General features: G+C 69.2%; 61 protein-coding genes (2 of these 61 only partly in view). 33 read left to right on the forward strand and 28 right to left on the reverse strand.

Going from position 1 to position 54,418, the window contains the following annotated elements:
- The 3 genes in view from DMC61_RS07765 to DMC61_RS07775 are tightly spaced (at most 8 nt apart) and all read left to right on the forward strand, a layout consistent with a single transcriptional unit that may run on beyond the window.
- A protein-coding gene (locus DMC61_RS07765) for a Zn-ribbon domain-containing OB-fold protein (RefSeq protein ID WP_370456392.1) crosses the window boundary here: on the forward strand, positions 1-191 show its final stretch. It extends 838 nt beyond the left edge of the window; only the last 191 of its 1,029 coding nucleotides appear in the window; its start codon lies beyond the left edge, outside the window; the stop codon is at positions 189-191.
- A gap of 8 nt (positions 192-199) precedes the next feature.
- Entirely contained in the window at positions 200-1,255 is a 1,056-nt protein-coding gene (locus DMC61_RS07770; protein WP_125687927.1) for a thiolase domain-containing protein, read from the forward strand.
- A complete protein-coding gene (locus DMC61_RS07775) occupies positions 1,252-2,412 on the forward strand; it encodes a thiolase domain-containing protein (protein WP_125687929.1) in 1,161 nt (386 codons plus the stop codon). Before DMC61_RS07770 ends, DMC61_RS07775 begins: the two co-directional genes overlap by 4 nt.
- On the opposite strand, the gene DMC61_RS07780 is transcribed toward DMC61_RS07775, so the two are convergent.
- Genes DMC61_RS07780 through DMC61_RS07790 form a run of 3 tightly spaced genes read right to left on the reverse strand, consistent with a single transcriptional unit; the run spans position 2,409 to position 5,532 of the window.
- Positions 2,409-3,431 carry a YhjD/YihY/BrkB family envelope integrity protein gene (locus DMC61_RS07780; RefSeq protein ID WP_125687931.1) on the reverse strand — a complete coding sequence of 341 codons (1,023 nt, stop codon included), beginning with the start codon at positions 3,429-3,431 and terminating at the stop codon, positions 2,409-2,411. The genes DMC61_RS07775 and DMC61_RS07780 overlap by 4 nt on opposite strands.
- A 48-nt stretch (positions 3,432-3,479) precedes the next feature.
- Positions 3,480-4,268, reverse strand: coding sequence for a transglutaminase family protein (locus DMC61_RS07785; protein ID WP_125687933.1), 789 nt, complete (start codon positions 4,266-4,268; stop codon positions 3,480-3,482).
- A gap of 37 nt (positions 4,269-4,305) precedes the next feature.
- On the reverse strand, positions 4,306-5,532 hold the full coding sequence (locus DMC61_RS07790; protein WP_125687936.1) for a cytochrome P450: 1,227 nt from the start codon (positions 5,530-5,532) through the stop codon (positions 4,306-4,308).
- Between the two features lie 242 nt (positions 5,533-5,774).
- Here DMC61_RS07790 and DMC61_RS07795 point away from each other — a divergent pair, with 242 nt between their 5' ends.
- Positions 5,775-6,938: a steroid 3-ketoacyl-CoA thiolase gene (locus DMC61_RS07795; protein ID WP_125687938.1), complete on the forward strand. Its 1,164-nt coding sequence runs from the start codon at positions 5,775-5,777 to the stop codon at positions 6,936-6,938.
- A 6-nt stretch (positions 6,939-6,944) separates the two neighbouring features.
- Here DMC61_RS07795 and DMC61_RS07800 read toward each other — a convergent pair whose 3' ends face one another.
- Together DMC61_RS07800 and DMC61_RS07805 are read right to left on the reverse strand one after the other, a co-directional pair.
- Positions 6,945-7,430, reverse strand: coding sequence for a pyridoxamine 5'-phosphate oxidase family protein (locus DMC61_RS07800; RefSeq protein WP_125687940.1), 486 nt, complete (start codon positions 7,428-7,430; stop codon positions 6,945-6,947).
- Between the two features lie 40 nt (positions 7,431-7,470).
- Positions 7,471-8,316 carry a hypothetical protein gene (locus tag DMC61_RS07805; RefSeq protein ID WP_125687942.1) on the reverse strand — a complete coding sequence of 282 codons (846 nt, stop codon included), beginning with the start codon at positions 8,314-8,316 and terminating at the stop codon, positions 7,471-7,473.
- A gap of 64 nt (positions 8,317-8,380) precedes the next feature.
- Between DMC61_RS07805 and DMC61_RS07810 the strand changes: the two genes are divergently transcribed.
- Positions 8,381-9,256 carry an N-acetyltransferase gene (locus DMC61_RS07810; protein WP_125687944.1) on the forward strand — a complete coding sequence of 292 codons (876 nt, stop codon included), beginning with the start codon at positions 8,381-8,383 and terminating at the stop codon, positions 9,254-9,256.
- Between the two features lie 53 nt (positions 9,257-9,309).
- Here the strand turns inward: DMC61_RS07810 and DMC61_RS07815 are convergent, their stop codons facing one another.
- Positions 9,310-10,215, reverse strand: a complete 906-nt coding sequence (locus DMC61_RS07815; protein WP_125687946.1) for an SDR family oxidoreductase — start codon at positions 10,213-10,215, stop codon at positions 9,310-9,312.
- Positions 10,212-11,009: an SDR family oxidoreductase gene (locus tag DMC61_RS07820; RefSeq protein ID WP_063271366.1), complete on the reverse strand. Its 798-nt coding sequence runs from the start codon at positions 11,007-11,009 to the stop codon at positions 10,212-10,214. The genes DMC61_RS07815 and DMC61_RS07820 overlap by 4 nt, the downstream gene beginning before the upstream one ends.
- Before the next feature lie 91 nt (positions 11,010-11,100).
- Between DMC61_RS07820 and DMC61_RS07825 the strand changes: the two genes are divergently transcribed.
- From DMC61_RS07825 to DMC61_RS07845, 5 genes are read left to right on the forward strand one after another with little or no spacing between them, the layout of a single operon-like run.
- Positions 11,101-11,850: an enoyl-CoA hydratase family protein gene (locus DMC61_RS07825; RefSeq protein WP_125687948.1), complete on the forward strand. Its 750-nt coding sequence runs from the start codon at positions 11,101-11,103 to the stop codon at positions 11,848-11,850.
- Positions 11,850-12,710, forward strand: coding sequence for a CoA transferase subunit A (locus tag DMC61_RS07830; RefSeq protein ID WP_125687950.1), 861 nt, complete (start codon positions 11,850-11,852; stop codon positions 12,708-12,710). Before DMC61_RS07825 ends, DMC61_RS07830 begins: the two co-directional genes overlap by 1 nt.
- Complete coding sequence (locus DMC61_RS07835; protein ID WP_125687952.1) at positions 12,707-13,432, forward strand: CoA-transferase subunit beta; 726 nt, start codon at positions 12,707-12,709, stop codon at positions 13,430-13,432. The genes DMC61_RS07830 and DMC61_RS07835 overlap by 4 nt, the downstream gene beginning before the upstream one ends.
- Positions 13,429-14,475: a nitronate monooxygenase family protein gene (locus tag DMC61_RS07840; RefSeq protein WP_125687954.1), complete on the forward strand. Its 1,047-nt coding sequence runs from the start codon at positions 13,429-13,431 to the stop codon at positions 14,473-14,475. Before DMC61_RS07835 ends, DMC61_RS07840 begins: the two co-directional genes overlap by 4 nt.
- 31 nt (positions 14,476-14,506) lie before the next feature.
- The gene (locus DMC61_RS07845; RefSeq protein ID WP_125687956.1) at positions 14,507-15,298 is read left to right on the forward strand and encodes an alpha/beta fold hydrolase; all 792 of its coding nucleotides are present in this window, start codon (positions 14,507-14,509) and stop codon (positions 15,296-15,298) included.
- Position 15,299: 1 nt separating this feature from the next.
- Here the strand turns inward: DMC61_RS07845 and DMC61_RS07850 are convergent, their stop codons facing one another.
- On the reverse strand, positions 15,300-15,776 hold the full coding sequence (locus tag DMC61_RS07850; protein WP_125687958.1) for a DUF2000 domain-containing protein: 477 nt from the start codon (positions 15,774-15,776) through the stop codon (positions 15,300-15,302).
- Between the two features lie 103 nt (positions 15,777-15,879).
- On the opposite strand from DMC61_RS07850, the gene DMC61_RS07855 reads away from it, so the two are divergent.
- Positions 15,880-16,347: an Lrp/AsnC family transcriptional regulator gene (locus tag DMC61_RS07855; RefSeq protein ID WP_016332885.1), complete on the forward strand. Its 468-nt coding sequence runs from the start codon at positions 15,880-15,882 to the stop codon at positions 16,345-16,347.
- Here DMC61_RS07855 and DMC61_RS07860 read toward each other — a convergent pair.
- From DMC61_RS07860 to DMC61_RS07875, 4 genes are all read right to left on the reverse strand, one after another.
- Positions 16,344-16,901, reverse strand: coding sequence for a sugar O-acetyltransferase (locus DMC61_RS07860; RefSeq protein WP_016332884.1), 558 nt, complete (start codon positions 16,899-16,901; stop codon positions 16,344-16,346). The two genes, DMC61_RS07855 and DMC61_RS07860, sit on opposite strands and share 4 nt — an antisense overlap.
- A gap of 207 nt (positions 16,902-17,108) precedes the next feature.
- Positions 17,109-18,176, reverse strand: a complete 1,068-nt coding sequence (locus DMC61_RS07865; RefSeq protein WP_125687960.1) for a DUF1996 domain-containing protein — start codon at positions 18,174-18,176, stop codon at positions 17,109-17,111.
- Between the two features lie 204 nt (positions 18,177-18,380).
- Positions 18,381-19,136 (reverse strand): anti-sigma factor, encoded by a 756-nt coding sequence (locus tag DMC61_RS07870; RefSeq protein WP_125687962.1) that lies wholly within the window; start codon positions 19,134-19,136, stop codon positions 18,381-18,383.
- Positions 19,133-19,684, reverse strand: coding sequence for a sigma-70 family RNA polymerase sigma factor (locus DMC61_RS07875; RefSeq protein WP_034317190.1), 552 nt, complete (start codon positions 19,682-19,684; stop codon positions 19,133-19,135). Before DMC61_RS07875 ends, DMC61_RS07870 begins: the two co-directional genes overlap by 4 nt.
- A 224-nt stretch (positions 19,685-19,908) precedes the next feature.
- Between DMC61_RS07875 and DMC61_RS07880 the strand changes: the two genes are divergently transcribed.
- The 5 genes from DMC61_RS07880 to DMC61_RS07900 are packed head-to-tail and all read left to right on the forward strand — an operon-like array spanning position 19,909 to position 23,386.
- Positions 19,909-20,469, forward strand: coding sequence for a hypothetical protein (locus DMC61_RS07880; RefSeq protein WP_125687964.1), 561 nt, complete (start codon positions 19,909-19,911; stop codon positions 20,467-20,469).
- Positions 20,453-21,220: a DUF4142 domain-containing protein gene (locus tag DMC61_RS07885; RefSeq protein WP_125687966.1), complete on the forward strand. Its 768-nt coding sequence runs from the start codon at positions 20,453-20,455 to the stop codon at positions 21,218-21,220. The genes DMC61_RS07880 and DMC61_RS07885 overlap by 17 nt, the downstream gene beginning before the upstream one ends.
- Entirely contained in the window at positions 21,213-21,818 is a 606-nt protein-coding gene (locus DMC61_RS07890) for a ferric reductase-like transmembrane domain-containing protein (protein WP_125687967.1), read from the forward strand. The genes DMC61_RS07885 and DMC61_RS07890 overlap by 8 nt, the downstream gene beginning before the upstream one ends.
- A 19-nt stretch (positions 21,819-21,837) precedes the next feature.
- Complete coding sequence (locus DMC61_RS07895) at positions 21,838-22,074, forward strand: ferredoxin (protein ID WP_007033644.1); 237 nt, start codon at positions 21,838-21,840, stop codon at positions 22,072-22,074.
- The gene (locus DMC61_RS07900; RefSeq protein ID WP_125687969.1) at positions 22,067-23,386 is read left to right on the forward strand and encodes an NAD(P)/FAD-dependent oxidoreductase; all 1,320 of its coding nucleotides are present in this window, start codon (positions 22,067-22,069) and stop codon (positions 23,384-23,386) included. The genes DMC61_RS07895 and DMC61_RS07900 overlap by 8 nt, the downstream gene beginning before the upstream one ends.
- A gap of 476 nt (positions 23,387-23,862) precedes the next feature.
- On the opposite strand, the gene DMC61_RS07905 is transcribed toward DMC61_RS07900, so the two are convergent.
- Entirely contained in the window at positions 23,863-24,309 is a 447-nt protein-coding gene (locus DMC61_RS07905; protein ID WP_125687972.1) for a helix-turn-helix domain-containing protein, read from the reverse strand.
- Positions 24,310-24,376: 67 nt separating this feature from the next.
- On the opposite strand from DMC61_RS07905, the gene DMC61_RS07910 reads away from it, so the two are divergent.
- On the forward strand, positions 24,377-25,519 hold the full coding sequence (locus tag DMC61_RS07910) for an MFS transporter (protein ID WP_125687974.1): 1,143 nt from the start codon (positions 24,377-24,379) through the stop codon (positions 25,517-25,519).
- Here DMC61_RS07910 and DMC61_RS07915 read toward each other — a convergent pair.
- Genes DMC61_RS07915 through DMC61_RS07930 form a run of 4 tightly spaced genes read right to left on the reverse strand, consistent with a single transcriptional unit; the run spans position 25,503 to position 29,139 of the window.
- Positions 25,503-26,654 (reverse strand): acetyl-CoA C-acetyltransferase, encoded by a 1,152-nt coding sequence (locus DMC61_RS07915; RefSeq protein ID WP_125687976.1) that lies wholly within the window; start codon positions 26,652-26,654, stop codon positions 25,503-25,505. The two genes, DMC61_RS07910 and DMC61_RS07915, sit on opposite strands and share 17 nt — an antisense overlap.
- Entirely contained in the window at positions 26,647-27,249 is a 603-nt protein-coding gene (locus tag DMC61_RS07920) for a TetR/AcrR family transcriptional regulator (RefSeq protein WP_125687979.1), read from the reverse strand. Before DMC61_RS07920 ends, DMC61_RS07915 begins: the two co-directional genes overlap by 8 nt.
- 7 nt (positions 27,250-27,256) lie before the next feature.
- Complete coding sequence (locus DMC61_RS07925; RefSeq protein ID WP_125687980.1) at positions 27,257-28,024, reverse strand: SDR family oxidoreductase; 768 nt, start codon at positions 28,022-28,024, stop codon at positions 27,257-27,259.
- Positions 28,021-29,139, reverse strand: coding sequence for an acyl-CoA dehydrogenase family protein (locus tag DMC61_RS07930; protein WP_125687981.1), 1,119 nt, complete (start codon positions 29,137-29,139; stop codon positions 28,021-28,023). Before DMC61_RS07930 ends, DMC61_RS07925 begins: the two co-directional genes overlap by 4 nt.
- Positions 29,140-29,211: 72 nt before the next feature.
- On the opposite strand from DMC61_RS07930, the gene DMC61_RS07935 reads away from it, so the two are divergent.
- From DMC61_RS07935 to DMC61_RS07960, 6 genes are read left to right on the forward strand one after another with little or no spacing between them, the layout of a single operon-like run.
- A complete protein-coding gene (locus DMC61_RS07935) occupies positions 29,212-30,702 on the forward strand; it encodes a FadD3 family acyl-CoA ligase (protein ID WP_125687983.1) in 1,491 nt (496 codons plus the stop codon).
- Positions 30,699-31,532, forward strand: a complete 834-nt coding sequence (locus tag DMC61_RS07940; RefSeq protein WP_125687984.1) for an enoyl-CoA hydratase — start codon at positions 30,699-30,701, stop codon at positions 31,530-31,532. The genes DMC61_RS07935 and DMC61_RS07940 overlap by 4 nt, the downstream gene beginning before the upstream one ends.
- Positions 31,532-32,665, forward strand: a complete 1,134-nt coding sequence (locus tag DMC61_RS07945) for an acyl-CoA dehydrogenase family protein (protein WP_125687985.1) — start codon at positions 31,532-31,534, stop codon at positions 32,663-32,665. The genes DMC61_RS07940 and DMC61_RS07945 overlap by 1 nt, the downstream gene beginning before the upstream one ends.
- Positions 32,662-33,591: an acyl-CoA dehydrogenase family protein gene (locus DMC61_RS07950; protein ID WP_125687987.1), complete on the forward strand. Its 930-nt coding sequence runs from the start codon at positions 32,662-32,664 to the stop codon at positions 33,589-33,591. The genes DMC61_RS07945 and DMC61_RS07950 overlap by 4 nt, the downstream gene beginning before the upstream one ends.
- Positions 33,588-34,559 carry an acyl-CoA dehydrogenase family protein gene (locus tag DMC61_RS07955; protein ID WP_125687989.1) on the forward strand — a complete coding sequence of 324 codons (972 nt, stop codon included), beginning with the start codon at positions 33,588-33,590 and terminating at the stop codon, positions 34,557-34,559. Before DMC61_RS07950 ends, DMC61_RS07955 begins: the two co-directional genes overlap by 4 nt.
- A 4-nt stretch (positions 34,560-34,563) precedes the next feature.
- Positions 34,564-34,971, forward strand: a complete 408-nt coding sequence (locus DMC61_RS07960; protein WP_125687991.1) for an HIT family protein — start codon at positions 34,564-34,566, stop codon at positions 34,969-34,971.
- Here the strand turns inward: DMC61_RS07960 and DMC61_RS07965 are convergent.
- Positions 34,962-35,867, reverse strand: a complete 906-nt coding sequence (locus DMC61_RS07965) for an RNA polymerase subunit sigma-70 (RefSeq protein WP_125687993.1) — start codon at positions 35,865-35,867, stop codon at positions 34,962-34,964. The two genes, DMC61_RS07960 and DMC61_RS07965, sit on opposite strands and share 10 nt — an antisense overlap.
- Positions 35,868-35,930: 63 nt before the next feature.
- On the opposite strand from DMC61_RS07965, the gene DMC61_RS07970 reads away from it, so the two are divergent.
- On the forward strand, positions 35,931-36,299 hold the full coding sequence (locus DMC61_RS07970; protein WP_125687995.1) for a nuclear transport factor 2 family protein: 369 nt from the start codon (positions 35,931-35,933) through the stop codon (positions 36,297-36,299).
- Between the two features lie 229 nt (positions 36,300-36,528).
- Here DMC61_RS07970 and DMC61_RS07975 read toward each other — a convergent pair whose 3' ends face one another.
- Positions 36,529-37,710: an HNH endonuclease signature motif containing protein gene (locus DMC61_RS07975; protein ID WP_125687997.1), complete on the reverse strand. Its 1,182-nt coding sequence runs from the start codon at positions 37,708-37,710 to the stop codon at positions 36,529-36,531.
- Positions 37,711-37,891: 181 nt separating this feature from the next.
- Between DMC61_RS07975 and DMC61_RS07980 the strand changes: the two genes are divergently transcribed.
- Both DMC61_RS07980 and DMC61_RS07985 read left to right on the forward strand, forming a co-directional pair.
- Positions 37,892-38,938 carry an acyl-CoA desaturase gene (locus tag DMC61_RS07980; RefSeq protein ID WP_125687999.1) on the forward strand — a complete coding sequence of 349 codons (1,047 nt, stop codon included), beginning with the start codon at positions 37,892-37,894 and terminating at the stop codon, positions 38,936-38,938.
- A gap of 31 nt (positions 38,939-38,969) precedes the next feature.
- Positions 38,970-39,320, forward strand: coding sequence for a transcriptional regulator (locus DMC61_RS07985; RefSeq protein ID WP_125688001.1), 351 nt, complete (start codon positions 38,970-38,972; stop codon positions 39,318-39,320).
- On the opposite strand, the gene DMC61_RS07990 is transcribed toward DMC61_RS07985, so the two are convergent.
- The 6 genes from DMC61_RS07990 to DMC61_RS08015 form a co-directional block, all read right to left on the reverse strand.
- Positions 39,308-40,441, reverse strand: a complete 1,134-nt coding sequence (locus DMC61_RS07990; RefSeq protein ID WP_125688151.1) for a S8 family peptidase — start codon at positions 40,439-40,441, stop codon at positions 39,308-39,310. The genes DMC61_RS07985 and DMC61_RS07990 overlap by 13 nt on opposite strands.
- 122 nt (positions 40,442-40,563) lie before the next feature.
- Positions 40,564-41,118, reverse strand: a complete 555-nt coding sequence (hsaB, locus tag DMC61_RS07995) for a 3-hydroxy-9,10-secoandrosta-1,3,5(10)-triene-9,17-dione monooxygenase reductase subunit (protein WP_125688003.1) — start codon at positions 41,116-41,118, stop codon at positions 40,564-40,566.
- A complete protein-coding gene (gene hsaC, locus DMC61_RS08000) occupies positions 41,115-42,029 on the reverse strand; it encodes an iron-dependent extradiol dioxygenase HsaC (RefSeq protein WP_038516029.1) in 915 nt (304 codons plus the stop codon). Before hsaC ends, hsaB begins: the two co-directional genes overlap by 4 nt.
- Entirely contained in the window at positions 42,029-42,877 is an 849-nt protein-coding gene (gene hsaD / locus DMC61_RS08005) for a 4,5:9,10-diseco-3-hydroxy-5,9,17-trioxoandrosta-1(10),2-diene-4-oate hydrolase (protein ID WP_125688005.1), read from the reverse strand. The genes hsaC and hsaD overlap by 1 nt, the downstream gene beginning before the upstream one ends.
- Positions 42,877-44,052, reverse strand: a complete 1,176-nt coding sequence (hsaA, locus tag DMC61_RS08010; protein WP_016332855.1) for a 3-hydroxy-9,10-secoandrosta-1,3,5(10)-triene-9,17-dione monooxygenase oxygenase subunit — start codon at positions 44,050-44,052, stop codon at positions 42,877-42,879. Before hsaA ends, hsaD begins: the two co-directional genes overlap by 1 nt.
- A gap of 43 nt (positions 44,053-44,095) precedes the next feature.
- Positions 44,096-45,694 carry an FAD-binding protein gene (locus DMC61_RS08015; protein WP_125688007.1) on the reverse strand — a complete coding sequence of 533 codons (1,599 nt, stop codon included), beginning with the start codon at positions 45,692-45,694 and terminating at the stop codon, positions 44,096-44,098.
- Positions 45,695-45,793: 99 nt separating this feature from the next.
- On the opposite strand from DMC61_RS08015, the gene kstD reads away from it, so the two are divergent.
- The 7 genes from kstD (at position 45,794) to DMC61_RS08050 (ending at position 52,116) form a co-directional block, all read left to right on the forward strand.
- A complete protein-coding gene (kstD, locus tag DMC61_RS08020; RefSeq protein WP_125688009.1) occupies positions 45,794-47,464 on the forward strand; it encodes a 3-oxosteroid 1-dehydrogenase in 1,671 nt (556 codons plus the stop codon).
- Positions 47,461-48,600 (forward strand): Rieske 2Fe-2S domain-containing protein, encoded by a 1,140-nt coding sequence (locus DMC61_RS08025; protein ID WP_125688011.1) that lies wholly within the window; start codon positions 47,461-47,463, stop codon positions 48,598-48,600. Before kstD ends, DMC61_RS08025 begins: the two co-directional genes overlap by 4 nt.
- On the forward strand, positions 48,597-48,857 hold the full coding sequence (locus tag DMC61_RS08030; RefSeq protein ID WP_016332851.1) for a hypothetical protein: 261 nt from the start codon (positions 48,597-48,599) through the stop codon (positions 48,855-48,857). The genes DMC61_RS08025 and DMC61_RS08030 overlap by 4 nt, the downstream gene beginning before the upstream one ends.
- A complete protein-coding gene (locus tag DMC61_RS08035) occupies positions 48,854-49,879 on the forward strand; it encodes a ferredoxin--NADP reductase (RefSeq protein WP_125688013.1) in 1,026 nt (341 codons plus the stop codon). Before DMC61_RS08030 ends, DMC61_RS08035 begins: the two co-directional genes overlap by 4 nt.
- Positions 49,880-49,889: 10 nt before the next feature.
- A complete protein-coding gene (locus tag DMC61_RS08040; protein WP_125688015.1) occupies positions 49,890-50,753 on the forward strand; it encodes a MaoC/PaaZ C-terminal domain-containing protein in 864 nt (287 codons plus the stop codon).
- Between the two features lie 52 nt (positions 50,754-50,805).
- Complete coding sequence (locus DMC61_RS08045; protein ID WP_125688153.1) at positions 50,806-51,555, forward strand: class I SAM-dependent methyltransferase; 750 nt, start codon at positions 50,806-50,808, stop codon at positions 51,553-51,555.
- A gap of 99 nt (positions 51,556-51,654) precedes the next feature.
- The gene (locus DMC61_RS08050; protein ID WP_125688017.1) at positions 51,655-52,116 is read left to right on the forward strand and encodes a riboflavin kinase; all 462 of its coding nucleotides are present in this window, start codon (positions 51,655-51,657) and stop codon (positions 52,114-52,116) included.
- Positions 52,117-52,325: 209 nt separating this feature from the next.
- Here DMC61_RS08050 and DMC61_RS08055 read toward each other — a convergent pair whose 3' ends face one another.
- The 3 genes from DMC61_RS08055 to DMC61_RS08065 form a co-directional block, all read right to left on the reverse strand.
- Positions 52,326-52,895: a DUF5134 domain-containing protein gene (locus tag DMC61_RS08055; RefSeq protein WP_063271403.1), complete on the reverse strand. Its 570-nt coding sequence runs from the start codon at positions 52,893-52,895 to the stop codon at positions 52,326-52,328.
- Between the two features lie 73 nt (positions 52,896-52,968).
- Positions 52,969-54,138: a lipid-transfer protein gene (locus DMC61_RS08060; protein ID WP_125688019.1), complete on the reverse strand. Its 1,170-nt coding sequence runs from the start codon at positions 54,136-54,138 to the stop codon at positions 52,969-52,971.
- Positions 54,138-54,418, reverse strand: partial view of a MaoC family dehydratase gene (locus DMC61_RS08065; protein ID WP_037343547.1) — the 3' portion only. It continues 115 nt past the right edge of the window; the window shows 281 of its 396 coding nt (coding positions 116-396); the start codon falls outside the window, past its right edge; it ends in the stop codon at positions 54,138-54,140. The genes DMC61_RS08060 and DMC61_RS08065 overlap by 1 nt, the downstream gene beginning before the upstream one ends.

Below are 54,418 nucleotides of genomic sequence, written 5' to 3' on the forward strand. Positions count from 1 at the left end.
TCGACGGCGCGGACATCGCGTTCCTGCACCTGGTCCTCGGCTGCGACGCCGCCGACGTCCGGATGGGCATGCGGGTCCGGGCCGCGTGGAAACCGCGGGACGAATGGTGGACCTCGCTGGAGAACATCGGCCATTTCGAACCGACCGGCGAGCCTGACGCACCGTACGAATCCTTCGCCCACCATCTGTGAGGACCACCGTGCCAGATGTAGCAGTCGTGGGCTTCGCGCAGGCCCCCAACGTCCGCAGCACCCCGGGCACCACCAACGGCGTTGAGATGCTGGTGCCGATCTTCGCCGAGGTCTTCGAGCGCACCGGTCTGTCCAAAGAGGACATCGGATTCTGGTGCTCGGGTTCCTCGGACTACCTCGCCGGCCGCGCGTTCTCGTTCATCGCCGCGGTCGACGCGATCGGCGCCTTCCCGCCGATCCACGAGTCGCATGTCGAGATGGACGCCGCCTGGGCGCTGTACGAGGCGTGGCTGAAGATCCGGATGGGCGAGGTGGAGACCGCGCTGGTCTACGGCTTCGGCAAATCGTCGGCCGGGCAGTTGCGGCGGGTGCTCGCCCTGCAGATGGATCCCTACGTCGTCGCGCCGCTGTGGCCCGACTCGGTGAGCGTGGCCGGGATCCAGGCGCGGCTCGGCCTCGAATCCGGGCTGTGGTCGGAAAAGGATCTCGCCGAGGTCGCCGCGCGCAGCCGCGCCGACGACGCCGGTAATCCCGCCGCGCAGATCTCCGGCACGGTCGAGGTCGCGGAGCTGCTCGACGCCCCGTACTTCGCGGATCCGTTGCGGGCCCACGACATCGCGCCCATCACCGACGGCGCCGCCGTGCTCGTGCTCGCGTCGGCCGAGCGGGCGGCGGACCTTGTCGACAGCCCGGCGGTGATCACCGGGATCGAGCACCGCGTCGACTCTCCCGCGCTCGGTGTCCGAGACCTCACCAAGTCGCCTTCGACGGCGGCCGCCGGGCGGGCGCTCGATCTCGACGGCGTCGAGGTCGCCGAACTGCACGCACCGTTCACGCACCAGGAATTGATCCTGCGTGAGGCACTCGGCCTCGGCGACCAGGTGCGGATCAATCCCTCCGGCGGCGTCCTGACCGGCAATCCGATGTTCTCGGCGGGGCTGGCGCGGATCGGCGAGGCGGCGAACCGCGTCCTCGACGGCAGCGCGCGCAAGACCCTCGCCCACGCGACCAGCGGCCCCGTCCTCCAGCAGAACCTGGTCGCGACCTTGGAGGTCCTCTCGTGAAGCACCTCGCGGCCGTACTGGGAACCGGCCAGACGCACCACAAGGCCAAACGCACCGACGTGTCCATGCCCGGCCTGCTCCGGGAGGCCATCGACCGCGCGATGCTCGACGCGGGGACCGGCTGGGACGACATCGACGCGGTCGTCCTCGGCAAGGCGCCGGACCTGTTCGAGGGCGTGATGATGCCCGAACTGTTCCTCGCCGACTCGCTCGGCGCGACCGGGAAACCCTTGCTGCGCGTGCACACCGCGGGCTCGGTCGGCGGGTCGACCGCGCTCGTGGCGGCCTCGCTGGTGCAGGCGGGCGTGCACAAACGGGTGCTGACCGTGGCCTTCGAGAAGCAGTCCGAATCGAACGCGATGTGGGGCCTGTCGATCCTGCCGCCGTTCCAGATGCCGGTGGGCGCCGGGGCGGGCGGGTACTTCGCGCCGCACGTGCGGTCCTACATCCGGCGATCCGGCGCGCCCGACCACGTCGGGGCGATCGTCGCGGCCAAGGACCGCCGCAACGGCGCGCTGAATCCGTACGCGCATCTGCGGCAGTCCGACATCACGGTGGAGTCGGTGCGGGCGTCGCAGATGCTGTGGGACCCGATCCGCTACGACGAGACCTGCCCGTCTTCGGACGGCGCGTGCGCGATGGTGATCGGGGACGAGGCGTCGGGCGACGCCGTGCCCGGTGGCGCGGCGTGGATCCACGCGACCGCGATGCGCACCGAACCGACCACGTTCGCCGGACGCGATCAGGTCAACCCCCAGGCGGGCCGGGACGCCGCGGCCGCGTTGTGGCGGGACGCCGGGATCACCGACCCACTGTCCGAAGTGGACGCAGCCGAGATCTATGTGCCGTTCTCGTGGTTCGAGCCGATGTGGCTGGAGAACCTGGGCTTCACCGACGAGGGGCAGGGCTGGAAGCTCACCGAGGCGGGCGAAACCGCGCTCGGCGGGCGGCTGCCGGTCAACCCGTCGGGCGGCGTGCTCTCGTCGAACCCGATCGGCGCGTCGGGGATGTTGCGGTTCTCCGAAGCGGCCAAGCAGGTGATGGGCCGGGCCGGGGACTACCAGGTCGACGGGGCGCGGATCGCGCTCGGGCACGCGTACGGCGGCGGTTCGCAGTTCTTCTCGATGTGGGTCGTGGGGTCGGCGAAGCCGAGCTAAGGGCGGCGCCGGGGCCGGAGGCGTTGCGCGGCCAAGGTCGCGATCACCCCGGTCACCGCGCCCACCAGCACCGGCTTGAGCCCGTGCCGATCGGGAGCCGCGACCACGGGCCGGACCACCACGGGCGGCGGCGGTTTGACCGGGTCCGGCGGGGCGTCGCGTGCGGTCGCCGTCCAGGCCGTGACGAACACCAGCATCCGCGCCACCAGCGAGATGAAGAAGATCAGGCCGATGATGGAACCGAACGCGACCCCGGTCGGCGAGTTCCCGATCAGGCGCAGGTAGATCCCACCGGCCTGCTTCAGCAGCTCGAAGCCCAGCGCCAGCGCGACCGCGCCGCGCATCGCGCTGCGGACGCCGACCGGTTTCCGCGGCAACCGGGTGAGCACCCAGAGGAACACGAGCCAGTTCGCCAGCAGCGCCAACGGAATCGAGATCGCCGAGAGCACGTTGTGACCCCAGGCGGTGTCGTCCACGCCGGCCAGCCCCAGCAGATACCGGCCGAGCGCGGACCCGGAGATGGTGATGGCGAACGAGACCAGCAGCGCGCTCGCGAGGCCGAGCAGCGCGAGCAGGTCCGCGGCGATCGTGCGCAGCAGCGGGAGATCCGACCGGTTCTGACCCCACAGCGCGGTGAGCGCGTCCCGCAGCGAGTTCATCCAGTTCCAGCCTGAGTACAAGCCGATGATCAGACCGATGATCCCGACGCTGGTGCGCTGCTCGACGAATCCGGTGAGCAGCTCGCCCGCCTTGTCACCGAGGCCACCGGGCAGGGTGCCGGTGATCGCGTTCAGCATCGACTCGATCAGCTGCGGCTGGCTCGCCAGCACGAAGCCCGCCACCGAAACCGCGACCATGAGGATGGGCACCAGCGAGAACAGGCTGAAATAGGTGATCGACGCGACGTAGTGGTAACCGCCGTACTCGACGTAGCGGTTCACCGCCCGCGCCACGTGGTCCAGCCAGCGGTGGCGGGCCCGCAGCCGCTGCCATTTCGTCGGTGCTTGCTTCTCCCTCACACGGCAATGTCTACCTCAGCGAGGTCACGGGTCGGGGGCAACACGCGATCAAGCGAGCGCGATCAGCCGCGAGCCGTCGTCCTCCGGCAGCGACGGGCCCGCGGTCGCCAGCACGGTGTTGCCGAGAAAGTCCAGCTCACAGCCGAGGGTGGAGAGGAACGCGGTGTCGGCGGCGTCCCGTCCGGTGGCGATCCGGCAGAGGCTCTGCCTCGGCGCGAGGCCGGTGGCGTCGAACACGTACCACCGGCCGTCGATCGCGGCCTCGAACACGGCGTGGAAGTCCATTGGGGACAGTCCGGGCGCGTAGACGGCGGCGAACCGGGCGGGGATGTCCAGCACGCGGCACAGCGAGATGCAGACGTGCGCGTAATCGCGGCAGACCCCTTCCCCGGCGAGGTAGGTGTCGACGGCGTCGTCGGTCGGCGAGCCGGAACCGACCACATAGGACAGGTGCTCGCCGACGTGCCGGACGATCGCCTTCACCTGGGTGCGCGCGTCGGGCAGGCCGCCGAAGCGGGACAGCGCGAGCCCGCCCATCCGGTCCGACGGGCAGTACCGGCTGGGCCTGGTGTAGCGGATGACGTCGTCCAGGCCGACGGGCTCCGGATCGGCCGGGCCGAGCGTGCGTTCGGCCCGGTACCGCACGACGTGTTCACCGGGCGGCAGATCGACGACCTGGGCCCGGGTGCCGTGTTCGAACGCCACCTGGCGCGGCGGCGCGGGATAGGCGAACTCCTCTTGCCCGGCCCCACCGGCGAGCGCGATCACGAACGCGGCGGGGCCGGGTTTCGTGACCCGGAAGGACATTTCGACGTCGACCTGCACGTGGGGACCCATGGCCCCCATGGTGCCCCAAGGCCGCAGTCCCGGCCGATCAGGCGTAGCGGACCTGGTAGTGCTTGATCCCATTGAGCCAGCTCGACCGGAGGCGGTCGGGCGGGGCGAGTTCGGTGATGTCCGGCATGACGTCGGCGATGGCGTTGAAGATCAGATCGATCTCCAGCCGCGCGAGGTTGGCGCCGATGCAGTAGTGCGAACCCGTGCCGCCGAAACCGACGTGCGGGTTGTCCTCGCGGAGGATGTCGAACTTCTCCGGCCGGTCGAAGTGGTCCGGGTCGAAGTTCGCGGAGCTGTAGAACATCCCGACCCGGTCGCCCTTGCGGATCTGCTGCCCGCCGAGTTCGGTGTCCCGGGTCGCGGTGCGCTGGAAGGCGACCACCGGGGTGGCCCAGCGGACGATCTCGTCCGGCGCGGTCTTCGGGCGTTCCTTCTTGTACAGCTCCCACTGATCGGGGTGATCGAGGAAGGCCTTCATCCCGTGGGTGATCGCGTTGCGCGTGGTCTCGTTGCCCGCGACGGCGAGGAGGATGACGAAGAAGCCGAACTCGTCCGACGCCAGCGATTCGCCGTCGACGTCGGCCTGCACCAGCTTCGTGACGATGTCGTCCATCGGGCATTTGCGGCGTTCTTCGGCCATGTTCCAGGCGTAGCCGACGATCTCGGCGGACGCGGCGAGCGGCTCGACCTCGTACTCGGGGTCGTCGTAGGCGACCATCTGGTTGGACCAGTCGAAGATCTTCAGGCGGTCTTCCTGCGGGATGCCGATCAGTTCGGCGATGGCCTGCAAGGGAAGCTCGCACGCGACGTCGACGACGAAATCGCCGGAGCCCTTCTTCTTGGCCTCGCTGACGATCCGCTCCGCGCGATCGCGCAGGGTGTCCTCGAGCTTCGCGATCGACCTCGGCGTGAAGCCCTTCGACACGATCCGGCGCAGCTTCGTGTGCTGCGGGGCGTCCATGTTGAGCAGGACCAGACGGTTGGCTTCGAGGCTGTCGTCGGTCATGTTCTCGTCGAACCGGATGATCGCGGTCTTCTCCCGGGAGGAGAACAGCTCGCTGTCCCTCGACACCGCCTTGACGTCATCGAGCCGGCTGACCACCCAGTAGCCGTCATCGCGGAAGCCCGCGGTGTTGTGCGGCTGCGGGTTCCACCAGACCGGCGCCGTGCGGCGGAGTTCGGCGAACTCCTCCAGAGGCAGTCTGGTGGCGTACAGATCCGGATCGGTGAAATCGAAACCGGCGGGGATCAGGGGAGCGGCCACGGGCTACCTCCTACGCGGTTCGCCAATGAAACACGTTCTAGACCCGATTGAAGCATACGGCGTTTACCAAGTGAAGAGTTTCAGTGAAACCCGTTTACTCGGCCCGCATCGATCTTGCACTCCCTGCAAAAAGCGGAAACGGCGACCAGTGATCAAAATCCGGTCGACCCTGGGGCGGCTTGCTCAAATCAAGAACGTGTTCTACTTTTCTTGGTAGTGAACAGTGTTTCCAGGAGGCGAACGTGGGTAGTCCGGTGATCGTCGAGGCGGTCCGCACCCCCATCGGCAAGCGCAGGGGACATCTGGCGGGGCTGCACGCCGCCGAGATCCTCGGCGCGGCGCAGCGCGCCCTGCTCGAACGCGCGGGCGTGGATCCCGCGCTGGTCGAGCAGGCGATCGGCGGGGCCGTGACCCAGGCGGGCGAACAGGCGGGCAACGTCACGCGCACGGCGTGGCTGCACGCCGGTCTCCCGGAGACCACGGGTGCGACGACCATCGACGCCCAGTGCGGCTCGGCTCAGCAGGCGACGCATCTGATCGCCGGGCTCATCGCGACGGGCGCCATCGACGTCGGCGTCTCGTGCGGTGTCGAGGCGATGAGCCGGGTCCCGCTGGGCGCGAACCGCGGCGAGGGCATCGGCACGCCTCGTCCGGAGTCGTGGTCGATCGACATGCCGAACCAGTACGGCGCGGCCGAGCGGATCGCGGAACGCCGCGGGATCACCCGCCTCGACGTCGACCGGTTCGGCACCGAGTCTCAGGCCAAAACCGCCGCCGCGTGGGCCGCGGGGCACTTCGACCGCGAGGTCGTCGCCGTGAAGGCACCCGTGCTCGGCGAGGACGGCACGCCGACCGGCGAGACCCGGCTGGTGTCGCGCGACCAAGGACTTCGCGACACGACCGTCGAAGGCCTGTCCAAGCTCAAGCCCGTCCTCGAAGGCGGCGTGCACACGGCCGGGACGTCGTCGCAGATCTCCGACGGCGCGGCCGCGCTCCTCCTGATGGACTCGGACCGGGCCAAGGCACTGGGCCTCAGGCCGCGAGCGCGGATCGTCTCGCAGGCGCTGGTCGGCGCGGAGCCGTACTACCACCTCGACGGGCCCGTGCAGGCGACCGAACGCGTCCTCGCCAAGGCGGGGATGACGATCGGCGACCTCGACCTCTTCGAAGTCAACGAGGCGTTCGCTTCGGTCGTGTTGTCGTGGCAACGGGTGCACCGGCCCGACGAGGCCAAGGTCAACGTGAACGGTGGCGCGATCGCGCTCGGGCATCCCGTCGGCAGCACCGGCGCCCGCCTGCTGACCACGGCGTTGCACGAACTGGAACGCCGCGACGCGAGCACCGCGCTGGTGACGATGTGCGCCGGTGGCGCGCTTTCCACCGGCGCGATCATCGAACGGATCTAGCCGCCGCTAGTCCAGGCCGACCTCGACCACCGGACCGTTGTCCGGCCTCGCGAGCCTTTTGAGCCCCTGACCCTCCTTCCAGAAGTCGAAATAGATGGTGTTGCCCTCGACCCAGGTCAGCACCGCCTCGGTGAGGTCGAGCCGGAAGACGTGCGCCTCCCCGTCGTCGCCCTGCAGGCGGGCGACCTCCGCCGGATCGATGATCTCGACGGCCTTTCCCGACACCTTCGCGTCCGCGCCGCCCTCGTCGATCGCCGAGGCGGCGTGGATCGCGAACCTGCCGTCGTGCTGCAGATCCTTCGCCTTCATCGCGCCGATCATCGAACCGATCAGCAGGTCCTGCTCACGGAAATCGACCTCACTGCCACTCACCCGGGGCGAACCGTCCCGCCGGACCGTCGCCAGCACATGCGACTTCGCCGCGGTGAACCGCTCTTTGATCTTCTCCGCCAGCGCGGGTGCCTCTTCACTGAACTGCTGCCACGTCGCCATGCGCACCAGCGTCCCACCGGGGTACGACAGTTTCGAGCGGTCAGGGCCGCGGCGCCCCCATCGGGTTCGGCAGCGGGATCGCGCCGGTGTCGAAGATCCGGCGGCTCAGCGGGACGGCGATCCGGACGACCTCGGCCGCCCCGTCCTCGCCCAAGGCGTCGAGCGGGCCGAGGGCGAGGCGGTCCGTCTCGTCCTCGATCCGTTGGCGCAACTCGATTCCCGGGCCGGTGAGCCGGAGATCGCCGTCGAGGATCCCCCGTCCGGACAGCCGCGCGACACTCGCGTCCCACTCGTCGTCGGACCAGCCGCGGTTGATCTGGATGACCTCGCGTGTCACCGCCCCGCTGCCGATGTGGGTCAGTGTCGTGTCGAGTCCGCGCAGCCCGGCGGCGACGGCGGAAAGCACGTGACCGTCCCCGCGATGCTCGCGCAGCACCGTCGCCGCGAGCCAGACCCGGCCCGCCGGCGTCGCGGGCCTGGCGACCGATGACCAGGCGGCGGCGAGCGGCCTGGCCGCGTAGTCGCAGCCGGTGACGGCGTGTTCGAGCAGATCGGCGAGGTCCCCGAGCGGCGCGTCGGCGGGAAGGATCCGGTTCAGGGCCTCCTCGACGGCGGCCATCCGGGACCGGAGCACGACCGCCGGTTCGGCGTATTTCCACGCGTCGGGCAGGGAGCGCGCGACCATCCTCGGGGCGAACCCGAAGAGCATGGCGGTCGCGGGTGGTTCCGGCAGCGGCCCGAGTGGCGCGACCCGGCCGGCGAAATAACCCATCCACCAGCCCGGCAGGCCCGCCGCCTTCGCTGCGGCCGCGGTCTCCGGGGCGAAGTAGACGACGGCGTGCAGCGGCTCGACCGCTTCCCAGAGACGGCGCTGAAGTGACTTCACTCCCCCATCTTGCCCCCGCCGAAAACCGGATGCGGCTCCTCGCGGCATGGTGTGTGATCGCGCCATGGTGATCAGCTTGGAGAAGCCGGAGACCGACGGGCTGGACGAAGCCGTCGAGGCGCTGCGGGACTGGCAATCCGAAGGCGTGGCTTGGCAAGTGCATCCCGGTGACCTCGGCTGGTACTGGCGTAACGGCGCGCCCGCGGTGGCCGAAGCGGTGCGGATCTGGCGCCGGGACGGCCGGATCCTCGCCGTCGGTTTCCTCGACGGAGCCGACCTCCTGCGGCTCACGACCGCGCCGGACGTCCGCCGGGACGAGGAACTGGCGCGACGGCTGGCCGAAGACGTGGCCGCGCCCGAACGTGGTGTCCTTCCTGCTGGAAGGGTCTCCGTCGAGGCGCCGATGGACGCGCTTCTCCAGGACGTGCTGCCCGGGCACGGCTGGCATGTCGACGAGGAAGAACCATGGACGCCGCTGAGCCTCGACCTCACGGAGCCGGTGAAGGCTCCGGACCTGCGGATCGAGACGGTCGGCGCGGATCTGGCGGCCGCCTGGGCCGAGGTGATCGGGGCGGCGTTCGGCGGATCGACGTTCACCGCCGAAAAGTGGCGGACGATGGCGGCCTCGGCGCCGTACGCCGATGCCCGGTGCCTGCTCGGCTACGACGACCGGGGTGACGCCGTCGCGGCGGTCGCCGTGTGGTCGTCCGGCCCCGGCAAGCCCGGGTTGCTCGAACCGATGGGCGTGCGTGCCGACCAGCGCGGCCACGGATACGGCCGGGCGATCACCGTCGCCGCGGCGGCCGCGCTCCGGGAGCTCGGCTCGTCGAGCGCGGCCGTGAACACGCCCAGTTCCAACGTCGCCGCCGTGACGACCTACGAATCGGGCGGGTTCCAGCCGTGGCCCGAGATCCGGGACCTGACGCGAGACGCCTCGTGAGTGGTAAGGACGGTTAGAACCGTCCTTACCACTCACGAGACAGCACCGAAGACCTACGCCCCGTAAACGGGTTCAGGCACCGGAGCCTCCGCCAGCAGCTCCCCCACCACCGGGCCGAGCTCGGCAGGCGACCACCGGGAACCTTTGTCCCGCACCGGTCCGTGCCGCCAGCCCTGCGCGATCGAGACGCGTCCGCCGTCGACCTCGAACACCCGGCCGGTGACCCCGGACGATTCTTCGCTGCCGAGCCACACCACCAGTGGCGACACGTTTTCCGGTGCCATGGCGTCGAATCCGTCTTCCGGCGCGGCCATGTCGTCGGCGAAGGCGACTTCGGTCATCCGGGTGCGGGCGGCCGGGGCGATCGCGTTCACGGTGACGCCGTAGCGCGCGAATTCGGTCGCCGCGACCAGCGTGAGCCCCAGGATGCCGGACTTCGCGGCCGCGTAATTCCCCTGCCCGACGCTGCCGAGCAGGCCGGCCCCGGAGCTGGTGTTGATCACCCGGGCGGCCCGCGTCCGGCCCGCCTTCGCCTCGGCTCGCCAATATTCGACGGCGTGCCGCGTCGGCGCGAAATGCCCCTTCAGGTGGACGCGGATGACGGCGTCCCATTCGTCCTCGCCGAGGTTGACCAGCATCCTGTCGCGCAGGAAACCCGCGTTGTTGACCAGGACGTCCAGCCCGCCGAAGGTCTCGACGGCCTTCCGCACCAGTGCCGCGGCACCGTCCCAGGAGGCGATGTCGTCGGTGTTCGCCACCGCTTTGCCGCCGAGCGCCTCGATCTCGTCGACGACGTCCTGCGCGGGCCCGGCCGATCCGCCGCTTCCGTCGATCCCGGCGCCGAGGTCGTTCACCACCACCCGCGCGCCCTCCGCGGCGAACGCGAGCGCGTGCGCCCGTCCGATGCCGCGACCGGCTCCGGTCACCACCACGATCCGGCCGTCGGCGATCCCGTTCACACCGGCTCCTTTCGTTCTTTCACCAGGGAATTGGAAGCGGCGAGGAAGGCAGGCACCTCTCCCCCGCCGTGGACGGTCAGGCAGGCTCCGCTGACATAGGAGGCCAGCGGGGACGCCAGGAACACCGCGCAGGAACCGATCTCGTCCGGATCCGCCAACCGTCCTAACGGGACGGTCGCGCCCACGGCCTCGATCCCCGCCTCGTCGCCGTAGTGCAGATGCGAGTGCTCCGTCCGCACCATGCCGACGTCGAGCCCGTTGACCCGCACCTTCGGCGCCCATTCGACGGCGAGTGACGCGGTCAGGTTGTCCAGGCCCGCCTTCGCCGCGCCGTAGGACGCCGTCCCCGGCGACGGTCTCGTCGCGCTGACGCTGCTGATGTTCACGATGACACCGCCGCTTTCCTGCTCCTGCATGACGGCGTTCGCCGCCCGCGCGACGCTCAGCGGCGCCAGCAGGTTCAGCGCGACGATCTTCTCGTGGAACCGCGGCGACGCGTGCGCCGCCTCGGCGTACGGCGCGCCGCCCGCGTTGTTGACCACGACGTCGAGCCTGCCGTGCCGCCGGACGACCTCCTCGACGAGCGCGTCGACCTCTTTCGGGTCGCGGACGTCGCAGGAGATGAAGGTGGACGCCTTGTCCCCGGCGCAGACCGGCCGCTCGGGTTCGGTGCGGGCGCAGGTGACGACTTCGGCGCCGGCACGCAGGAAAGTCCTCGTGACACCGGCGCCGACGCCGCGGACCCCACCGGTCACCAGCACCACGGCGCCGTCGAGCCGGAGTTCGAGTGCCATGCCGGGCCTCCTTCACGTCGCTGTACCCGGGCCGGACGTCCTGCTAACGTACCAAGCAAGTGCTAGGTTTGGTAGCGGAGAAGGGTGCACGATGACCGTTTCCACCCACTCACCGGAGCCCGGCATCGCCGTGGTCACGGTCGACGCGCCCCCGGTGAACGCGCTGAGCGTGAAGGGATGGTTCGCCCTCGCGTCCGCCGTCACCGACGCCGGACGCGACCCCGCGACCCACGTGGTGGTGCTGCGCGCGGAAGGCCGCGGGTTCAACGCGGGGGTCGACATCAAGGAGATCCAGCGCGATCCGGGTTACGGCGCGCTGATCGGCGCGAACGAGGGCTGCGCGGCGGCGTTCTCCGCGGTGTACGACTGCGCGGTCCCGGTGATCGCCGCGGTACAGGGTTTCTGCCTCGGCGGCGGGGTCGGCCTGGTCGGCAACGCGGACGTCGTGGTCGCCAGTGAAGACGCCACTTTCGGGCTACCGGAGGTCGATCGCGGCGCGCTGGGCGCGGCGACCCATCTCGCGCGCCTCGTCCCCCAGCATCTGATGCGCGCCCTGTACTACACGGCTTCCACGATCACCGCGGCCCAGTTGCACCACCACGGTTCGGTCTACGCCGTCGTGCCGCGGGAGGAACTCGACGAGACCGCGCTCGGTGTGGCGCGGCAGATCGCGGCGAAGGACACCCGCGTGATCCGCGCGGCGAAACAGGCCATCAACGGCATCGACGTCCAGCCCGTGCACCGCAGCTACCGCTTCGAGCAGGGATTCACCTTCGAACTCAACCTGGCGGGCGTTTCGGACGGCGCGCGCCAGGAATTCCTGGACGGTAAGGGGAAGTGATGGCCGACAAGCGGATGACGCCGGACGAGATCGTCGCCGAACTGAAGGACGGCATGACGATCGGGATCGGCGGCTGGGGCTCGCGGCGCAAGCCGATGGCGCTGGTGCGCGCGATCCTGCGCTCACCGGTCAAGGATCTCACCGTGGTCTCCTACGGCGGTCCGGACGTCGGGCTGCTGGCGTCGGCGGGCAAGATCAAGCATCTCGTCTTCGGCTTCGTCACGCTCGATTCGATCCCCTACGACCCGTGGTTCTCCCGGGCGCGGGAATCCGGGTCGATCACCGTCACGGAATACGACGAAGGCGTGTTCGGCACCGGTCTTTCCGCTGCCGCGCAACGACTTCCGTTCCTGCCGACCCGGGCGGGCCTCGGCTCCGGCGTGATGGACCTGAACCCGTCGCTGCGCACAGTCCGCTCGCCGTACGACGACGCCGAAGAGCTGCTGGCTGTGCCCGCGCTCAAGCTCGACGCCGCCTTCGTCCACCTCAACCGCGCCGACGCCCGGGGCAACGCGCAGTATCTCGGGCCGGATCCGTACTTCGACGAACTCTTCGCGCTCGCCGCCGACAAGTGTTACGTGTCCACGGAACAGATTGTCGAGACGGCCGAGCTCACCGAGGCGGGCCCGGTGCAGAGCCTGCTGCTGAGCCGGATGCTCGTCACCGGGGTGGCCGAAACCCCGAACGGCGCGCATTTCACCACCGCCGTCCCGGACTACGGCCGCGACGAACGTTTCCAGCGCCACTACGCCGAAGCGGCCAAGGATCTCGACGCGTGGCCGAAATTCGTCGACAGGTTCCTGTCCGGGGACGAAGCGCAGTACCAGAAGGCCGTCGCCGAGTTCGGGGAGTCCGCGTGAGTGACATCAGCCGTGCCGAAGTGGCCGTCGTGGCCTGTGCCGAACTGTTCCGTGGAGACGGCGAAATCGTGGTGAGCCCCATGGGTTTCATCCCTTCGCTGGGGGCACGGCTGGCCAGGCTGACGTTCGAGCCGGACATCCTGCTGTCCGACGGCGAGGCGTACCTGATGACCCCGGACGCCGTCGTCGAAGGCTGGCAGCCGTTCCGCAAGGTCCTCGACACCGTGGTGCCGCGCGGAAAGCGGCATGTGGTGATGGGCGCCAACCAGATCGACGGCGAGGGCAACCAGAACATCTCGGCGATCGGCGAGCATTCCCGCCCGAAGAAACAACTTCTCGGCGTGCGGGGCGGGCCGGGCAACACCGCCAACCACCGCACGAGCTACTGGGTCCCCCGGCACGGCAAGCGGGTTTTCGTCGATCAGGTCGACGTCGTGTCCGGCGTCGGCTACGCCCGGGCGCGCGCGGCAGGTTTGCGGCATCACGACGTCCATCGGGTCGTCACGAACCTCGGGGTGCTGGACTTCGGCGGCGAAGACCACGCACCGCGGCTGCTTTCCGTGCATCCAGGGGTTTCCGTGGACGAGGTCGTCGAGGCGACGTCGTTCCCGCTGAGCACCGACGGCGTCACGGAGACCCGGCTGCCGACCGAGACCGAGCTGCTCCTGATCCGCACCAGTCTGGATCCGAAGTCCTTGCGGGACAAGGAAGTTCCGTCATGAAGTCGGCGCTGACCGAGCTGGCGGGCATCCGGCACCCGATCGTGCAGACCGGGATGGGCTGGGTCGCCGGGCCACGGCTGGTGTCCGCGACGGCGGAGGCGGGCGGCCTCGGCATCCTCGCGTCCGCCACGATGACCTACGACGAGCTGGCGGCCGCGATCAAGGAGGTCAAGAGCCGCACGTCTCAGCCGTTCGGCGTCAACCTCCGCGCGGACGCCGAAGACGCCGCGCGCCGGGTCGAGCTGCTCATCACCGAGGAAGTCCGCGTCGCGTCCTTCGCGCTCGCGCCGAAGAAGGACATGATCGCGCGGCTCAAGGACAACAACGTCCTCGTCGTTCCCTCGGTCGGCGCGGCCAGGCATGCGGAAAAGGTCGCGGGCTGGGGTGCCGACGCCGTCATCGTGCAGGGCGGTGAGGGCGGCGGGCACACCGGCGGGGTGGCGACGACGTTGCTGCTGCCCTCGGTGCTGGACGCGGTCGACATCCCGGTGGTCGCGGCGGGCGGCTTCTTCGACGGCCGGGGGCTGGCCGCCGCGCTCGCCTACGGGGCGGCCGGGGTCGCCATGGGTACCCGGTTCCTCCTGACGAGGGAAAGCACCGTCCCCGACGAGATCAAGCAGGCGTACCTAGCCCGTGATCTCAACGGCACCGTCGTCACCCGCAAGGTGGACGGCATGCCGCATCGCGTGCTCCGGACGGAACTGGTCGACGCGCTCGAGTCCGCCGGTCCGGTGAGCGGGTTCGCCCGTGCCGCCCGCAACGCCGCGAAGTTCCGGAAGCTGACCGGGCTGTCGTGGCGGTCCCTGGCCACCGAAGGGCTGCGGATGAAACGCGGCGGCGACCGGACGTGGTCGCAGGTCCTGATGGCCGCCAACACGCCGATGTTGCTGCGCGCCGGCCTGGTCGAGGGCGACCGGAACGCCGGTGTGCTGGCGTCCGGGCAGGTCGTCGGCCTGCTCGACGACCTGCCCGCGGTCGGCGACCTGATCGAGACGATCGTCGCCGACGCGACCGGCATCCTGCGGCGGCTGGCCTCGGAGTGAGCGGCCGGACGCGCTGTGCTTGACTTCGGCCATGATCTCGGAGAGTCGTTGTCCGGTCGAGGACGGTGAGCTGTACGTCCGCAGCACCGGCGAAGGGCCGCTTCTGCTCCTGATCGCGGGCGGGCTCGGCTCGGCGGACACCTTCCGGGCGATGACGAAGCTGCTCGCGGACGACTACACCGTCGTCACCTACGACCGGCGCGGGCACTTCCGCAGCACGGACACCAGCACCGGACCGGTCAGCGTGCCGAAGCAGGCCGACGACGCCCACGCGGTGCTCCAGCACGTCGGCGGCGGCCCCGCGAGCGTGTTCGGGACCAGCGCGGGCGCCATGATCGGCCTCGACCTCGTCGCCCGTTACCCGGACGCGGCGACGATGCTGATCGCGCACGAACCGCCCGCCATCCAGCTGCTGCCCGACGCGCTCGGCTGGCTCGACGAGGCCAACGCGCAGGTCCGGCTCGCCCAGGCGGGCGACCTGATGGGGGCGTTCAAACGGTTCACCGACGGGATCGCCGGTGCCGCACTGCCCGAACTGCGCGCGATCCGGCTGCCGAACGAGGAGGACTGGAAGCGGCTGTTCGGCCGCGAGCTGGCCGAGATCCTCGACTACCTTCCCGATCTGCGGGCCCTGCGCCGGAGCAGGACCGAGATCATCCCCGTCGCGGGTGTCGGAAGCCGCGGCCACTACCACTACCAGCCCGCGAAGATCCTCGCGCTCGAACTGGGCTTGCCGTTCACGGAGGTCCCCGGCGCGCATCTGGCGCCGCAGCGGAATCCCGCCCAGTTCACCGAAGCGCTGCGGGAGTTGCTCGAAGGCTGAGTCACGGCAGCAGCGGCAGCTTCCCGACCAGTTTGTCGATCCGGTTGCGCGGGCCGACGATGCCGATCGCGCAGTAGTCCATCTCCCCGGTCGGGATCTCCTTCATCGTCGCGAGGAAGTCGGAGTAGACCCGGATCCGCTGGGCGACGGCGGGCATGTCGGCGACGTGACAGTCCGGCGAGGCGGCGGCCTTGGCGCGGATGGCGCGCAGCTTCCCGGTGTCGGCCGACAGGATCGAGCAGCCGACCCAGGGCAAGCCGGTGTAGTGCTCTCCGTCGGCGTCGACCGCTTCGTCGCCGAGGAGACCCGTGACGCTCCGCGCGGTGGCGACGGCGGTGCACACCGCCGCGTTGACCGCGCGGCCGGGCGGCAGCCCGCTGTCGACCACGATCACCCATTTCAGGCGGGCCGACCGGGTGGACGCGGTGAAGTCGATCTCCTCGGGGGCGAACCCGATGGCCGTACCGTACTCGGACATTCAGCTGGTCTCCTGCTCACTTCGACGGACGAACAAGGCCAAGCTAGGGAGACGTACGAGTACAGTCCACCGTGTTCGTACTTAATACGGCGAGAGGGCCACGATGGCGCGGTTGGACGAACTTGATAAGGCGATCCTGGCGCAACTGCAGTCGGACGCACGGAAGACCAACCGCGAAGTGGCCGCCGCCGTCGGCGTTTCGCCGACCACCGCGCTGGACCGCACCCGCGCGCTGCGCGAACGCGGCGTGATCCGCGGCGCGCTGCTGGACGTGGACCTGCCCTCGATCGGCCGCGGGGTGCAGGCGCTCATCGCGGTGCGCGTGCGCCCGCCCTCGCGGCGGAACATCGAGGGCTTCCGGAACTGGGTCAACGCGCTGCCCGACCTCGTCGGGCTCTACGTGACCACCGGGACCGAGGATTTCATCCTGCATGTCGCGGTCCCCGACAACGACGCCCTCTACGCCTTCGTGATCGACAAGCTGACCGAACGCCCCGAGGTGGCCGACGTGCGCACCTCGATGGTGTTCGAGCACAGCAGGCGCACCAAGATCACCCCCGTGGACCGCTAAAGCTCCCGGATGACGCGGGCCGGGTTGCCCGCGGCGAACACCTTCGACGGCAGGTCGCGCGTGACGACGCTGCCGGCGCCCACCACCACGTCGTCCCCGATGGTGACCCCGGCGCAGACGATGACCCCGCCGCCGAACCAGACGTTGTTCCCGATGGTGATCGGCGCGGCCGATTCCCAGCGCTGCCGCCGCAGTTCGTGGTCCTCCATGGGGTGCAACGCGGTCAGCAGCTGGCAGCGCGGGCCGATCGAGCAGTCCGAGCCGATCTTGATCGGCGCGCAGTCGAGCAGGATGGCGTCGTAGTTGAGGAAACTGTTGGCGCCGATCTCGATCAGGTAGCCGTAGTCGCACTGGAACCGCGGCATGATCCAGGAACCCTCACCGAGCTTTCCCAGCAGCTCGCGCAGAATCGTGTCCCGCTCACCGGTCTCCTCGGCACCGGTGCCGTTGAACCGGTCGACGAGCGCCTGCGCGCGCCTGCGATCCGCGACCAGTTCGGGGTCGTTGTCCCGGTACAGCTCGCCGCGCAGCATGCGGTCCTTCTGTTCACCCATGCGGCCAACCTACCGAAAGAGCCCTGCCGTCGAGCTTCCCTCGGGAAGCCGGCGGCAGGGCGGGGTGAATGCTTGCGGAGCGTTCTTCAGTTGTGTCGATCGTTTCCGGGTAGGGCCGGCCCGGCGGGTGGGTGAGGTGTAGGGGGGACCCGCCGGGCCGGAGTTTCTTCCTTTCTCTTCGCAGGTTCCTGCTTCCGCTTCAGGGCGTCACTCGCGGCACTCGCGGCCTTCGTTGACGCAGTCGACGAGGCGGTCCATGACCCGGTCCGGCATCACGTTCGCGAAATCGTCGTGGTCGGAGAAGGGGTTGTGGTCCTCCTCGGGGAACGAGTCCACTTTGTACTGTCCGTCGAGCTGGATCCGCCTCGGGATCTCGTAGGTCAGCGAGATGGTGAGCTCCGGGACGGCGGTCAGGCCGTTCGCGCATTCACCGTTCTCGTCGGGATACTTGATGTGGTCCCGGTGGTTCTCGCTGTCGATGTTGTTCCCGTCGAGACAGCTCGGGAACGTGTGCACCCGTTTGACGTCACTGCCCTCGGGACAGATCGGGTACTGCTTGATGAGCCTGTTCTCGAAGCCGGTGCACGTCCAGCTCTCCCGGGCGTTGGCAGGGCCGTTCGTGGTGACTTTCGCGTCACCGTAAAGGATCCGGAGGAACTTCGGCATCTCCTTCACCTTCTCCCTGGCGTTACCCTTGAAGGTGATGTCGACGACCGCGGGGCGCTGGATCTCACCGTCGTTGCCGGCGAGTTCGTTGTCCGCGTTCGGTTCTTCGAGCTGAGCCTGTTCCTGCTCGTCGTTCCGGTTCCGTCGCTGCCCGGCTTCTTCCCCGGTGTCGATCCGCACCACCGGCCAGAAGTACGCCGACTCGTCGCCGTTGCGGCACGTGGTGCCGGCACCCAGCAGGCTGTCGTTGTCCGAATCCGCGTTCGTGGACAGGTTTCCGACGTAGTCGTGCAGATGCTGGGCGCCGTTGCGGACACCCGGCTGCGCGATGAAGTTGTCGGGATTGAAATGCCCGTTCTCGTTCCTGCCGCAGTCGACGGTGAACGAACCCGTGGACGCGTTCCGGCCCGGCCTCGGCTCGTCGACATTCGGGCGCACCTTCGTGATGTCCACGAACTGCGACCTGTCCACCTCGTCCGCGGCGGCGCGCTCGGGTTCGCCGGTCGTGGTGGACACCACCAGCCCGCCGACCGCGATCGACAGGCCCAGCAACGCGGTCGCGATCTTGGTCCTGCGGGCGATACGATGGCGCCCTTGATTTCGTGCCATTGGCTGCTCACCTCATTCTTTTCCGGGCACGCCGATCACTCGCGCCCGGGCATGAGCCACGCATTCGTCGAATACGGGAAATAGCCGCATTCGCGGCGAACCCTTCTGTTCGCCCGCCGATTCAGATCCGGCTATCTGGAGATACGGCTCCCGTGCGGATCCGGTTCAAAACGCGATCCGGCCGTTATCTTTCCGTTATATGACTTACCGGCGCACGACGGCCAGCACGGTGCCGTCCCGCTTGTGCACCTCGAACCGCTCGATGTCGGCCTTCTGCAACGCCGTCGATCCGGTGATGACGAGAGGATCCGGCGAGCCGGGGACGCCGTACCCCTTGGCAGGCACGCTCCAGTTGTTGACGACGTAGGCCTCTCCGCCGTGGGAGTAGGCGAAAAGCTGGCAGGTCATCGGCCCGATGAGGCCGCGCAGTTCGAGCTCGACGGCGCTGCCCCATTCCTTCTCCTGCACCGTGACCTCGGCCGCGACGGCGTTGCCCGCTTCGGACCAGCCGAACGGGGCGGCGCCACCGTCCGGGCCCGCCTCACGCTCCCTCGACGACACCGGGGACGGCACCACCGACGTCACGACGGAAGGCGCCGCCTGCGTGATGACCGGCTCACGATCGGTGAGCGAAAGCACCGTGAGCGGTCCGCCGACGACGAGCACGAGCACGGCGGCCGCCGTCACCAGCCGGATGACCTTGCGCCGCCGGCCCGCCTTGGCGGCGTCCGCGAGCAGCATCCGCAGCACCCGGGGGCCCGGGCCCTTCACCGGCGGATCCGGCCAGCTCTTCTTGACCATGTCCAGGATGTCGGGCAGGTGGTACATCTCCACCAGCTCGACCTGGCATTCGGGGCACTCCAGCAGATGCGCCTCGAACCTGGCGTGATCCTCCTCGCCGAGGACGCCCAGCACGTAGGCGGCGATGTCCGTGTGGACGGGTCCGGACACCTCGCTCACCCCCGCTCCTGCAGCGCCCTGCGCAGCGCGCGCACAGCGTGGTGGATCCGCGATTTCACCGTACCCGGCGGGACCCCGAGCGTCGCCGCGACCTCGTTCACGGTGCGGTCACGCAGATAGGTCTGCTGGACGGCTTCACGCTGTTCCGGGGAAAGATTGCGCAGGGCCTCGTAAACGATCATGGCCGCGAGCGTCTTCTCCGATTCGTCCGGCACTCCGATCGAATCCGACTCCAGTTCCTCCACCTCTTGAGGGCGGGCGCTCCGGCTCCGCCAGCCGTCGATGACGATGCGCCTGGCCACGGTGAACAGCCAGGCGCGCAGCATTTCCGGCTGCCGGTCGAGTTTGCCGGCGTTGCGCCACGCCTTGATGAGCGTCTCCTGGACCACGTCCTCGGCCCACTGGCGATCGTGGCCGGTCAGCTTCAGCACGAACGCCATCAGGCTCGATCCGAACTCCTGGTACAACGCCCTGATGAGGTCGTCATGCCCGTTCGACGCGGGTTCATGATCGACAATTGGCTGCAGTATCCGAGAGTGGCGTCCCACGCGGCACATCTTTGTGGGCTCAGGGGCGATAAGTCCAGAGCGAAAGTTTTTTGAACCGTTTCCCGCCCGTGACCGTATCCCCTACCGAAGACCCCGACCCGGCGCTGTCCCCCGCACCGCCGAATCCACTGTGGATCATGACTGTCCACAGTGGAATTGAACCTGCCTGCACACCATCTCCCCGCGGTGATGGCGTTCTCCTCTGCCCCGACAGGAGGATTTCCGTGAACCCCGTGTCACGCTCGGTCATACCTCTGCCCCTCATCCTGGCCGCGGTCGCGCTGACCGCCGCCTGCACCACCGGTACCGCGGGACCGAACGGCGCTCCCGGCGCGGGCTCCACCGCCGGAGCGGCGCGGATCCCGGGAATGCCCGACCCCGCGGCCGAACCCGCGCCCGGTGTCACGGCGGCGATCCTGTTCGACCTCGGGCCGATCGTCACCGACACCGGAGGCTTCACGCTTTACCGCTACGACAAGGACACGGTGAATCCGCCCAAATCGAATTGCACCGAAACCTGTGCGCGGACCTGGATTCCCGCCAAGGCCGGCGCCGACCTCGTGGTGACCGGGATCGATCGCGCCCTGGTCGGTACCGTCACCAGGGACGACGGCACCGAGCAGCTCACGCTCGCGGGCTGGCCGCTCTACCGCAACGCCAAGGACACGATGCCCGGCAACACCAGCGGGCAGGGTGCCGACGACGCGTGGTTCCCCGCCAAGCCGGACGGGACGAAAGTGCTGCTCACCGCCGAGACCTGGCAGGCCGATGACCTCGGCATCTGACCTCCCCAGACCCGTCCGCCCGCTGCTCGTCCTGCTGATCGCGGCCGTGGTGAGCCTTTTCGGCCCCCTCGGCGAAGCGCATGCCCAAGAACTCTCCGCCGCGGACAAGAACCTGATCGTCAACGTCAAACTGGCCGGGTTGTGGGAAATGCCGGCCGGGATGTGGGCGCAGGAACGCGGGAAGAGCAAGCGGACCCGGGAAGTCGGCCGGACGCTGATGATCGACCACGGCAGGCTCGACACCGCGACGCACGCCATCGCCGACCGGTTCGGCATCGCCCTGCCCGCCGAGCCGTCGGATCAGCAGTCCGCGTGGCTCGGCGAGATGAAGGCCGCCCGCGACGACACCGAGTTCGACCGGATCTTCGCCAACCGGCTCCGGTACGCGCACGGCGTGCTGTTCCCCGTCATCGCGCAGGTCAGGGCCGGTACCCGCAACGACGTCGTCCGCGATTACGCCACCACGGCCAACCAGGCGGTGCTGCGGCATATGACGCTGCTGGAGAGCACCGGCGTCGTCGACCAGTCGCTGATGCCGGAGGCGCCGGTGCCGCAGTCGAATTCGGCCAACGCCGCGATGGACGTCGGTTTCGGCGATTTCGCGCTCGGCCTGCTGCTCGCGGTGGTGCTCGGCGGCGGGCTGTTCCTCGCCCTGCGGGCCCTGCGCGGCAAGAACACCCGGACCCGCGACCGCGCGGCCGCCCCCGAACCGGATCCGGTTCCCAGTGCCCCAGGAGAGATCAATGTATGACCAGTGGTCCGAGGTGGTGATCGTGCTGACCCAGAAGGCGGACACCGACCCCGGCATCAAGGGCATGGCGCAGACCTCGGCCCGGATCGCCTACGGCTTCATGTGCCTCACCCTCTGCTGGGGCGTACTCACCGCGACCGGCTGGATCAAGTCGCTGACCGGGCGGAAGGCGCTGCGCAACTCGCATATGGTGCTCGGCATCCTGACGCTGTCCTTCGGCGTCGTGCACGCGATGTCCTTCCTGTTCCTGCCCGACGGTTTCACCCTGGCGCAGGTCACCATCCCGCTCCTGCCCGGCACCTTGGCGCGGCACGAACTCGGCGTCGTCGGGCTCGAGGTCATGATCGCCGTCGCGCTGACCGGCGGGATCAGCCGGTTCAGTTCCTATCGCCGCTTTCTGTGGATCCACCGCCTCGCCTATCCGGCGGTCGGGATCACCGCGCTGCACTCGTTCTTCGGCGCCATGGCCAACGGGCATCTCGGCCTGCTGTGGTTCGGCGGGATCACGCTGCTGGTCCCCGTGGTGCTGCTGACCGCGCTGCGGTTCACGCCGACCCGGTACCTGGAACGGCTGGGCCTGGTCGAAGAGCTGGTCTGAAGACTTGGAGAGACGAAAGATGATCTTCGGAAGCATACGGCGTGGCACCCGCGTCAGCGTCGACAACGAGCGGTGCGAGATCTTCGGCTTCTGCGAGATGGAGGCGCCGTCCACGTTCAAGATCGGGCCGGACGGCAAGCTCCGCATCCGCCGCATGGTCGACCGGGACGGGCTGGACCAGGCCATCTCCGCCGCGCGGCTCTGCCCGAAACAAGCCATCAGAGTCAAGGGAGAAGGAGCGTACGACGATGAGTGACGGAGATCGGATCGTCATCGTCGGCGCGGGCGTCGCCGGGCTCCGCTCCGCGGAACGGTTGCGGGAGCTCGGTTTCGACGGCGAGATCGTGCTGGTCGGCGACGAGCCGCGGAAGCCGTACCACCGGCCGATGGTGTCGAAGGAGCTCATCACCGGCGGGGTGAAACCGGTCGCCGCGAGCCTGGAGCCCTACGTCGACCTGGACGTCCACTGGCGGCTCGGCACCCGCGCGACCTGGCTGGACAGCAAGGAGCGCACGGTGCACCTGCCGGGCGGGGAATCCCTCTGGTACGACGGGCTGATCATCGCGACCGGGGTGTATCCCCGGCATCTCCCCGGCTCGCCGCGCCACGATCCCCGGGTCCGGGTGCTGCGCACCGTGGAGGACTCACTGGCCGTCCGGCGGGCTTTGGGCAACAGCAGCAAATCCGTCGTGGTGATCGGCAGCGGCCTGATCGGGAACGAGTTCGCCGCGTCGATGCGGTACATGGGCCGCGACGTCACGCTCATCGGCCACGCGAAGGCGCCTTTGCACCGCTTCGGGGAGCGGATCGCGTCGGCGCTCACCAAGGAGCATCAGCACCATCGCGCCAAGCTCGCGATGAACACCGAGGTGCGGAACTGGATCAGCACCAAGGAGACGGTCGGGCTGCACCTGACCAACAACCAGTTCCTGGTGGCCAGTTGCGTGGTGCTTTCGATCGGCAGCGTGCCGGCCGTGGACTGGCTGCGCGGGTCGGAGCTGACCATCGACGACGGCGTCCTGTGCGAAGCGACCCTGTTCGCCACCGGGGCGGAGGACGTCGTGGTCGCCGGTGACGTCGCGAAATGGCCGAACCTGCGGATCGACGAGACCCCGCGGCGGGTCGAGCACTGGATGAACGGCGTCGAATCCGGGCGCGCGGCGGCGGAAAGCCTGATGCTGGGCCGGGGCAACGCGCGGCCGTACACGCCGCTCCCCCGCGCCTGGTCGTCCCTCTACGACGCGCGGTTGCAGACCGTCGGGATGCCGTCGCTGGGCAAGGACACGATCGAACTTTCCGACGGGGTCACCGGTTTCGTCCGCGACGGCAGGCTGATCGGCGCCGCGGGCTGGGACCGGCCGAAGGCGATGATCCACTGGACCGCCGAACTCGACCGGCGGCTGCCGGTGCCCGAGCCGGTGTTCCCCGCCCCCGTTCCTTCGCCGGCGGACACGCCGATCGGGGAGGACATCCTCGCCCCGTTCGAGCGGGACTTCCTGTCCGAGACCCCGACCGAGGCCGTTCCGGCGCCGGAAAGGATGCCCTGGGCTCGCGTTCCCGCCGGGTGACCCGGGAGCGCGAACGGACCGGGGCCGCGCGCGGCGGCCGCGGTCCCCTCAGGTGGCGGTGGGTAGCTGGGCCTCCGCACCCACCGCCACCCCCTGGGGACGCCGGGAGGTATCCGGCCCGACGGTGATTCGGGCTCCGTCGGGTACCGCCTCCGGGCTCCCCGTCTCCGGTCGGGGCCCTTCCAGGCTTGACTCACCTGGGAGGGCCCCGATCCATGAACTCGTCACTCACGTGATCAGAGACGTGACTCGCGTGATTGGAGGCGGAACTCGCGTGATGGGGTGCCGCACTCGGTGTGCGGCATCTGATCACGCGAGTTCCGCCTCCAATCACATGAGTTCCGCCTCTGATCACGCGGCGGCCCGGGCGGAACGATGCTTTCGCCGCGAGCGGCCGCAGGAAACCATGTCGCGAAAGCCACTTTCGGGACATCAGATGTCTCGAAAGTGGCTTTCGCGACACTTGGCCTGACCGCTCACGATGGCTTCACGACGACGGTGTCGTCCGGGCCGACCACACGCCCATCGGAGGCGTGGATCTCCAGGCCCCGCAACGGAAGCCCGCCGTCGCGGTCCACCAGTTCCGAACGCGGCTCGTCGTCGGCGAAGAAGTGCGCCTCGCCCCATTGCCGCAGCGCGACGATCACCGGGAACAGGTCTCGTCCCTTCGGCGTCAGGACGTACTCGCTGTACGTGCTCCCGTCCGAAGCCGGGACCACCTCGAGCACCCCGTGCCCGACGAGCGCCCGCAGCCGGGCGGACAGGATGTTCTTCGCGACGCCCAGGCTGCGCTGGAACTCCCCGAAGCGGCGCACCCCGTCGAAGGCGTCGCGCACGATCAGGAGCGACCACCAGTCGCCGATCGTGTCGACCGAGCGCGCCACCGGGCAGGAGGCGTCGTCGAACGTCGTCCGCTTGACCATGGTTGCATCTTACAACCGCAGTGCCCTACCGTCAGGTGGTAGCAAGTTGAAACCATCTGGAGGGTCTGTGCATCGCGGTGTCGTCCTGTTGTTCGCCGTGGCCGCCGGGACGGCCGTCGCCACGATCTACTTCGCCCAGCCGTTGCTCGTCACCATGGGCGCCGAGCTCGGCATCGCCTCTTCGACCGTGGGCGGCATCGTCACGCTCACGCAATTCGGCTACGGCCTCGGCCTGTTCCTCCTGGTCCCGCTCGGTGACCTGCTCGACCGGCGGCGGCTGGTCGCCGGCCTGCTGACGCTGCTGGCGATCGCCGAACTGGTCGCCGCGACCGCCGTGAACGGCTTGATGCTGTTCGCCGGGATGGCGGCGATCGGCGTGCTCGCGGTGGTCACGCAGCTCCTGGTCGCGTTCGCCGCGTCGCTCGCGGACCCCGGCGAACGCGGACGCGTGGTCGGTCTCGTGACGACCGGAGTCGTCCTCGGGATCCTGCTCGCGCGCACCGTGTCCGGCACGCTGGCCGACCTCGCCGGCTGGCGCGCGGTGTACGTCGTGTCCGCGGGGGTGACCGTGGTGATCGCGATCGTGCTGTACCGCATCCTGCCCGCCACGGCCGGAGGCGAGACCATGAACTACGGGCGGCTGCTGCGATCCACGTTGTCCCTCTTCGTCGAGGAGCCCGTCTTCCGCACACGCGGCACGCTCGCGTTGCTGATCTTCGCCGCGTTCGGCACGTTGTGGAGCTCGGTCGCCTTGCCACTCAGTGAGGACGGCCTGTCGCATACCGCCATCGGCGCGTTCGGGCTGGCCGGGGCCGCGGGCGCGCTGGCGGCGGCACCCGCGGGACGGCTCGCCGATCGCGGCCGGGCGCGGTGGACGACCGGGCTCGCGCTCGGCCTGCTCCTGCTTTCCTGGGTGCCGCTGGGTTTCACCCGCACGTCACTGTGGGCGCTGGTGGTGGGCGCGATCCTGCTCGACCTCGCCGTCCAGGCCGTGCACGTCACGAGCCAGACCCTGATCTACCCGCTCCGGCCGGATGCCGGGAGCAGGTTGATCGGCGGGTACATGATCTTCTACTCGGTCGGCAGCGGCCTGGGCGCCATCGGTTCGACCGCCGTCTACGCCGTCGCGGGCTGGACCGGCGTCTGCCTGCTCGGCGCGGCGTTCAGCGCCCTGGCACTCACGGTGTGGGGTGTCAAAGCCGCTCGATGATGGTGACGTTCGCCGTGCCGCCGCCCTCGCACATCGTCTGCAACCCGTAGCGGCCGCCCCGCCGTTCGAGTTCGTGCAGCAGGGTCGCGAACAGTTTCGTGCCGGTCGCCCCGATGGGATGACCGAGCGCGATCCCGCCGCCGTTGACGTTGACGCGGTCCGGATCGGCGCCCGTCTCCTCGATCCACGCCAGCACGACACTCGCGAACGCCTCGTTGACCTCGAACAGGTCGATGTCGTCGATGCTCAGCCCGGTCTTCCGCAGCGCGTGCGCGGTCGCCGGGATGGGCCCGGTCAGCATCCATACCGGATCGGCCGCCCGCACGGAAAGGTGGTGGATCCTCGCGCGCGGGGTGAGCCCGTGGTCCTCGACGAACTTCTCCGACGCGATGAGTGCCGCGCTGGCGCCGTCCGAAATCTGGCTGGCCACGGCCGCGGTGATGCGCGAACCCTCGCTCAACGGTTTGAGCCCGGCCATCCGTTCCATGCTGGTGTCACGCCTGGGCCCCTCATCCAGGGCGGCACCGGCGAACGGAGTGATCTCGGCGGCGAAGCGGCCTTCGTCGATGGCCGCGATCGCGCGCTGATGGCTTCGGAAGGCGAACTCCTCCATCGCCTCGCGGGTCAGATCCCAGTGCTCGGCGATCATGTCGGCGCTGCGGAACTGCGAGACCTCGACGCTGCCGTACCGCTCCTGCCAGCCCTTCGAGCCGGAGAACGGGTCTTCGAAGCCGTACTCGCGTCCGGCCAGCATCGCCGCGCTGATCGGGATGGCGCTCATGTTCTGCACGCCGCCGGCGAGGACGAGGTCCATCGTCCCGGACAGCACCGCCTGCGCGGCGAAGTGCACGGCCTGCTGGCTCGAACCGCACTGCCGGTCGATCGTCACTCCCGGCACGTGGTGCCCGAACCCCGCGGCGAGCCACGCCGTGCGCGCGATGTTCCCGGACTGCGGCCCCAGCGTGTCGCAGCAGCCGAGGATGACGTCGTCGACCAAATCGGCCTCGACGCCCGCCCGTTCGACGACGGCCTGGATGACGTGGGCGCCGAGGTCGGCGGAATGGATGCCGCTCAGCGCTCCCCCGCGTTTGCCGACCGGGGTCCGGACCGCGTCCAGCACATACGCCTCACCCACGTTTCCTCCTTTTGGTTGCGATGCCGTCCAGCAGGATCCCGAGGTATTGCTGCGCGACGTCGTCCGCGCTGAGCGTGCCGCCGGGGTTGTACCAGCGCACCGCCACCCAGACGGTGTCGCGGATGAACCGGTAGGTGAGTTCGACGTCGAGGTCCTCGCGGAACACGCCGGCCGCGATGCCGTCGGTGAGGATCCCGTTCCACAGTTTGCGGAATTCGGTGTTGCGGTCGTTGAGGTAGTCGAACCTCGGCAACTGCATCAGGTGCTTCGCCTCGGATTGGTAGATCGCCACCTCGGCGGGCCGCCGGTGAATGGATTCGAACGACGCCACGACGACGGCTTCGAGCGTTTCCCGCGGGCCTTTCCCTTCCGCGACGATCTCGGCGTAGGCGCCGAACAGTTCGTCGAGGAAGCCGGTGAGGATCTCGTCGGCCATCGACTCCTTCGAGTCGAAATGGTGGTAGAGGCTGCCGGAAAGGATGCCCGCCGCGTCCGCGATGTCCCGCACGGTGGTGGAGACGTAGCCGCGCTCGGCGAACAGCTTCGCCGCCAGGGCGAGCAGTTCGGCGCGGCGGGACCCTGGGCTGGCTTTCATTGCTACCTCACGCATGCTGGGAACTCACGGACACGACCTCGCCGGTGAGGTACGACGAGTACTCACTGGCGAGGAACACCATCACATTCGCCACTTCCCAGGGTTCCGCCGCCCTCCCCGAGACCTCGCGCGCGGTGAGTTCGGTGAGCAGTTCCTCGCTGGTCACCTTGGCCAGGAACGGATGCATCGCCAGGCTCGGCGCGACCGCGTTGACCCGGATGCCGTGTTCGGCGACGTCGACGGCCGAACACCGGGTGAGCGCCATGACGCCCGCCTTCGCGGCCGCGTAGTGGGCCTGCCCGGCCTGCGCGCGCCAGCCGATCACCGACGCGTTGTTCACGATCACCCCGCCGTCGCCCTGGGCGATGAACCGGTTCACCGCGGCCCTGGTCGCGCGGAACGTGCCGTTGAGGGTCACGTCGACGACCCGCGCCCATTCGTCGTCGGTCATGTCCACAATGGATTTGGTGCCGCCGAGCCCGGCGTTGTTGATGAGCACGTCGATCCGGCCGTAGTGCGCGGCGGCGCCGTCGATGAGCGCCTGTACCTGCTCTTCCTGCGTGACGTCGCACGGAATCGCGTGGACGTCACCGAGCTCGGCGGCCTTCTCGCCCAGCCGTCGCTCGTGCCAGTCGCTGATCACGACGCGGGCGCCTTCCTCCAGCGCGCGTTTCGCCACCGCGGAACCGATCCCGGTGCCGGCCGCCGCCGTCACCACGACCACCTTGTCCCGCAGGAGATTCGCCCCCTCGGGATACTTCGGCACCGGGATCACGGACGTACCTCCCTTGGCAGGCCGAGCACCCGCTCGGCGATGACGTTGCGCTGGATCTCGTTGGAGCCGCCGTAGATCGTGTCCGCGCGGGTGAAGAGGAAGAGCCGTTGCCAGGCGTCGAGCCCGTCTTCCGCGACCATTCCCCGTGCGCCGCGGACGAGCATCGCGAGCTCCCCGAGGTCACGATGCCAGTTCGCCCAGACCAGTTTGGACACCTCGGCCACACCCGGTGAAGAGTCGCCGAGCGTGCGGATCGCCTGCGCTCGCATGACCTCCAGGCCGACCCAGGCGCGATCGATCCGTTCGGCGATCACCGGGTCGTCCGGCGCGATCCTGGTGAGTTCTTCGAGTTCCCGGCGGAAGCCGACCTGCTGCCCGAGCGTCGCGACACCACGCTCGAAGGCGAGGGTCCCCATCGCTACGCGCCAGCCGTCGCCGGGTTCGCCGACCACGAGGTCCTTCGCCGTGCGTGCGCCGTCGAAGAAGACTTCGTTGAACTCCGAAGTTCCGGTGAGCTGCTGGATCGGCCGGACCTCGACGCCGGGCTGGTTCATCGGGACGAGCAAATAGGACAGTCCTTTGTGGCGTTTCGAGCCGGGCTCGGTGCGAGCGAGGACGAAACACCAGTCGGCGACGTGCGCGAGGGACGTCCACACCTTCTGGCCGGTCAGCACCCACTCGTCGCCTTCGAGGGTCGCCGTGGTGGCCACGGCGGCGAGATCGGAACCCGCGCCGGGTTCGGAATACCCTTGGCACCACAGCTCTTCGACGGCCACGATCGGCGGAAGGAACCGCTTCCGCTGTTCGGGCGTGCCGAACGCGATCAGGGTGGGGCCGAGGAGTTCTTGGGCCAGATGACTGACCCGCGCCGGCGCGTTCGCTCGCGCGTACTCCTCGTGGAAGACGACCTGCTGGTCGAGCGTCGCGCCCTGTCCGCCGTGCTCGACCGGCCAGCCGACGCAGGTCCAGCCCGCCGCCGCGAGCCGCCGCTCCCACTCCACGCGTTCGTCGAAGGCCTCGTGCTCCCGCCCCGGACCGCCCAAGCCGCGCAGTTCCGGCGGCAGGTTCTCCGCCAGCCAGGTGCGCACACGGTCACGGAAACCGTCTTGAGCCACGCCTGCCTCCTCTAGCCAAACCAGAGCCTGCTGCGTAGGCTACCCTACCAAGCACTTGCTAGGGAGACTTCGATGACTGAAGGAACCATCCCGGCGGCGCTCGACAGGGCCGCGGAGCGCTTCGCCGGCCGGGAAGCGCTGGTCGACGGCGAAATCCGGCTCACCTATGCCGAACTCGCCCGCCGAGTGCGGCAGGCCGCGCGGTTCTTCGAGGGCCACGAACGGGTCGCGATCTGTTCCCCCAACACCTGGCATTGGGTCGTCGCCGGGCTCGGCGCGCTGTACGCCGGCGCGACGCTCATCCCGGTCAACACCCGCTTCACCGCGCGCGAGACGATCGACATCCTCGAGCGCGCGAAGGTCTCCGCACTGGCGATCACCGGCACGTTCCTCGGCACCGACCGGCTGGCGGACCTCGGCTCCTCGCGCCCGGGCACCGTGGTGCGCATCCCTGTCGAGGGCATCGAAGCCCCCGTCGACGGCGTCACCGAATGGGACGCGCTCGCCGATCTCGACAGTGATTTCGTCAGCCCCGCGCGCCCCGGCGACGTCAGCGACATCCTGTTCACTTCCGGAACCACCGGCCGCAGCAAGGGCGCGATGAGCAGCCACCGGCAGGCCCTGAGTGTCGCCGAAGCCTGGGCCGAATGCGGCGGGCTGACCGACGAAGACCGGTACCTCGTGATCAACCCGTTCTTCCACAGCTTCGGCTACAAGGCGGGGATCCTCGCCGCCGTGCTGCGGGGCGCGACGCTGCTGCCCCAGCGCACCTTCGACGTCCGGGAGACCCTGCGGCTCGTCGAAACCGAGCGGGTCACGGTACTGCCCGGCGCGCCCACGATCTACCAGGTCCTGCTGGAGGCGCCCGAACGCGGGAACCACGACCTCTCCAGCCTCCGGCTCGCCGTCACCGGTGCCGCCACCGTGCCGGTCACGCTCGTCGAGCGGATGCGGACGGACCTGGACATCGACACGGTGCTCACCGCGTACGGCCTCACCGAGGCGGTGGTGGCCACGATGTCCCGCCCCGAGGACGACGTCGAACTGGTGGCGAATTTCTCCGGCCGCGCGACGGCCGGCTTCGAGGTGAAACTCGGCGAGCACGACGAAGTCCTGCTGCGCGGGCCGAACGTGATGCTGGGCTATCTCGACGATCCGGACGCCACCGCGAAGGCCGTCGACGCCGACGGCTGGCTGCACACCGGCGATGTCGGTGTGCTGAACGAACGCGGGTATCTGAAGATCGTCGACCGGATCAAGGACATGTACGTCTGCGGTGGGTTCAACGTCTACCCGGCGGAGATCGAGCAGGTGCTGAGCCGCCTCGCCGGGGTCGCCGAAGCCGCCGTCGTCGGTGTGCCGGACGAACGGCTCGGCGAGGTCGGCAAGGCGTTCATCCGGCTCGCTCCCGGCGCTTCACTGTCCACAGAGGACGTATTGACGTACTGCGAAGGCCGGTTGGCCAACTACAAGACACCTCGATTTGTCGACTTCGTGGCGGAGCTTCCGCGAAACCTGTCGGGGAAGGTACTGAAACGCGTGTTGAGGGAGGAGAACGGATGACCGTCGAGTACGAGCGGCGCGGGCCGGTGGCCGTCGTCACGATGAACCGGCCGGAGTACCGGAACGCGCAGAACTCGGCGATGACCTACGCGCTCGACGCCGCGTTCACCCGCGCCGTCGACGATCCCGAGGTCAAGGTGATCGTGCTGGCCGGGGCGGGCAAGCATTTCTCCGCCGGGCATGACATCGGGACACCGGAACGAGACGTCGACGTCTCGTTCGAGCGCAAAGCGGTGCTGTGGTGGGACCACGTCGGTGCCGAGGGCGGTGATCAGCGGTTCGCCCGCGAGTCCGAGGTCTACCTCGGCATGTGCCGCCGGTGGCGCGAGATCCCGAAGCCGACCATCGCGAGCGTGCAGGGCGCGTGCATCGCGGGAGCGCTGATGCTGGCATGGGTATGCGACATGATCGTCGCCTCCGACGACGCGTTCTTCGCCGATCCCGTGGTGCGGATGGGAATTCCCGGCGTCGAGTACTTCGCACATCCCTGGGTCCTCGGTCCGCGCGCGGCCAAGGAGGTGCTGTTCACCGGTGAGCGCTTCACGGCGCAGCAGGCCAAGGAATGGGGCATGCTGAACCGCGTCGTCCCCCGCGCCGACCTCGAAACCGCGACGATGGCGCTGGCGGAGAAGATCGCGGTGATGCCGCGGATGGGGCTGGCTCTCGCCAAGAAGGCCGTCAACCAGGCCGAGGATCTGATGGGTCTCCGGTCCGGAATGGACTCCGTGTTCGGGCTCCATCACTTCGCGCACGCGCACAACGCCGAGGTCTCCGGCGGCGACTCGCTGGGCGGGCAGGACGCGCGCTCGATGCGGGACGCGAGTTCGTGATGGACCTCGACCTGGACGAGCGGACACTCGCCTTCCGCGACGAAGCACGTGCCTGGCTCGCCGCGAACGTCCCCGCCGAGCCGCTGAAGTCGTTCGACACCGCCGAGGGATTCGCTCAGCACCGCGAGTGGGAATCCCGGCTGGCCGACGCCCGCTGGTCGGTCGTCTCGTGGCCGCGCGAACTCGGCGGGCGGGACGCGAGCCTCCTGGAGTGGGTGCTGTTCGAGGAGGAGTACTACGCGGCGGCGGCGCCGTCGCGGGTCAACCAGAACGGCATCTTCATGCTCGCGCCGACGTTGTTCTCCCATGGCACGGAAGAACAGCAGGCCCGGATCCTGCCGAAGATGGCGCGTTCGGAGGAGGTCTGGGCGCAGGCGTGGTCGGAACCCGAGGCGGGCAGCGACATCGCCGCGCTCCGGAGCACCGCGCTCCGCTGCGACGGCGGCTGGCGGGTCAGCGGGCAGAAGACGTGGAGCTCGCGGGCGGCGTTCGCCGATCGCGCGTTCGGCCTGTTCCGCAGCGATCCGGATTCGGCACGGCACAAGGGACTCACCTATCTGATGGTGGATTTGCGGGCCGAAGGCGTCACCGTGCGGCCGATCCCGCAGCTGGACGGCGAACCGGGGTTCGCCGAGATCTTCTTCGACGACGTCTTCGTCCCCGACGAGGACGTGATCGGCGCGCCGGGCGAGGGCTGGCGGGTCGCGATGACCACCGCGAACAACGAACGCGGCCTCTCCTTACGCAGCCCCGGCCGGTTCCTCGCCGCGGCCGACCGGCTGGTCTCGCTCTGGCAAGAGGCGGGGCGCCCCGCGCACACCGCGGACCGGGTCGCCGACGCGTGGATCGGCGCGCGGGCCTACCAGCTGTACACCCTGGGCACGGTCACCCGCCTCGCCGACGGTGCCGAGCTCGGGCCGGAATCGAGTGTCAACAAGCTGTTCTGGTCCCATCTCGACGTCGCCCTTCACGAAACCGCGCTCGACATCCTCGGCCCGGACGCCGAACTGCGGGGCGGCTGGAGCGACGGCTGGCTGTTCTCCCTCGCGGGCCCGATCTACGGCGGGACCGACCAGATCCAGCGGTCCATCGTCGCCGAACGGTTGCTCGGCCTGCCGAAGGGGGCTCGATGAGGTTCGCACTCTCCGGTGAGCAGGAGCAGTTCTCCCGCAGCCTGCACGACCTTCTGTCCGGTGTGGACACCGACTCGGCCAATCGTGCCTGGGCGGCGGGCGATCCCGGGCCCGGGCTCAAGATCTGGCGGCGCTTGGCGGAACTGGGCGTGACCGCGCTGGCGGTCCCCGAGAAGTACGACGGTCTCGGCGCCACGCCGGTGGATCTGGCCGTCGGCTTCGAACGGCTCGGCTACCACTGTGCTTCCGGGCCGTGGACCGACACCGTGGCCGTGCTGCCGTCCTTGCTGGACGACGAGCTGCTGACTTCGGTCGCGTCCGGTGAGACACTGGCGTCGGTCGCCTACGCGCCACATGTGCCGTACGCCTTGGATTCCGATGTCGCGGACGCTCGTTTGGCGGTCGAGAACGGCAGGCTGCGCGCGTTCACCCCCGGAACGCTTTTGTCCTCTGTGGACAGTTCACGACGGCTGTTCCCGCCGGTGACCGGCGACGATCTCGGCACGGCGCTCGACGCGGACCGCGCGTTCGAACTGGGCTGTCTCGCCACCGCCGCGCAACTCCTCGGCGCGGGACGGTGGCTGCTCGACACGTCGGTCGCCTATGCCGCGCAACGCAAGCAGTACGGCCGCGAGATCGGCGGGTACCAGGCGGTCAAGCATCTGCTCGCCGATGTGGCGACCGCGCTCACGCTGGCGGAGCCGCTGCTGTTCGGCGCCGCGGTCACCCTGGACCGGCGCGACGTCTCCGCGGCCAAGGTGGCGTGTGGCGACGCCGCGCACCTCGCCGCCCGGACGGGGCTGCAGGTGCACGGCGCGATCGGCTACACCGCGGAACACGCGCTCGGCCTGCGCCTGACCAGGGTCCGCGCGCTGGCCGGCGCCTGGGGCACGCCGCGATTCCACCGGGAGCGGGTGCTCTCATGACGTTCACCGCCGAACAGGACGCGCTACGGGACAGCGTCCGGAAACTGCTGGACCGGGAAGCGGATCCCTGGCCGGAACTGTGCGAACAGATCGGTGTGGCGGCGCTGGCCGTACCCGAACGGTTCGGCGGGCTCGGCGCCGGGACGGCGGAACTGCAGGTGGTCGCCGAAGAACTGGGCCGGGTCCTCGCCGACGTCCCGTTCCTCGGTTCGGCCGTGCTCGCTGTGCACGCCCTCCTGGCCACGGGCAACGACGAAGCCTGTGAGCGTCTGCTCCCCCGCCTCTCCGAAGGCACTGTCGGCGCGGTGGCCTGGACCGACGCCGACGGCCAGTGGGATACGCCTGCTTGCCATGCCGTCGGCTCCGCGGTGGAGGGCGAGGCGCACTACGTCCTCCACGGCGACGCGGCCGAGATCCTGCTGGTCGTGGCCGACGGCTCGCTGTACGAGGTCTCCGATGCCCGGCGTGTGCGGACTCCGGCGATGGACGAAACCCGGCGGCTGGCCCGCGTGAGCTTCGAGCGCTCTCCCGCCCGGCTGCTCGGTCCCGTCGACCTCGGCGCGCTGCGGGACGTCGCGTGTGCCGTCCTGGCCGCCGAGCAGGCCGGTGCCGCGGCGCGGGCGTTCGAACTGACGGTGGAGTACAGCAAGCAGCGGCACCAGTTCGGCAGGCCGATCGGCGGATTCCAGGCGCTGAAGCATCGGATGGCGGACCTCCACGTGCTGGTGGAAACCGCGCGTTCGGCGGCCTACGCGGCTCCGGAGTCGAGCAGGCTGGCGGCGGTGGCGAAGGTGCATTGTTCGGCTGCGCTGGCGACGGTGGCGGGCGAGATGATCCAGCTGCACGGCGGGATCGCGATCACCTGGGAGCATCCGGCGCATCGGTATTTCAAGCGGGCGCATGGCGCGGCGCAGTTGTTCGGCTCGCCTGGAGACCACCTCGGGCGGGTGCGGCCGCCGTTATCGTGAGCCGGTGGAGTGCGCGATCTGTGCCAAGCACCGTGGTGAAGGCCCGCTGGTGGGGCCGGTCGTCTGGGCCGATGACGTGGTCGTGGTGTCGCACCGTCCCGGCGAGTTCCCCGGGTACCTGTTCGTGGAGACCCGGCGGCACGTCGCGGCGCTGGACGGACTGACCGCGGACGAGGTGGCGGCGGTGTCGCGGGCGGCCTGGTGCGCGGCTCGCGGCCTGCGGGCGGAGCTGACTCCGGAGCACGTGTTCTCCGCCATCGCCGGGCGGAGCGTCGCGCATTTCCATCAGCACGTTTTCGTGCGGTATCGGGGAACGCCCTCGGAGATCGGGTGGATGGACGGTCCCTCGTCGACGGGCGCGCCGGTCGTCGACATCGGCGCGCTCTGCCGTCGCCTGGCTGACTACTTCTGATCCAGGAACCGGGTGATCGCACGGATCCGGTCACCGTCGAGGGTGAGGACCATCAGCCCGGCGGGTGTCCCCCCGTGGCGGCAGCGGAAGGCGGGCTGGTTGTTCGCCCGCGTCGGCGTCATGGTGAAACGCTCCACCGGAACGGCCATGGTGACGCGGAGGAAACCGGCGATCGCTTCGCGGCCGTGGTACTCGTGCGGTGCCGGCGGCATGGCGAGCCAGGCGTCGTCGGTGAGCAGGCCGAGGACGCCGTCGAGGTCGCCCGCGGTGAAGGCGTCGGCGAAGCGCCTGGTCAGCTCGCGTTCGCCGGGTGACGGCCGGTGCCCGGCGCGGTCGCGATGCTTGTCGAGTGAGGCGCGAGCGCGCTGGAGGATGCCTTTGACCGCCGTCTCGGTGGTGCCGAGCATGCTCGCGACCTCGCCGGCGGGGAAGCACAGGACGTCGCGCAGGACGAGCACGGCGGCCTGCCTCGGTGGGAGAAGCTGGAGGCCCGTGATGAAGGCGAGTTCGATCGCCTCCTTGGTGCTGTAGCGCGCTTCGGGACCGGGTTCGCTGTCGGCGAGTTCGTCCGGATACGGCTGCAACCAGGTCACTTCACCGCGGCGGCTCGGTTCCGGCGGGTCGAAGGGCGGCACCGGCTCCGGTGGGCGACGGCGGCCCGCGTCCCTCAGGGCGTTGAGGCAGCGGTTGGTGGCGATGCGGTACAGCCAGGTGCGCAGCGACGAGCGCCCCTCGAAGCCGTCGAGGCCGCGCCAGGCGGCCAAGAGCGTCTCCTGGACGGCGTCCTCGGCGTCGGTGAGGGAGCCGAGGATCCGGTAGCAGTGCAGGTGGAGCTCGTGCCGATACGTCTCGGCGAGCTCGCGAAACGACTGCTCGTCCGTTGCCCTGATGCTCACAGACCGTTCCTTTCGCGGCGGAGGTGGTGTCTGACCGGGTGAAGACCGACGAAAGGAACCATCATGACCAGTCCCGCCTTGGATGTCGCGCTGTCCTACCACCACGCCTGGACGGGCAAGGACTTCGAGAAGGCGATGACCTACGTCGCCGACGACATCGTCTGCCACACACCCGGCGGGCCGCTTTCCGGTGCGGAGGCGTTTCGCGGGTTCATGGGCCCGTTCACCGAGATCCTGACCGGTTCGACCCTGCTTTCGGCGTTCGGGGACGAGACCACGGCGTTGCTGATGTACGACACCGCGACCCTGCCGGTGGCGAGCGCGCCGGGGGCCGAGTTGCTGACGGTGCTTGCGGGGAAGATCGTGGAGTTGCGGATCGTTTTCGACCGGGCTCCTTTCGATGCGGCTCGGGCGGCTGCTGCTGGGACCTAGGGGTCCCGGTCACCTCGGGCACGCGTGAAGGACTCCTTCCCTCGGCTCAGCGAAGGGAAGGGGACCTTCACGCGCACGGTTTCGGGCGCGCGGGGGTCGCCGTCTCACGGGCGCTCGGGCGGTCGTCAGGGCGCGCCTGTTCTCTGTGCGGTTTTCAATCGGACCCCGTCCTTGGGCGCGCTGGTGTTGCCGCCCGGCGGGTTTCTGGGTGGCTGGGTGTCGGTGTGGGTTAGAAGGGTGGGGTGTCGTCCTCGGGTTCGGGTCGTGGGTCGTGGAGTGGTTCGGGTGTTGCGGTGTAGGTGCGACCGGTGGGGGTGGTGATGGTCATGCCGCCGTTGCCGGTGGGTTCTGCGGTCCAGCCGGGTTCTTCTTTGAGCATGTTGTGGATTTTGCAGGCGGCGTGGCAGTTGTGGTGGTCGGTGCCGCCGTTGCGGGCCCAGGTGGTGATGTGGTCGATCTCGGAGAACTCGGCCGGGCGGTGGCAGCCGGGGTGGGTGCATTCCCGGTCCCGGGCTTTGATCAGGCGGGCGAGCGACGCCGGGGACCGGTAGGTGCCGGGGCAGGCTTCGAGGAGTTGCCCAGTGGTGGGGTCGGTGATCAGCCGGGACCAGGTGGAGCCGGGGTCGGCGGCGATCTCCTGGGCGAGCCAGCCAGGAATCGGGCCGTAACCAGCGAGGGTCGCGGGGTCCTCCCGGGCGCCGGTCAGGGTCAGCAAGTCGACATAGACATGGACATGCGCCCGCGGCGCACCATGACCGTCCTCGGCCAGCAGCCGTTCAGCGAAGATGTCCACCCGATGCTGATCCAGCGTGCGGGACTTGTCGGATGCCCGGCGGGCCTTAGCCGCGCGGGACAGCGACGCGTAGACCGAACTGGCGACTTCGGCGGGAAGATAGCCCGTCAGTTTCGACATGGTCTCGTCCTCGTGGTCCAGCGACACATGCCGCAACACGCGTTTCTGCTCGGCGCGGTCCCGATACCCGTCGGGGTCGAACTTCTGCACCGCGTGATCCACCGACTTCCGGATCGCCGTCGGGTCACGCCCGGCCAGACGGCCCGCCATCCACGCATCCACCCGGGCGGCGACCTCATCGGACACCTCCCGCGTCAACTGCGACACCTTCGACGCCTTGTACAGATCGATATCACCCTTCTCCAGCGCCGCCAACGTGTTCGGCAACCGGCGAACCAACGCGCACGAGGTTTCCACCAGCAGATAGGCCTGATTACGAGAGACCGAGAAGGCCAGAGCGACCTCCTCGGTCACTGATCTTCGCGAGCCACCCACCCCAGCGAACTGGGCTATCGAATGCACCTGCCGCCCCTGCGCACGACGAAGCACCACCTCCTCGTCATAGGCGGCGTCGAGAAAACGAGCAGCTTTCGGATTAAAAGCAAGAGACTGGGTCATAACCAAGATCATACTCGAACGTGCGTTCGATCGCCATTGAATCGGCGGTGAGCGATAAAGAAAACGGCCGATCCGCAGGTCCCACATCCGCGAACGGACTCCAAAGGTAGGGCCAACCCCCGCACCAACCCACCGGCGCACCGCATTCACCCCACCCCCGCCCCCAACCAGACTCACAACGGTGACCGCAAACCTCCGCACAGGCAGCGATTTCGCCCGTCTGTCCCGCCGCGTCAGCGAAGCGGGCCTCCTCGACCGCCGTCCCGGCTACTACGTCTTCCGCATCGGCCTGGTCGCCACGCTCTTCGTCGGCGGCTGGATCGCCTTCTTCGCGATCGGGGATTCCTGGTGGCAGCTGGGGATCGCCGTGTTCCAGGCGGTGATGTTCGGCCAGATCGCCTTGCTGTCGCACGATCTCGCGCACCGCCAGGTATTCCGCACCCGCCGTCCGAGCGAGATCGCCGGGCGGATCGCGGGGAATCTCGGCGTCGGGATGAGTTACGGGTGGTGGATGGACAAGCACACCCGCCACCACGCGAACCCGAACCACGAGGACCTCGACCCCGACGTCGATCCGGACATCCTCGTGTGGTCGAAGGAGCAGGCGCGGGCCAGCAAGGGACTCCCCCGGTTCATCGGCCGCTACCAGGCGTTCCTGTTCTTTCCGTTGCTCACCCTCGAAGGCCTGAACCTGCACTTTTCCGGGATACGCGCGGTATGGAAGCCGGGCCTGCGCAGGCGCGGGCTCGAAGCGGCGTTGCTGCTGACGCATTTCGCGCTCTACTTCAGCGCGCTGCTCGTGGTCCTCTCCCCCGGTAAGGCGCTCGCCTTCTTCATCGTCCACAAAGCACTGTGGGGTGTCTACATGGGATCGATCTTCGCGCCCAACCACAAGGGCATGCCGATCCTGTCCGGTGACACCGAGCTCGACTTCCTCCGCAAGCAGGTGCTCACGTCCCGCAACGTCCGCGGCGGCCGGGTCGTCGACGTCGCGCTCGGCGGGCTCAACTACCAGATCGAGCACCATCTGTTCCCGAGCATGCCGTCGCCGCATCTTCGCCGCGCCCGGCCCATCGTCCAAGAATACTGCGCGGAAATCGGCGTCCCGTATCACGAGACGGGTCTGCTGGAGTCGTACGCACTCGCGTTGCGGAGCCTGCACGAAGCGGGTGAGCCGATCCGACTTTCGTCGGGTTCACCGGCTGAGACGCCCGCCGGACGCCGTTGACACTCCAGATACGGCTTCTTACTTTCAGTGCATGTCGCCCCCGAAGATCTTCCCCGGCGCCACCCTGCATCCGGAACCGTTCCCGCGGGCCCTGCGCGCGGCGATCACGGCCAGCGGGCTCCCGCTCGACCGGATCCGCCATCGCCTCGAACTCCGCGGCGTCTCCATCAGCGTGCCGACGCTGAGCCATTGGCAGTCCGGCAGACGGAGACCGGAACGCCCGGAATCGCTCCGGGCGCTCGCCGAACTCGACCAACTGTTGTCCTTGCCGCCGTCGGCCTTGCGCTCCTTGCTCGGCCCGCCCCGGCCCCGCGGACGGAAGAGCTCGGTCCCGGCACAGCGCCGGGACCGAGCCACCCCCGAGGAAACCTATCCGACGTAGAGCGTGCGGTTCGGGCTGCCGCTACCGGGGTTGGTGACCTTCCCCGGAGTCGAAGCGCCGATCAGCGCCTGAGCGACCTGCGCCGCGGTGGCGCCGGTGTGCGACGAAAGGTACAGCGCCGCGGCACCCGCCACGTGCGGCGCGGCGAACGAGGTGCCGTTACCGGTGTAGGTCGCGGTGTCGTTGTCGTTCCAGGCCGAGGTGATCGAGACGCCCGGCGCGAACAGGTCGACCACGGAACCGTAGTTGGAGAAGGAAGCGCGGCGGTCGGTGCGGTCCGCCGCGGCGACCGTGAGCGCCTCGGTGACCCGGGCGGGCGAGGTGTTCGCGGCGTTCACGTTGGAATTGCCGGCGGCGACCGTCCAGGTGATCCCCGCCTTGATGGAGTTCCGCACCGCGGTGTCCAGCGCGGTCGACGCGCCACCACCCAGGCTGGCGTTGGCCACGGCGGGTTTCTTGGCGTTCTTGGTGATCCAGTCGACGCCCGAGATCACGCCCGCGGTCGTACCGCTTCCGTCGGAGCCGAGGACGCGCACCGGGTACAGCGAAGCCCCCTTGGCCACACCGTGTTTCGCACCGGCGATGGTGGCCGCGACATGGGTGCCGTGACCGTAACCGTCGTCCGCGTTGGTGTCGTTGTCGACGAAGTCGTAACCCTGCTTCACCCGGCCGCCGAAATCGGTGTGCGTGGCGCGAATTCCGGTGTCGAGGACGTACACGTTCACATTCGAAGCGGTCGTTGAGTAGTTGTACTTGCTGTCGAGCGGAAGATTGCGCTGATCGATGCGGTCGAGCCCCCACGACGGCGGATTCGTCTGCGTCGCCTCGGCGCGCAGCACCTTGTTCTGTTCCACGAAGGCGACCGCCGGATCGGCCGCGAGCCGTTTGGCCTGCCGCTCCTTCAGCGCCACCGAGAAACCACTGATGCCCTGCGTGTACTGCCGCCCGATGGCACCACCGAACTTGCTTGCCAGCGAAGGCTTGTCGGCGGTCGAGCCGTCCTTGAGCACGACGATGTAGCTGTCGGCGACGGCGCCTTCCGCACCGGCGCCCACGATCGCGCCCTCGGCCGCCTGCGCCGGCGTCACACCTGCCAAGACCGCGGCGACGGCGGCGGCCAACCCGATTCCGGCCAGTCTGCGAGAATTCACGTTGCTGTCCCCATTCCTTGGTGAGCTTCCGCAGAAAACGCTAAGCGGAAGCCGCAAGAAAGGACAGCTTTACATTTTTTCGTTTATCCAGTTTAAAGCCAATCGTCGGGACGCGGCCACGGCATGAGCGCCGCGAGCGCGTCCGTCACCGGTTCGGTCACCGTGTACCGCCCGCGGTGGAACAGCAGCGGCCGATCGTCGGACGGGTCCCCGAGCGCGGTGACCCGGCCGACGACGACGTAATGGTCCCCCGCCTCGTGCACGGCTTCGAGCGTGCAGTCGATCCACGTCAAAGCCCCGGTCAGCAAGGGAGATCCGGACGGGGCGGGCGTCCAGTCGACCGACGCGAACTTGTCCGCGCCCCGCGCACCGAACACCGCGCTGACCTCTTGCTGGTCTTCGGCGAGCACGTTGACGGCGAACCGGCCGGACTCGGCGAGTACCGCCCACGTCCGGGAAGTCTTGGCAGGACAGAAGAGCACCAGTGGCGGATCGAGGGAAAGCGCCGCGAAAGACTGGCAGGCGAAGCCCACCGGAGCCTCGCCGTCGTGGCCGGTCACCACCGCGACGCCCGTGCAGAAATGCCCGAGCACCGTGCGGAACCGTGCCGGATCGATGTCCGCGCCGAGGTCCGTCACCGGGGTCACGACTGCCCCGGCGGCCTGGCGCCGACTGAAAAGTCGTGTCCCCACAACGAAACCGCCGTACTCTCTCGGGCGATCCAGCTCTCGTCGTCCACCTGACGCCCCTCGCAGCCGTATTCGACATCGAAGCCGCCGGGGGTCTTCATGTAGAACGAGAGCATCAGATCGTTGACGTGCCGCCCGAGGGTCGCCGACATCGGCACCTTCCGGCGGATGGCCCGGTCGAGGCAGAGACCGACGTCGTCGGTGTTCTCCACTTCGACCATGAGGTGCACGATGCCGCTCGGAGTCGGCATCGGCAGGAACGCGAGACTGTGGTGCCGCGGGTTGCAGCCGAAGAACCGTAGCCAGGCCGGTGCCCCGTCGGCGGGCCTGCCGACCATCTGCGGTGGCAGCTTCATCGAGTCCCGCAGCCGGAATCCGAGCACGTCACGGTAGAAGCGCAGGGAAGCCTCATCGTCGTGTGTGGACAGGACGACGTGCCCGAGCCCTTGCTCGCCGGTCACGAACTTGTGCCCGTACGGGCTCACCACGCGCCGATGCTGCAGTGCGACACCGTGGAACACTTCGAGCGTGTTGCCGGAAGGGTCCTCGAAGGACACGAGACCGTCGACCCGGCGATCGGCCAGCTGATCCGGCGTGCCTTCCTTGTACGGCACCGAGTGCGCGTCCAGCGACGCCCGGATCTCGTCGAGTTCGCCGGCGTTGGCGACCTCCCAGCCCGCGACGGCGAGCCTGTCCCGCTCACCGGGGAACACCACCAGCCGTGCCGGGAAGTCGTCCATGCGCAGGTAAAGCGCCTCGGGATTCGTGCCGGAGCCCTCGACCATGCCGAGGACCTTCAGCCCGTATTCGCGCCACGCGGCCATGTCCGTGGCTTCGATACGCAGGTAGGCGAGCGAACGGATACCCATCAGGAGGCTCCCAGGAAGTCGAGTGCCAGCCGGTTGAACTCGTCGAATTTCTCCAGCTGAGCCCAGTGGCCGCAGCCGCCGAACACGTGCAACTGGGCACGCGGGATCGTCTTGAGCGCGAGCAGCGCGCCGTCGAGCGGGTTCACCCGGTCTTCCCGCCCCCAGATCAGGAGCACACGTTGCCGCAGGCGATGCGCCTCACGCCACAGCATGCCCTCTTCGTAAGTGTCGGGCTGGGCGAACGACTTGCCCATCGCCTTCATCGCGGCCAGCGACTCCGGCGCGCTCGCGGCGGCGAACCGCTCGTCGATCAGTTCGTCGGTGATCAGCGACTGGTCGTGCACCATGACGCGCAAGAAGGCTTCGAGCTTCTCGCGGCTCGGCCCCGGCGGAGCACTGAACCGGCCGAGGTTCTTGATGCCTTCGGTGGGATCGGGCGCGAACAGGTTCACGCTCAGGCCACCCGGTCCCATCAGGACGAGCCGCCCGGCCCGCTTCGGATGGTTGAGCGCGAGCCGCACGGACGTCCCGCCGCCGAGCGAGTTCCCGACGAAATGCGCCCGCTCGATCCCGAGTTCGTCCATCAGCCCGGCCACGGCGTCCGCGCTGTGCCGGAAGTACTGCGGATGGTCGGTCGGCTTGTCCGACCGGCCGAACCCGGGCTGGTCGATCGCCAGGGTCCGGTAGTTCTTCCCGAACACCGGCAGGTTGCGGCCGAAGTTGCTCCACGCCGACGCGCCGGGCCCGCCGCCGTGCAGCAGGATCACCGTCTCGGAATGTTCCGCGCCCGCCTCGTGGTAGTGCAGCTTGAGTCCACCTTGGACGGTGACGTACTTGCCTTCGGTCATCAGACCATCGCATTCTCGACGGGCAGCCCGAAGGCGCCGGTTCCGAACATGACGTAGGCGCGCTCGGCGTCGTTCGCCGCGTGCACCCGGCCGGCGTGCGCGTCGCGCCAGAACCGCTGGATCGGGGTTCCGGCCCGCAGCGCGCGGCCGCCGGAGTTCTCGAAGAGCCGGTCGATCGCGAAGATCGCGCGTTCCGTGCCGCGGACCTGATCACGGCGGACCCGCAGCCGCGTGGGGAACGGGAGCTTCTCCCCCTTGCACGCCAGCTGGTACAGCTCGTCGATGTTGTGCGTCAGCTGGAGCCAGGCCGCGTCGATCTCGCTGGCCGCCTCGGCGATGCGCACCTTCGCGAAAGGGTCCTCTTTGGACTGTTCACCCGCGTACGCCGCGCGGACCCGCTTGCCCTGGTACTCCACGTGCGCGTCGTACGCGCCCTGCGCCATCCCGATGATCGGCGCGGTGATCGTGCTCGGATGCACCGAACCGTAGGGGAGTTTGTACAGCGGCCCGGGGTTGATCTCCTGCCCGGGCGTCTTGCACTTCGACGTCGCGATGAAGCTGAGCGCACGGTGCGCCGGGACGAACACGTCGTTCACGATGATGTCGTTGGACCCGGTGCCGCGCAGGCCCACGGTGTCCCAGACGTCTTCGATCGTGTAGTCGGAGATCGGCACCAGGTAGGTGCAGAAGTCGACGGGTTTGCCGTCCTTGAACGTCGGCCCGCCCAGCAGCACCCAGGTCGCGTGGTCGCAGCCGGAGGAGAAACTCCAGCGCCCGCTGAGCCGGTAGCCGCCCTCGACGACGTCCGCCTTGCCCATCGGCGCGTACGACGAGGAGATCCGGACGTCGGTGTCGTCACCCCAGACGTCCTGCTGTGCCTGCGCCTCGAACAGGCCGAGATGCCACGGGTGGACGCCGAGGATGGAGGCGACCCAGCCGGTGGACCCGCACGCGCTCGCGACGAGTTTGACCGCGGTGTAGAAGCTCACCGGGTCGGCTTCGATGCCGCCGAAGGTCTTCGGCTGCAGCATTTTGAAGAACCCGGTCTCCTGCAGGGATTTGACGGACTCCTCGGGAACGCGCCTGGCGTCCTCCGCCTCCTGCGCCCGTTCCCGCAGGACCGGCAGCAGCTCCCGGATCCCCGCGATCACGTCCTGCGCGGCGTGCTCGCTCATATGCGTTCCCTCTCTCGCCATACTCCGTGAACCGGATCCAAGACTAGAACACGTTCTCGTTTTTGTCGACCGATCCCCGGTCGAGCGCACTGTGCAGTCCGGCACGCCGACCGGAAAACACGCAATCGGCCAGCGACAGACCGCTCACATAGGACCTAGAACAGATTCCCACCGCGGTCCGGCCCGCCGCGTACAGACCGCGGATGGGGACACCGGCCCCGGAACGCACGGCACCGGTCTCTTCGTCGACGACCAGGCCGCCCAGCGTCAGCATCGGGCACGGATAGCCGAGGTTCGGCTTGATCGAAACGTCGATCAGCGAATACGGCGCCCGATCCAGCGGTCGGGCGAATTCCGCCGGTTTACCCGTCGGATCCGCGCCGGAACGCGCGGCCTCGACGGTGGCGGCCAGCCCGCCCGGGTCGACGCCCGCCTTGCGCGCGACCTCGTCCAGCGACCCGGCGACGACCCGCTGCCGCAGGAGATACCGCACCTGAAGCCCTTGGAACCATTGGCTTTGCCCGCGCGCGTCGCGTTTGACCTCCCCGACGATGGCGTCGTCGACCAGCAGCCAGCCGCGTCCGCCGTGCGCGGTGATCATGCGTTCGCCGACGGCGGCGCCGTAGCGGGATTCGTCGATGATCCGGCCGCCCGTCTCGTCCACGAGCAGGCCGCCGAGGAACGCCGACGGCGGGGTGATGAACCGCCAGGCGGAGATCCGCCCGAGTTCGGCGGTGGCCCCGCCCGCCTCGACCCCCATCCGGATACCGGACCCGTCGTCGGCCGACGTCCCGAGCGCCAGCCCGCCCCGGTACGCGGGCGCGTGCTCGCGCACCATCTCGCGGTTCGCGATGAACCCGCCCGCGGCGAGAACGACCCCGCGCGTGGCGGAAATCCGCAGTTCACGACCGTATCGGCGTTCGATACGCTCCGCTCGCCGGTGCAGCGACTTCCGCAGTGAGGGCACGTAGATCCCCGGTTTCGCGGCATACGCGAACAGCCTCCGGTGCGCGGCCCGCACGCGGGCGGGAGCGTCCCGCAGGGTGGACACCACGACGCCGGTGACGGTCCCGTCGGCGTCCACGATCAGGTTCCGCGCCGCCGTCTGCGGCAGCACCTGGATCCCGCGGCTCCGGACGGCGTCGGCCAGGCGTTTCATCAGCAGCTTCCCGGAGGTGCCCGGCCCCTTGACGCGATGCCCGCGCGGCGCCGGCTTGGCCGCCTCGCGGAAACCACCGGCCGCCTCGCTGCCCGAGTAGTACAGATAGTGCTTGTCGCTCGGATAAGACGTCTTGTACGGGCACAGACTGCCCTCGAACGGGACGCCGTTGCCTTCCAGCCACGAGATCATCTCCGTACTCCCCGCGCAGAACCGCCGCAGGGTCTCTTCGGAGACGACGTCGCCGACTTCGAGCCGCAGGTAGTCGTACATCGCGTCGACGCTGTCGTCGACGCCCGCGTCCCGCTGCTGCGCCGTCCCGCCACCGGCGTAGACGACACCGCCGCTGACCGCGCTCGCGCCACCGCCGGAGAACCGGTCCAGCACGAGCACCCGGGCACCGGCGTCGGCCGCTTCGATCGCCGCGCAGGCGCCCGCCGCACCGAAACCCACGATCACCACATCCGCGACGAGGGAGTCCATGGCCCCACCCTAGAACTAGAACACGTTCTCGTCTATGGTGACTGGAGCAGCGCGGATGCTGCTCGATGCTTCCTACAACGTGTTTCAGGTGAGGGGCGTATGGAGTTCGACGTGATCGTGGCGGGCACCGGTGCCGCCGGGATGACCGCCGCACTGTCCGCAGCCCACCGGGGACTCGAGGTCCTGGTCGTGGAGAAGGCCGCCCACTTCGGCGGCTCCACCGCGCGCTCCGGCGGCGGCGTCTGGATCCCCGGCAACCACGCGCTGCGGGCGGCCGGGATCTCCGAACCCCCGGAGCGGGCGCGCGAATACCTCGAAGCGATCGTCGGTGACGTGGTCCCCGCCGAACTCCGGTCGGCCTTCCTCGACCGCGGCCCCGAGGTGCTGTCCTTCGTCTGCGACCACACGCCGTTGCGCTTCCGCTGGGTCCGCGGTTACTCGGACTACCACCCGGAGGCTCCCGGCGGGCGCGCCGGCGGACGCTCGGTCGAACCGGTCGCGCTCGACGGCAACCTGCTCGGCCCGGAACTGGCGAAGCTGGAGCCGCCGTACAGCGCTCCCCCGCTGGGCGCGCCGATCACCCAGGCGGACTACCGGTGGCTGAGCCTGCTCGCCCGGCATCCGCGCGGGATCCTCCGCGTGCTGAGCCTCGGCGGCCGGTGGCTCGCGGGCCGGATCCGCCGTCAGCGGCTGCTGTCCATGGGGCAAGCGCTTGCGGCCGGGCTGCGTGAGGGGCTCCGGCGGGCGGAAGTCCCCGTCTGGCTGAACACTCCCCTGGTGGATCTGGAGATCGAAGGCGACCGGGTGACCGGCGTCGTCGTGCGCCACGAGGGTGAGGACAAGACGATCCGCGCGCGGCTCGGCGTCGTCCTCGGCGCGGGCGGGTTCGAGCGCAACGAGGAGATGCGGGTCAAGTACCAGCGGGCGCCCATCGGTACGGAGTGGACCGTCGGCGCGGAGGCCAACACCGGTGACGCCATCGACGCCGGGCTCAAACTCGGCGCGGCCGTCGACCTGATGGACGACGCCTGGTGGGGTCCGTCCATCCCGCTCACCGGCGGCCCGTGGTTCGCGCTCGCCGAGCGGTCGCGGCCGGGCTGCCTGATGGTCAACGCGCGGGGCGAGCGCTTCGTCAACGAGTCGGCGCCCTACGTCGAGGCCGTGCACGCGATGTACGGCGACGGGGACGGACCCGGCGAGAACATCCCGACCTGGCTGGTGTTCGACCAGCGCAACCGCAACCGGTACATGTTCACCGGCCTCGGGCCCCGCCAGCCGCTGCCCGGCCGCTGGTTCAAAGCGGGCATCGCGGTCAAAGCGAGCACCATCGCGAAACTCGCCGAGCGGATCGAGGTCCCGGCCGACGCGCTGGAGAACACCGTGCGCCGGTTCAACGGCTTCGCGAAAAGCGGCGTGGACGAGGACTTCCACCGCGGGCGCAGCGCCTACGACCACTACTACGGCGACCCGCGGAACAAACCCAACCCGAGCCTGGGCCCGCTGGACGTCGCGCCGTACTACGCGGTGAAGATCGTGCCCGGCGACCTGGGCACCAAGGGCGGATTGAGGATCGACCCGCACGCGCGCGTCCTGCGCGAGGACGGGTCGGTCATCGACGGGCTTTACGCGGCCGGCAACACGAGCGCGGCGGTGATGGGCCGCACCTACGCCGGCCCCGGCGCGACGATCGGCCCGGCGATGGTGTTCGGCTACCTTGCGGCCGAGCACCTCGCGCAGCAAGATCACACCAAAGCGGGAGGCAGCCGATGACGACGGAATCCGTACGGCAGATCGACGCGGGCGCACCCCCCACGCGGTTCGCGCGCGGGTGGCACTGTCTCGGCCTCGCCGAGTCGTTCCGCGACGGGAAACCGCACGCCATCACCGCGTTCGGGACGAAACTGGTGGTCTTCGCCGATTCGTCCGGCAGGCTGAACGTGCTCGACGGGTACTGCCGCCACATGGGCGGCGACCTCACCCAGGGCGAGGTCAAGGGCGACGAGATCGCCTGCCCGTTCCACGACTGGCGCTGGAACGGCAACGGCAAATGCGTGTCGATCCCCTACGCCAAACGGGTTCCGCTGCGGGCGCGCACGAAGTCGTGGCAGGTTCTGGAGGAGAACAAGCAACTGTTCGTCTGGCACGACCCAGAGGGCAACCCGCCGCCCGAGGACGTCGTCATCCCGCGGATCGAGGGCATCTTCACCGGCGAGTGGAGCAACTGGACCTGGGACTCGGTGCTCATCGAGGGTTCCAACTGCCGCGAGATCATCGACAACATGGTCGACATGGCGCATTTCTTCTACATCCACTACGCCTTCCCGACCTACTTCAAGAACGTGTTCGAGGGCCACATCGCCACGCAGTACCTGAACACGAAGGGCCGCCCGGACAAGGGCATGGCGTCGAACTACGGCGGCGAGGAGAACCTGCTGCGGTCCGAGGCGTCGTACTTCGGCCCGTCGTACATGATCAACAAGCTGCTCAACACGTACCAGGGTTTCGAGATCGAGAACGTGCTGATCAACTGTCACTACCCGGTCACCGAGAACTCGTTCGTGCTGCAGTGGGGCGTGAGCGTGAAGAAGTTCGAGGGCGTCTCGGACGAGCACGCGGACAAGATCGCGGGCAAGTTCGCCAAGGGCATCGGCGTCGGGTTCCTGCAGGACGTGGAGATCTGGCGCAACAAGACCCGTATCGACAACCCGTTGCTGTGCGAGGAGGACGGGCCGGTGTACCAGCTGCGCCGCTGGTACGACCAGTTCTATGTGGACGCGGCCGACGTCACCGAGGACATGACGCGGCGGTTCGAGTTCGAAGTGGACACCAGCCGCGCCAACGAGGTCTGGGCGGCGGAGGTGGCCGAGAACCTGGCACGGCAGCAGGCGGAAGAGGCCGGGGTGTGAAGCCCGAGACCGTCGAATTCCTCACCGCCGGGCTGCGGCCGCTGAACTGCCGCTCGTGCGGGACCTGTGTGCTGGTCAAGAAGAACAGCATGCAGCACACCAGCATCCAATGGACGAGCGACGCGTCCCGGAGCTGCCCGGTGTTCGCCGAGCAGAAGGCGTCCGGGGCGCAGACCGCGTTGCTCGACACCTGCGGCAATCTCAGCGAGAGCATCGAAGCCGCGTTGAAGGACGGCCTGCTGGAGGTGCCCGAATGAGCGGCCCCGTGACCGTGACCGTGGCAGAGGTGATCACCGAGACGGCCGACGCACGCTCGATCGTGTTCGAGATCCCGGCCGAGCACACCTCCGCTTTCGCTTATGCCCCAGGGCAGTTCCTCACCGTCCGGGTGCCGAGCGACCGGACCGGTTCGGTGGCCCGCTGCTATTCGCTCTCCAGCGCGCCGCACGAGGGCCGGGTGCAGGTCACCGTCAAACGCACCGCCGACGGCTACGGGTCGAACTGGCTGTGCGACAACCTCCGGGCGGGGCAAGAGGTCCAGGTTCTCCCGCCGGCCGGGGTGTTCAGTCCCGCGTCGCTCGACGAGGACTTCCTGCTGCTCGCGGGCGGCAGCGGGATCACGCCGGTGATGTCGATCCTCAAATCCGCGCTGGAGCACGGCACCGGCAAGGTGGTGCTCCTGTACGCCAATCGCGACGAGAGCTCGGTGATCTTCGCGAGGGAGCTGGCGGATCTCGCCGCCCGGTACTCCGACCGGCTGGTCGTCGTGCACTGGCTGGAGAGTCTCCAGGGGCTGCCGACGGAAGCTCACCTGCGCGCGCTGGTGACGCCGTACACCGCGCACGAGGCGTTCATCTGCGGACCCGGCCCGTTCATGGACGCGGCGCGCGCGGTGCTCAAGGAGCTCGGGCTGCCGCGCAAGCGGATCCACCTGGAGCGGTTCCTGTCGCTGGGCGGGAACCCGTTCGAGGTGGCCGAGCCCGTCGCCGTCGAAGAGGCCGAGACCCCGGCGTCGGTCGAGGTCACCCTCGACGGCGAGACCAGGAACCTCGCCTGGCCGCGCCGGACGAAGCTGCTGGACCTGTTGCTGGAAAAGGGTTTCGACGCGCCGTACTCGTGCCGCGAGGGCCAGTGCAGCGCGTGTGCCTGCCGGGTCGTCTCCGGCGAGGTGAAGATGCTGAACAACGAGGTCCTCGACGGCGACGACATCGCCGAAGGCATCGTGCTGGCGTGCCAGTCCCTGCCGCTGACCGACGAGGTCACCGTCACCTACGAGTAGGAGTTCCCCCGTGCCCATCGATCCTTCGGTCGCGATCGGCGCCGACCTCGGCGAGGTGAGTTTCGCCTGGACCGCGTCGGACGTGCAGCTCTACCACCTGGCGCTGGGCGCCGGCGCGGACCCGATGAGCCCGCGCGAACTGCGCTACACCTACGAGGACGGCCTCCAGGTGCTGCCGACGTTCGCCACCGTCGCGGCGAACCTGCGCGTGTTCGAGCCGCCCGCGGTCTCGTTCCCCGGCGTCGAGGTCGACCTCGGGAAAGTACTGCACGGCAAGCAGGAGGTGATCGCGCACCGGCCGATCCCGGTCTCGGGGAAGGCCGTGGCGCGGACGCGGATCGTCGACGTCTTCGACAAGGGCAAGGCGGCCGTGATCGTGAACGAGACGGTCGCCACCGATTCGGACGGCGCTCCACTGTGGACACTGCGATCGAGCATCTTCGCCCGTGGCGAAGGAGGTTTCGGCGGCGAACGCGGCCCGTCCGACCGGGCCGAGCCCCCGTCGCGGGAGCCGGACGCCGTCATCGACACCCCGACGCTGCCGCAACAGGCACTGCTCTACCGGCTCTGCGGGGACCGCAACCCCCTGCACGCCGACCCCGCGTTCGCCGCGGCGGCCGGGTTCGACAGGCCGATCCTGCACGGCCTGTGCACCTACGGCGTCGTCGCGAAGGCGGTCACCGACGCGTGCCTCGACGGCGACACCGCCCGCGTCGGGTCGTTCTCGGCCAAGTTCGCCGGCGTCGTCTTCCCCGGCGAACCGCTGCGGACCCGGGTCTGGCGCGAGCCCGCCGGGCTGCTGATCGCGACCACGGCGCCGGACCGGGACGACGCGCCCGTCCTTTCCGACACTTTCTTGACCACGACAGACTGAATCATCGTTCCCGCAGGTAGCGCTCCTGGCTAGACTCGGCCGGGTGCGCCCCTTGATCTCGGACCCGTATGCCGAACTCGGCCGGGACTACGCGCGATCGAGACGGCCGGACCCCCGCGTCGCCGCGCCCATCACCGCGGCCCTCGGCGACGCGCGCTCGGTGGTCAACGTCGGGGCCGGAGCCGGTTCCTACGAGCCGGAAGATCGCGACGTGGTGGCCGTCGAACCGTCCCGGCGGATGATCGCGCAGCGTCCCGCCACGGCGGCGCCCGCCGTCCAGGCGTGCGCGGAAGGGCTGCCCTTCGCCGACGGCGCCTTCGACGTCGCCTTGGCGGTGCTCACCGTGCATCACTGGACGGACGTGACCGCCGGGCTGGCCGAGTTGCGGCGCGTCTCCCGCCGCCAGGTGATCGTGACCTGGGACCAGGCGGTGTTCGCGCGGTTCTGGCTGGTGCGGGACTACCTGCCGGAGATCGCCGAACACGAGAGCAGGCTGGCCTGTCTCGACCGTGTCGTCGAAGAACTGACCGAGGCGGGTGCGGCGCCCACGGTGGCACCGCTGCCGGTGCCGTCGGACTGCGTCGACGGATTCCTCGGCGCGTATTGGCGCAGGCCGGAGGCGTATCTGTCCGAGCGCGTGCGCGCGGGGATGTCCGGGGTGGCCCTGCTGGACCAGAACGTCGTCGCGACGGCGGTCGAGCGGCTGCGCGCCGACCTCGCGGACGGGCACTGGCACCGGCACCACGTCGGGTTGCTCGGCCGGACGGAACTCGACCTCGGGTATCGCGTCGTCACGACGTGACCGAGTACACAGTGGACACTCTCGCGGCGTGAACGGCGGTCGACCCCGGCCGCGAGGCATGGTATTCATGGCTCTCGTGACGGCAGCGACGGGAGCGGCATGACGACGGAGTACTTCGTGGTCCGTGGCCAGGTGGAGAAGGGCGACCAGCGGGGCAGGGAGCTGGGCTTCCCCACCGCCAACATCGCGCTGCGCGACCAAGACGGCCAGGTCGGCGACGGAGTGTGGGCGGGCTGGGCCGAACGCGCCGACGGCACCCGGATCGCGGCCGCGGTCTCGGTCGGCAGGCGCCCGACCTACTACGGCGCGGACGGCTACCGGCTCGTCGAGGCCCATCTGCTGGACTTCAGCGGCGACCTCTACGGCGAGGTGCTGACCGTGTGGCTGGGCCACCACCTGCGCGAGCAGGAGGCGTACCCGTCTTCGGAGGCGCTGATCGTCGCGCTCAACAAGGACATCGCGGACGCCCGCAAGTGGGCCGCGGAGAACCCGGCCGGCGGCTTGCCGGACGCGGGTGCCGCGGAGGCCGGTGTCGTGCGGCGCGTGCCGCTCGCCTCCTAGACCGCCGCCCGGCAAGGTCGCGAAAGCCACTTTCGCGACCTTAGATGTCTCGAAAGTGGCTTTCGCGACATGTCTTCCAGCCCGGCACACCACTTATCCCCTTGAACCGGCACTTCAGCACCGGCTTCCCACGGCCGTTGCGAAAGCCACTTTCGCAACGTTGAGTGTTGCGAAAGTGGCTTTCGCAACACGCACGACGGCTCCTGCTCCTAGACCGCCGCGCCCAGCAGCATGTAGCCCATGCCGAGCCCCATGATCACCCGGCACACCCGCCGCGACGTCTGACCGGAGGCCGAGGCGCCCCGCGCCGCCAGCACCCCGGCGCGCACGGCGTCCGCCGCGAAATACGCGGCGACAGCGCCGAAGATCAGCGAAAGCCACAGCGCGGAAGTGCCGCCGGGGCCGGACATCACCAGCCACGGCCCGTGGGTCACGTCGCTGTGCGGCATGAACGTCACCATGAACAGCATCGCGACGGCGGAGACCGCGTGATGCCCGCACGACGTGTGCCCGGAGCGGCGCCCCTTCCACCACGAGACGGCGAACCAGCCCGCGGTCAGCGCCAGCACCGCCTGCCAGCCCGCCGCCGGGATCGGGCCGCCGACCGGGGACAGCATCGCGACCATGGCGACGACGAGCAGTAGTTCGGCCAGGTCGCCGTTGCGGACCGCCGCGCCCTGCCTGCCGTAGTCCAGCCGGACGAGTCTCAGCACGCAGGGCAGTACGAGCGCGGCGAACACCGCGGTGAGGGTCCACGCGACGACGATTGGTCCAGACATGGCACCTCCCGGCCGGTAACCCCTTCACCGTGGCAGGTACCGCTCTAGTACACCATCGGGCATTGAGGTGATCTCAACCCGCGGTCAGGACCAGTCCGCTCGTAGGTACGCCGGTGCCGGCGGTCACCAGCACACGCGCGGCCCCGTCCACCTGGTTGACGGCGTCGCCCCGGAGCTGCCGGACACCTTCGGCGATCCCGTTCATCCCGTGGATGTAGGCCTCCCCCAGCTGCCCGCCGTGCGGGTTGAGCGGGAGCTTCCCGTCCAGTTCCAGGGTGCCGCCGCCGATGAAGTCCTTGGCCTCGCCCTTCCCGCAGAAGCCGAGTTCTTCCAGCTGCATCAGGACATACGGGGTGAAGTGGTCGTACAGCACCGCGAGGTCCATGTCGCCGGGGCCCAGCCCGGACTGCTCCCACAACTGCCGTCCGACGACACCCATTTCGGGCAGCGCCGGCAGATCGTCGCGGTAGTAGCTGGTCATCACGTACTGGTCCGGCCCGCTCCCCTGCGCAGCCGCCGCGATCACGGTGGGCCGGTGCGGCAGGTCGCGCGCCCGCTCGGCACTGACGACGACCAGAGCGACCCCGCCGTCGCTCTCCTGGCAGCAGTCCAGCAGGTGCAACGGTTCGGCGACCCAGCGGGAGGCCTGATGGTCTTCGAGCGTGATCGGCTTGCCGTAGAACCACGCCTTCGGGTTGGTCGCCGCGCGGGCGCGGTCGACGACGGCCACCCGGCCGAAGTCCTCGCTCGTCGTGCCGTACTCGTGCATGTAGCGCCGGGCGAGCATGGCGACGGTCGCGGCCGGCGTCGCGATGCCCATCGGGTAGTGGAACGCGTTGTCGACGCCGGACGAGTTCACCTGCCCCGCCGCGGCCGAGGACACCTGCCCGAACCGCATCCCGGACCGTTCGTTGAAGGCCCGGTACGCGACGACGACGTCCGCGACGCCGGTCGCGACGGCCATCGCGGCCTGCTGCACGGTCGCGGCCGCGGCCCCGCCGCCGTAGTGGATCCGGCTGAAGAACTTGAGCTCCGGGATGCCGAGTTCCCGGGCGACGGCGATCTCGCTGTTGCCGTCCATGGTGAACGACACCAGTCCGTCCACATCGGACGGAGTGAGCCCGGCGTCCTTCAGCGCGCTCGAAACCGCTTCCGCCGCCAGCCTCAGCTCACTGCGCCCGGAGTCCTTCGAGAACTCCGTCGCGCCGATCCCGGCGATGGCCGCCCGTCCGGAGAGGGTCATCACTCGCCTCCCAACGTGATCGCCACGGTGCCCACCACATGTTCCCCGAGACTGTCCACACCGGACACCGCGATCACGACGTCGTCGCCGTCCCGTTCCGTGACCCGGCCGGTGAAGGTCAGCGTGTCGTAGGCGTAGCAAGGTACGCCGAGCCGGATCTTGATCGAGCGCACGAACGCCTCCGGGCCCGCCCAGTCGGTCACGAACCGTTGCACCAGGCCGGTGTCGGTGAGGATGTTGAGGAAGATGTCCTTCGAACCGCGCTGGACGGCGGCGTCGC

Source organism: Amycolatopsis sp. WAC 04169, assembly GCF_003947535.1.
Taxonomy (GTDB): domain Bacteria; phylum Actinomycetota; class Actinomycetes; order Mycobacteriales; family Pseudonocardiaceae; genus Amycolatopsis; species Amycolatopsis keratiniphila.

What these genes read in the sequence shown, in the direction of transcription:
- DMC61_RS07905 (WP_125687972.1), bottom strand. Translation starts at nt 24,309, where the DNA reads ATGGTCAAGCGGACGACGTTCGACGACGCCTCCTGCCCGGTGGCGCGC.
- DMC61_RS07840 (WP_125687954.1), top strand. Translation starts at nt 13,429, where the DNA reads ATGAAGTCGGCGCTGACCGAGCTGGCGGGCATCCGGCACCCGATCGTG.
- DMC61_RS08015 (WP_125688007.1), bottom strand. Translation starts at nt 45,694, where the DNA reads ATGGACTCCCTCGTCGCGGATGTGGTGATCGTGGGTTTCGGTGCGGCG.
- DMC61_RS07810 (WP_125687944.1), top strand. Translation starts at nt 8,381, where the DNA reads ATGGTGATCAGCTTGGAGAAGCCGGAGACCGACGGGCTGGACGAAGCC.
- DMC61_RS07820 (WP_063271366.1), bottom strand. Translation starts at nt 11,009, where the DNA reads ATGGCACTCGAACTCCGGCTCGACGGCGCCGTGGTGCTGGTGACCGGT.
- DMC61_RS07940 (WP_125687984.1), top strand. Translation starts at nt 30,699, where the DNA reads ATGACCGTCGAGTACGAGCGGCGCGGGCCGGTGGCCGTCGTCACGATG.
- kstD (WP_125688009.1), top strand. Translation starts at nt 45,794, where the DNA reads ATGGAGTTCGACGTGATCGTGGCGGGCACCGGTGCCGCCGGGATGACC.
- DMC61_RS08050 (WP_125688017.1), top strand. Translation starts at nt 51,655, where the DNA reads ATGACGACGGAGTACTTCGTGGTCCGTGGCCAGGTGGAGAAGGGCGAC.
- DMC61_RS07885 (WP_125687966.1), top strand. Translation starts at nt 20,453, where the DNA reads ATGACCTCGGCATCTGACCTCCCCAGACCCGTCCGCCCGCTGCTCGTC.
- DMC61_RS07850 (WP_125687958.1), bottom strand. Translation starts at nt 15,776, where the DNA reads ATGTCCGAGTACGGTACGGCCATCGGGTTCGCCCCCGAGGAGATCGAC.
- DMC61_RS07955 (WP_125687989.1), top strand. Translation starts at nt 33,588, where the DNA reads ATGACGTTCACCGCCGAACAGGACGCGCTACGGGACAGCGTCCGGAAA.
- DMC61_RS07895 (WP_007033644.1), top strand. Translation starts at nt 21,838, where the DNA reads ATGATCTTCGGAAGCATACGGCGTGGCACCCGCGTCAGCGTCGACAAC.
- DMC61_RS07855 (WP_016332885.1), top strand. Translation starts at nt 15,880, where the DNA reads ATGGCGCGGTTGGACGAACTTGATAAGGCGATCCTGGCGCAACTGCAG.
- DMC61_RS07890 (WP_125687967.1), top strand. Translation starts at nt 21,213, where the DNA reads ATGTATGACCAGTGGTCCGAGGTGGTGATCGTGCTGACCCAGAAGGCG.
- DMC61_RS07800 (WP_125687940.1), bottom strand. Translation starts at nt 7,430, where the DNA reads ATGGCGACGTGGCAGCAGTTCAGTGAAGAGGCACCCGCGCTGGCGGAG.
- DMC61_RS07830 (WP_125687950.1), top strand. Translation starts at nt 11,850, where the DNA reads ATGGCCGACAAGCGGATGACGCCGGACGAGATCGTCGCCGAACTGAAG.
- DMC61_RS07845 (WP_125687956.1), top strand. Translation starts at nt 14,507, where the DNA reads ATGATCTCGGAGAGTCGTTGTCCGGTCGAGGACGGTGAGCTGTACGTC.
- DMC61_RS08060 (WP_125688019.1), bottom strand. Translation starts at nt 54,138, where the DNA reads ATGACCCTCTCCGGACGGGCGGCCATCGCCGGGATCGGCGCGACGGAG.
- DMC61_RS07900 (WP_125687969.1), top strand. Translation starts at nt 22,067, where the DNA reads ATGAGTGACGGAGATCGGATCGTCATCGTCGGCGCGGGCGTCGCCGGG.
- hsaA (WP_016332855.1), bottom strand. Translation starts at nt 44,052, where the DNA reads ATGAGCGAGCACGCCGCGCAGGACGTGATCGCGGGGATCCGGGAGCTG.
- DMC61_RS07970 (WP_125687995.1), top strand. Translation starts at nt 35,931, where the DNA reads ATGACCAGTCCCGCCTTGGATGTCGCGCTGTCCTACCACCACGCCTGG.
- DMC61_RS07920 (WP_125687979.1), bottom strand. Translation starts at nt 27,249, where the DNA reads ATGAAAGCCAGCCCAGGGTCCCGCCGCGCCGAACTGCTCGCCCTGGCG.
- DMC61_RS08025 (WP_125688011.1), top strand. Translation starts at nt 47,461, where the DNA reads ATGACGACGGAATCCGTACGGCAGATCGACGCGGGCGCACCCCCCACG.
- DMC61_RS08035 (WP_125688013.1), top strand. Translation starts at nt 48,854, where the DNA reads ATGAGCGGCCCCGTGACCGTGACCGTGGCAGAGGTGATCACCGAGACG.
- hsaD (WP_125688005.1), bottom strand. Translation starts at nt 42,877, where the DNA reads ATGACCGAAGGCAAGTACGTCACCGTCCAAGGTGGACTCAAGCTGCAC.
- DMC61_RS07865 (WP_125687960.1), bottom strand. Translation starts at nt 18,176, where the DNA reads ATGGCACGAAATCAAGGGCGCCATCGTATCGCCCGCAGGACCAAGATC.
- DMC61_RS07935 (WP_125687983.1), top strand. Translation starts at nt 29,212, where the DNA reads ATGACTGAAGGAACCATCCCGGCGGCGCTCGACAGGGCCGCGGAGCGC.
- DMC61_RS07945 (WP_125687985.1), top strand. Translation starts at nt 31,532, where the DNA reads ATGGACCTCGACCTGGACGAGCGGACACTCGCCTTCCGCGACGAAGCA.
- DMC61_RS07785 (WP_125687933.1), bottom strand. Translation starts at nt 4,268, where the DNA reads ATGGGTCCCCACGTGCAGGTCGACGTCGAAATGTCCTTCCGGGTCACG.
- DMC61_RS07825 (WP_125687948.1), top strand. Translation starts at nt 11,101, where the DNA reads ATGACCGTTTCCACCCACTCACCGGAGCCCGGCATCGCCGTGGTCACG.
- DMC61_RS07860 (WP_016332884.1), bottom strand. Translation starts at nt 16,901, where the DNA reads ATGGGTGAACAGAAGGACCGCATGCTGCGCGGCGAGCTGTACCGGGAC.
- DMC61_RS07975 (WP_125687997.1), bottom strand. Translation starts at nt 37,710, where the DNA reads ATGACCCAGTCTCTTGCTTTTAATCCGAAAGCTGCTCGTTTTCTCGAC.
- hsaC (WP_038516029.1), bottom strand. Translation starts at nt 42,029, where the DNA reads ATGGGTATCCGTTCGCTCGCCTACCTGCGTATCGAAGCCACGGACATG.
- DMC61_RS07950 (WP_125687987.1), top strand. Translation starts at nt 32,662, where the DNA reads ATGAGGTTCGCACTCTCCGGTGAGCAGGAGCAGTTCTCCCGCAGCCTG.
- DMC61_RS07985 (WP_125688001.1), top strand. Translation starts at nt 38,970, where the DNA reads ATGTCGCCCCCGAAGATCTTCCCCGGCGCCACCCTGCATCCGGAACCG.
- DMC61_RS08055 (WP_063271403.1), bottom strand. Translation starts at nt 52,895, where the DNA reads ATGTCTGGACCAATCGTCGTCGCGTGGACCCTCACCGCGGTGTTCGCC.